Origin of the sequence: Enterobacillus tribolii (assembly GCF_003363015.1) — a bacterium.
In the GTDB taxonomy this organism is placed as follows: domain Bacteria; phylum Pseudomonadota; class Gammaproteobacteria; order Enterobacterales; family Enterobacteriaceae; genus Enterobacillus; species Enterobacillus tribolii.
On record NZ_QRAP01000005.1, the window covers coordinates 287756 to 344282 of the forward strand.

At 56.3% G+C, this 56527-nt stretch carries 60 protein-coding genes and 1 other RNA gene (2 of these 61 cut by a window edge); 33 read left to right on the forward strand and 28 right to left on the reverse strand.

All coding sequences use genetic code 11. From position 1 onward, the window contains the following. From C8D90_RS12575 to C8D90_RS12615, 9 genes are all read left to right on the forward strand, one after another. Positions 1–27: the final stretch of a fimbrial protein gene (locus C8D90_RS12575; RefSeq protein ID WP_115458794.1), read on the forward strand. 570 nt of this gene lie to the left of the window's left edge; 27 of the gene's 597 nt are visible here — the last part of the coding sequence; its start codon lies off the left edge, out of view; it ends in the stop codon at positions 25–27. Then, on the forward strand, positions 27–557 hold the full coding sequence (locus C8D90_RS12580) for a fimbrial protein (protein ID WP_115458795.1): 531 nt from the start codon (positions 27–29) through the stop codon (positions 555–557). Before C8D90_RS12575 ends, C8D90_RS12580 begins: the two co-directional genes overlap by 1 nt. 12 nt (positions 558–569) lie before the next feature. After that, positions 570–1319 carry a fimbrial biogenesis chaperone gene (locus C8D90_RS12585; RefSeq protein ID WP_115458796.1) on the forward strand — a complete coding sequence of 250 codons (750 nt, stop codon included), beginning with the start codon at positions 570–572 and terminating at the stop codon, positions 1317–1319. 17 nt (positions 1320–1336) lie between these two features. Then, positions 1337–1840 (forward strand): fimbrial protein, encoded by a 504-nt coding sequence (locus tag C8D90_RS12590; protein WP_115458797.1) that lies wholly within the window; start codon positions 1337–1339, stop codon positions 1838–1840. 11 nt (positions 1841–1851) lie between these two features. Then, positions 1852–2364 (forward strand): fimbrial protein, encoded by a 513-nt coding sequence (locus C8D90_RS12595; protein WP_115458798.1) that lies wholly within the window; start codon positions 1852–1854, stop codon positions 2362–2364. Between the two features lie 146 nt (positions 2365–2510). Then, positions 2511–3365: a hypothetical protein gene (locus C8D90_RS21975; protein WP_147291359.1), complete on the forward strand. Its 855-nt coding sequence runs from the start codon at positions 2511–2513 to the stop codon at positions 3363–3365. A 504-nt stretch (positions 3366–3869) separates the two neighbouring features. Then, entirely contained in the window at positions 3870–4541 is a 672-nt protein-coding gene (locus tag C8D90_RS12600; protein WP_115458799.1) for a hypothetical protein, read from the forward strand. Beyond that, on the forward strand, positions 4538–5650 hold the full coding sequence (locus C8D90_RS12605; protein WP_115458800.1) for a helix-turn-helix domain-containing protein: 1113 nt from the start codon (positions 4538–4540) through the stop codon (positions 5648–5650). Before C8D90_RS12600 ends, C8D90_RS12605 begins: the two co-directional genes overlap by 4 nt. Before the next feature lie 502 nt (positions 5651–6152). Beyond that, complete coding sequence (locus C8D90_RS12615; protein WP_230473012.1) at positions 6153–6410, forward strand: hypothetical protein; 258 nt, start codon at positions 6153–6155, stop codon at positions 6408–6410. A gap of 184 nt (positions 6411–6594) precedes the next feature. Here the strand turns inward: C8D90_RS12615 and rnpB are convergent. Together rnpB and rsmI are read right to left on the reverse strand one after the other, a co-directional pair. Then, positions 6595–6973: RNase P RNA component class A (rnpB, locus tag C8D90_RS12620), an RNA gene on the reverse strand. Positions 6974–7005: 32 nt separating this feature from the next. After that, positions 7006–7869, reverse strand: a complete 864-nt coding sequence (gene rsmI, locus C8D90_RS12625) for a 16S rRNA (cytidine(1402)-2'-O)-methyltransferase (RefSeq protein ID WP_115458801.1) — start codon at positions 7867–7869, stop codon at positions 7006–7008. Positions 7870–7937: 68 nt separating this feature from the next. On the opposite strand from rsmI, the gene C8D90_RS12630 reads away from it, so the two are divergent. From C8D90_RS12630 to dolP, 4 genes are all read left to right on the forward strand, one after another. Next, positions 7938–10034 (forward strand): penicillin-binding protein activator, encoded by a 2097-nt coding sequence (locus C8D90_RS12630; protein ID WP_115458802.1) that lies wholly within the window; start codon positions 7938–7940, stop codon positions 10032–10034. Then, positions 9992–10387 carry a YraN family protein gene (locus C8D90_RS12635; protein WP_115458803.1) on the forward strand — a complete coding sequence of 132 codons (396 nt, stop codon included), beginning with the start codon at positions 9992–9994 and terminating at the stop codon, positions 10385–10387. The genes C8D90_RS12630 and C8D90_RS12635 overlap by 43 nt, the downstream gene beginning before the upstream one ends. A gap of 81 nt (positions 10388–10468) precedes the next feature. Beyond that, positions 10469–11059: a DnaA initiator-associating protein DiaA gene (diaA, locus tag C8D90_RS12640; RefSeq protein WP_115458918.1), complete on the forward strand. Its 591-nt coding sequence runs from the start codon at positions 10469–10471 to the stop codon at positions 11057–11059. Positions 11060–11069: 10 nt separating this feature from the next. After that, complete coding sequence (gene dolP, locus C8D90_RS12645) at positions 11070–11663, forward strand: division/outer membrane stress-associated lipid-binding lipoprotein (protein WP_115458804.1); 594 nt, start codon at positions 11070–11072, stop codon at positions 11661–11663. 59 nt (positions 11664–11722) lie between these two features. Here dolP and mtgA read toward each other — a convergent pair whose 3' ends face one another. The 4 genes from mtgA to C8D90_RS12665 all read right to left on the reverse strand — a co-directional run bounded on the left by mtgA (position 11723) and on the right by C8D90_RS12665 (position 16859). Continuing rightward, positions 11723–12448, reverse strand: a complete 726-nt coding sequence (mtgA, locus tag C8D90_RS12650) for a monofunctional biosynthetic peptidoglycan transglycosylase (RefSeq protein ID WP_115458805.1) — start codon at positions 12446–12448, stop codon at positions 11723–11725. Next, on the reverse strand, positions 12445–13098 hold the full coding sequence (elbB, locus tag C8D90_RS12655; RefSeq protein ID WP_115458806.1) for an isoprenoid biosynthesis glyoxalase ElbB: 654 nt from the start codon (positions 13096–13098) through the stop codon (positions 12445–12447). The genes mtgA and elbB overlap by 4 nt, the downstream gene beginning before the upstream one ends. A 397-nt stretch (positions 13099–13495) precedes the next feature. Next, positions 13496–15835: an aerobic respiration two-component sensor histidine kinase ArcB gene (arcB, locus tag C8D90_RS12660; RefSeq protein ID WP_115458807.1), complete on the reverse strand. Its 2340-nt coding sequence runs from the start codon at positions 15833–15835 to the stop codon at positions 13496–13498. A 121-nt stretch (positions 15836–15956) separates the two neighbouring features. Then, positions 15957–16859 carry a TIGR01212 family radical SAM protein gene (locus C8D90_RS12665; protein ID WP_115458808.1) on the reverse strand — a complete coding sequence of 301 codons (903 nt, stop codon included), beginning with the start codon at positions 16857–16859 and terminating at the stop codon, positions 15957–15959. Positions 16860–17529: 670 nt separating this feature from the next. On the opposite strand from C8D90_RS12665, the gene gltB reads away from it, so the two are divergent. The 3 genes from gltB (at position 17530) to C8D90_RS12680 (ending at position 24275) form a co-directional block, all read left to right on the forward strand. Then, positions 17530–21987 carry a glutamate synthase large subunit gene (gltB, locus tag C8D90_RS12670; RefSeq protein ID WP_115458809.1) on the forward strand — a complete coding sequence of 1486 codons (4458 nt, stop codon included), beginning with the start codon at positions 17530–17532 and terminating at the stop codon, positions 21985–21987. Between the two features lie 21 nt (positions 21988–22008). Further along, on the forward strand, positions 22009–23427 hold the full coding sequence (locus C8D90_RS12675; protein WP_115458810.1) for a glutamate synthase small subunit: 1419 nt from the start codon (positions 22009–22011) through the stop codon (positions 23425–23427). 164 nt (positions 23428–23591) lie between these two features. Further along, entirely contained in the window at positions 23592–24275 is a 684-nt protein-coding gene (locus C8D90_RS12680) for an N-acetylmannosamine-6-phosphate 2-epimerase (protein ID WP_115458811.1), read from the forward strand. Positions 24276–24315: 40 nt separating this feature from the next. On the opposite strand, the gene sspB is transcribed toward C8D90_RS12680, so the two are convergent. From sspB to zapE, 5 genes are all read right to left on the reverse strand, one after another. Then, positions 24316–24810: a ClpXP protease specificity-enhancing factor gene (gene sspB, locus C8D90_RS12685; RefSeq protein WP_115458812.1), complete on the reverse strand. Its 495-nt coding sequence runs from the start codon at positions 24808–24810 to the stop codon at positions 24316–24318. Between the two features lie 6 nt (positions 24811–24816). Beyond that, positions 24817–25458: a stringent starvation protein SspA gene (gene sspA / locus C8D90_RS12690; protein WP_115458919.1), complete on the reverse strand. Its 642-nt coding sequence runs from the start codon at positions 25456–25458 to the stop codon at positions 24817–24819. A 466-nt stretch (positions 25459–25924) separates the two neighbouring features. Continuing rightward, complete coding sequence (gene rpsI / locus C8D90_RS12695; protein WP_115458813.1) at positions 25925–26317, reverse strand: 30S ribosomal protein S9; 393 nt, start codon at positions 26315–26317, stop codon at positions 25925–25927. Positions 26318–26332: 15 nt separating this feature from the next. After that, complete coding sequence (rplM, locus tag C8D90_RS12700) at positions 26333–26761, reverse strand: 50S ribosomal protein L13 (RefSeq protein WP_115458814.1); 429 nt, start codon at positions 26759–26761, stop codon at positions 26333–26335. A 317-nt stretch (positions 26762–27078) separates the two neighbouring features. Beyond that, a complete protein-coding gene (gene zapE / locus C8D90_RS12710) occupies positions 27079–28227 on the reverse strand; it encodes a cell division protein ZapE (RefSeq protein WP_115458815.1) in 1149 nt (382 codons plus the stop codon). Positions 28228–28535: 308 nt separating this feature from the next. Between zapE and zapG the strand changes: the two genes are divergently transcribed. The 3 genes from zapG (at position 28536) to degS (ending at position 31659) form a co-directional block, all read left to right on the forward strand. Beyond that, positions 28536–28928 (forward strand): Z-ring associated protein ZapG, encoded by a 393-nt coding sequence (gene zapG, locus C8D90_RS12715; protein WP_115458816.1) that lies wholly within the window; start codon positions 28536–28538, stop codon positions 28926–28928. A 182-nt stretch (positions 28929–29110) separates the two neighbouring features. Further along, positions 29111–30427 (forward strand): Do family serine endopeptidase, encoded by a 1317-nt coding sequence (locus tag C8D90_RS12720; protein WP_115458817.1) that lies wholly within the window; start codon positions 29111–29113, stop codon positions 30425–30427. A 170-nt stretch (positions 30428–30597) separates the two neighbouring features. Next, a complete protein-coding gene (gene degS / locus C8D90_RS12725; protein ID WP_115458818.1) occupies positions 30598–31659 on the forward strand; it encodes an outer membrane-stress sensor serine endopeptidase DegS in 1062 nt (353 codons plus the stop codon). A 97-nt stretch (positions 31660–31756) separates the two neighbouring features. On the opposite strand, the gene murA is transcribed toward degS, so the two are convergent. The 7 genes from murA to mlaF all read right to left on the reverse strand — a co-directional run bounded on the left by murA (position 31757) and on the right by mlaF (position 36586). Next, the gene (murA, locus tag C8D90_RS12730) at positions 31757–33013 is read right to left on the reverse strand and encodes a UDP-N-acetylglucosamine 1-carboxyvinyltransferase (RefSeq protein ID WP_115458819.1); all 1257 of its coding nucleotides are present in this window, start codon (positions 33011–33013) and stop codon (positions 31757–31759) included. A 71-nt stretch (positions 33014–33084) separates the two neighbouring features. After that, a complete protein-coding gene (gene ibaG / locus C8D90_RS12735; protein WP_115458820.1) occupies positions 33085–33339 on the reverse strand; it encodes a BolA family iron metabolism protein IbaG in 255 nt (84 codons plus the stop codon). Between the two features lie 137 nt (positions 33340–33476). Further along, positions 33477–33779 (reverse strand): lipid asymmetry maintenance protein MlaB, encoded by a 303-nt coding sequence (gene mlaB, locus C8D90_RS12740; RefSeq protein WP_115458821.1) that lies wholly within the window; start codon positions 33777–33779, stop codon positions 33477–33479. Continuing rightward, a complete protein-coding gene (gene mlaC, locus C8D90_RS12745) occupies positions 33776–34417 on the reverse strand; it encodes a phospholipid-binding protein MlaC (protein WP_115458822.1) in 642 nt (213 codons plus the stop codon). The genes mlaB and mlaC overlap by 4 nt, the downstream gene beginning before the upstream one ends. A 25-nt stretch (positions 34418–34442) precedes the next feature. Next, positions 34443–34979, reverse strand: coding sequence for an outer membrane lipid asymmetry maintenance protein MlaD (gene mlaD / locus C8D90_RS12750; RefSeq protein ID WP_115458920.1), 537 nt, complete (start codon positions 34977–34979; stop codon positions 34443–34445). 4 nt (positions 34980–34983) lie between these two features. After that, positions 34984–35766 carry a lipid asymmetry maintenance ABC transporter permease subunit MlaE gene (gene mlaE / locus C8D90_RS12755; protein ID WP_115458823.1) on the reverse strand — a complete coding sequence of 261 codons (783 nt, stop codon included), beginning with the start codon at positions 35764–35766 and terminating at the stop codon, positions 34984–34986. A 4-nt stretch (positions 35767–35770) separates the two neighbouring features. Beyond that, entirely contained in the window at positions 35771–36586 is an 816-nt protein-coding gene (gene mlaF / locus C8D90_RS12760; protein WP_115458824.1) for a phospholipid ABC transporter ATP-binding protein MlaF, read from the reverse strand. Positions 36587–36936: 350 nt separating this feature from the next. Between mlaF and C8D90_RS12765 the strand changes: the two genes are divergently transcribed. The 11 genes from C8D90_RS12765 (at position 36937) to npr (ending at position 45196) form a co-directional block, all read left to right on the forward strand. Continuing rightward, complete coding sequence (locus C8D90_RS12765; protein WP_115458825.1) at positions 36937–37923, forward strand: calcium/sodium antiporter; 987 nt, start codon at positions 36937–36939, stop codon at positions 37921–37923. Between the two features lie 64 nt (positions 37924–37987). Continuing rightward, on the forward strand, positions 37988–38974 hold the full coding sequence (gene kdsD, locus C8D90_RS12770) for an arabinose-5-phosphate isomerase KdsD (RefSeq protein WP_115458826.1): 987 nt from the start codon (positions 37988–37990) through the stop codon (positions 38972–38974). Between the two features lie 26 nt (positions 38975–39000). Further along, the gene (gene kdsC / locus C8D90_RS12775; RefSeq protein WP_115458827.1) at positions 39001–39579 is read left to right on the forward strand and encodes a 3-deoxy-manno-octulosonate-8-phosphatase KdsC; all 579 of its coding nucleotides are present in this window, start codon (positions 39001–39003) and stop codon (positions 39577–39579) included. Further along, positions 39576–40154, forward strand: a complete 579-nt coding sequence (gene lptC / locus C8D90_RS12780) for an LPS export ABC transporter periplasmic protein LptC (protein ID WP_115458828.1) — start codon at positions 39576–39578, stop codon at positions 40152–40154. Before kdsC ends, lptC begins: the two co-directional genes overlap by 4 nt. Further along, positions 40123–40695, forward strand: coding sequence for a lipopolysaccharide ABC transporter substrate-binding protein LptA (lptA, locus tag C8D90_RS12785; protein WP_115458829.1), 573 nt, complete (start codon positions 40123–40125; stop codon positions 40693–40695). The genes lptC and lptA overlap by 32 nt, the downstream gene beginning before the upstream one ends. A 6-nt stretch (positions 40696–40701) precedes the next feature. Next, positions 40702–41427, forward strand: a complete 726-nt coding sequence (gene lptB / locus C8D90_RS12790) for an LPS export ABC transporter ATP-binding protein (protein ID WP_115458830.1) — start codon at positions 40702–40704, stop codon at positions 41425–41427. A 65-nt stretch (positions 41428–41492) separates the two neighbouring features. Next, positions 41493–42926, forward strand: coding sequence for an RNA polymerase factor sigma-54 (rpoN, locus tag C8D90_RS12795; RefSeq protein ID WP_115458921.1), 1434 nt, complete (start codon positions 41493–41495; stop codon positions 42924–42926). Between the two features lie 24 nt (positions 42927–42950). Continuing rightward, positions 42951–43238 (forward strand): ribosome hibernation promoting factor, encoded by a 288-nt coding sequence (gene hpf / locus C8D90_RS12800; protein ID WP_115458831.1) that lies wholly within the window; start codon positions 42951–42953, stop codon positions 43236–43238. A gap of 119 nt (positions 43239–43357) precedes the next feature. Beyond that, positions 43358–43822 (forward strand): PTS IIA-like nitrogen regulatory protein PtsN, encoded by a 465-nt coding sequence (ptsN, locus tag C8D90_RS12805; RefSeq protein WP_115458832.1) that lies wholly within the window; start codon positions 43358–43360, stop codon positions 43820–43822. Positions 43823–44051: 229 nt separating this feature from the next. Then, entirely contained in the window at positions 44052–44903 is an 852-nt protein-coding gene (rapZ, locus tag C8D90_RS12810; RefSeq protein WP_115458833.1) for an RNase adapter RapZ, read from the forward strand. A 20-nt stretch (positions 44904–44923) separates the two neighbouring features. Continuing rightward, entirely contained in the window at positions 44924–45196 is a 273-nt protein-coding gene (gene npr, locus C8D90_RS12815; RefSeq protein ID WP_115458834.1) for a PTS phosphocarrier protein NPr, read from the forward strand. Positions 45197–45247: 51 nt separating this feature from the next. Here npr and C8D90_RS12820 read toward each other — a convergent pair whose 3' ends face one another. The 10 genes from C8D90_RS12820 to C8D90_RS12865 form a co-directional block, all read right to left on the reverse strand. Then, positions 45248–47170, reverse strand: coding sequence for a BglG family transcription antiterminator (locus C8D90_RS12820; RefSeq protein WP_115458835.1), 1923 nt, complete (start codon positions 47168–47170; stop codon positions 45248–45250). A 436-nt stretch (positions 47171–47606) separates the two neighbouring features. Further along, the gene (locus tag C8D90_RS12825; RefSeq protein ID WP_115458836.1) at positions 47607–48833 is read right to left on the reverse strand and encodes a lactonase family protein; all 1227 of its coding nucleotides are present in this window, start codon (positions 48831–48833) and stop codon (positions 47607–47609) included. A gap of 172 nt (positions 48834–49005) precedes the next feature. Beyond that, positions 49006–49746: a 2-dehydro-3-deoxy-phosphogluconate aldolase gene (dagF, locus tag C8D90_RS12830; RefSeq protein ID WP_115458837.1), complete on the reverse strand. Its 741-nt coding sequence runs from the start codon at positions 49744–49746 to the stop codon at positions 49006–49008. Between the two features lie 38 nt (positions 49747–49784). Then, a complete protein-coding gene (locus tag C8D90_RS12835; protein WP_115458838.1) occupies positions 49785–50900 on the reverse strand; it encodes a DgaE family pyridoxal phosphate-dependent ammonia lyase in 1116 nt (371 codons plus the stop codon). After that, positions 50890–52023 (reverse strand): amidohydrolase/deacetylase family metallohydrolase, encoded by a 1134-nt coding sequence (locus tag C8D90_RS12840; protein ID WP_115458839.1) that lies wholly within the window; start codon positions 52021–52023, stop codon positions 50890–50892. The genes C8D90_RS12835 and C8D90_RS12840 overlap by 11 nt, the downstream gene beginning before the upstream one ends. Positions 52024–52074: 51 nt before the next feature. Continuing rightward, on the reverse strand, positions 52075–52725 hold the full coding sequence (locus C8D90_RS12845; protein ID WP_115458840.1) for a DUF4310 family protein: 651 nt from the start codon (positions 52723–52725) through the stop codon (positions 52075–52077). Between the two features lie 18 nt (positions 52726–52743). Next, a complete protein-coding gene (locus tag C8D90_RS12850; RefSeq protein ID WP_115458841.1) occupies positions 52744–53520 on the reverse strand; it encodes a DUF4311 domain-containing protein in 777 nt (258 codons plus the stop codon). A 64-nt stretch (positions 53521–53584) separates the two neighbouring features. Continuing rightward, positions 53585–53881: a DUF4312 family protein gene (locus C8D90_RS12855; RefSeq protein ID WP_115458842.1), complete on the reverse strand. Its 297-nt coding sequence runs from the start codon at positions 53879–53881 to the stop codon at positions 53585–53587. A gap of 2 nt (positions 53882–53883) precedes the next feature. After that, on the reverse strand, positions 53884–54246 hold the full coding sequence (locus C8D90_RS12860; RefSeq protein WP_115458843.1) for a glycine-rich SFCGS family protein: 363 nt from the start codon (positions 54244–54246) through the stop codon (positions 53884–53886). 3 nt (positions 54247–54249) lie between these two features. Continuing rightward, complete coding sequence (locus C8D90_RS12865; protein WP_115458844.1) at positions 54250–54597, reverse strand: transcriptional regulator; 348 nt, start codon at positions 54595–54597, stop codon at positions 54250–54252. A 427-nt stretch (positions 54598–55024) separates the two neighbouring features. On the opposite strand from C8D90_RS12865, the gene rnk reads away from it, so the two are divergent. From rnk to C8D90_RS12880, 3 genes are all read left to right on the forward strand, one after another. After that, positions 55025–55435 carry a nucleoside diphosphate kinase regulator gene (rnk, locus tag C8D90_RS12870; protein ID WP_115458845.1) on the forward strand — a complete coding sequence of 137 codons (411 nt, stop codon included), beginning with the start codon at positions 55025–55027 and terminating at the stop codon, positions 55433–55435. Positions 55436–55608: 173 nt separating this feature from the next. After that, complete coding sequence (locus C8D90_RS12875; protein ID WP_115458846.1) at positions 55609–56241, forward strand: response regulator transcription factor; 633 nt, start codon at positions 55609–55611, stop codon at positions 56239–56241. Between the two features lie 28 nt (positions 56242–56269). Beyond that, on the forward strand, positions 56270–56527 hold the start of the coding sequence (locus tag C8D90_RS12880; protein WP_115458847.1) for a response regulator. The gene runs 3240 nt beyond the window's last position; the window shows 258 of its 3498 coding nt (coding positions 1–258); the start codon lies at positions 56270–56272; its stop codon lies off the right edge, out of view.

A 56527-nucleotide genomic window follows, 5' to 3' on the forward strand; every position in this document is an offset into this window, starting at 1 on the left:
GTGAATATCGGGTTGGAGTACGAATAATGACTAAACAGATAACGCGCACACTCAGCCTGTTGAGCATTCCTCTGTTGTTGTTTGTGCTGGCCGGAATGTCCTCCACCAGCGCCGATACAGATGTCAATTTCAGTGGAACACTGGTTGCCGACCCCTGCGAACTGCACGTGGACTCGGAAGATCAGACTGTCGACTTCCGAAACGTGCCATCAAAGACGTTTATTAAGTATCACCGCAGTGAGCGGGAACGTTTTTCGATCTGGCTGACCGAGTGTGATTTATCGTTGGGGGATACGGTAACGGTAACCTTCATGGGTACGGAAGATATCGAACAACCGGGACTGTTCGCAGTAACCGGCGCGGCTAAGGGGATAGCCATCGCCGTTGAGTCTGCGGATGGTATCCCGGTGGTACCGAATATCCCTATGCGCCCGTCAGCGCTGACCGCAGGCAACACTTTTCTGGATTTCCAGGCTTTTATTTCCGCCCCCGTTCATAGCAGGGTACGGGAAGGAGACTTTGAATGCGTGACGGTTTTTCTGCTGGAGTATGACTAAAGGTTGGGTGTTATGAAGAAGATGATTGTTTATGCCATGGCTTCAGCATTGTTATTGAGCTGTCTGTTACCCGCCCAGGCTGCATTAACGGTTAATCGTTCGCGGGTCATTATGAATGAAGGAGATAAAACCGTCAGTATGACCGTCACCAACCGCAACAATAAGGAACCTTACCTCGCACAGGTATGGATTGAGGATGCGGCGGAAAATAAACTCTCGGGTCCGCTGATGGTGTTACCACCGGTACAACGTATTGAAGCCGGCGCGAAAAGCGCGGTGCGGATTCAGGCATTAGCCGGTCTGGACAAGCTGCCAAAGGATCGGGAGAGTGTGTTTTGGTTTAACCTGCGTGAGATCCCACCCCGCAGTGAAAAGTCGAATGTGCTCACGCTGGCACTGCAAACGCGGCTGAAGATTTTCTGGCGCCCTGCATCCATTAAAATCGACGCGAAAACCGATACCGTTCCGGGGCTGGCAAATATCACCCTGGAAAAAGGCAACGACGGTTATTCACTGAAAAATCCCACCCCCTATCACCTGACGTTTGTTGAAGTCCGCAGTTCGCTAAAGGGCAAGGGAAAAGAAGGATTTGAGCCGGTAATGATAGCGCCGAAGAGCCAGAGTGCGTTGACGCAGGGAAGAGAGACGTTAGGCGACTCGCCAACCCTGGTATTTGTTAACGACTACGGCAGCTTGCGTTTATTGCCATTCAAGTGCGCAGGTGCTGTCTGTAAGGCGCAGCCTGTGGTAACACCGGAATAACGGTCCGGAGGGATAACATGAATATATGGAAATTGATACCCCTTGCGCTGTTCTGTCTTGCCGGTACCTCTGCCGGCAGCCGGGCTGCGGATGGCGGAACTACCCAGTTGACCATCTCTGGCAATATCGTTGAGCCAGACTGCGTGATCAATGATAACCAGCAAATTGTCGTGAATTTCGGTGAGGTACTCACTACCCGAATTGATGGTTCGAATTATGAAACGCCAATTAACTATACCCTGAGCTGCCCGCAACTGATCCGTAATACGTTAAAAATTAACCTGAAAGGGACAGCGGCGTCATTTAACAGCGGGTTGTTCGTGACCGATGTCTCCGGTCTTGGGATCCGGGTATTAGATGCCTCGAAAGCGGTGATTACCCCTAATACCGGAGCCGTTAACTTTACCTATGCCGCCAACAACCCGCCGGCTTTGTATGCGATACCGGTGGCGCAGGCCAACGTAACGTTGCCGAATGGGGCGTTTAACGGTTCAGCGACCATGGTTTTCAGCTATCAATAAGGAATGACCTGATGCGTCAGTTTATAGCAGCCGTTCTGTTGGGAGCCCTGTCCGTCGGCGTGGGATCGGCAATCGCCGCCAACGAAGCAGAGATCATTTTTAAAGGGATACTGGTGAATCCCCCCCCCTGCGCCATTGATAACGATCAGGCGATCCATGTTCCATTTGGCGACCGTTTGTCCATCAAGAAGGTCAGTGACGGTATTTATCGTAAGGATGTGCCTTATAACCTTGTATGTGACAGCACGTCCGGTCGCGACTGGAAGTTAATGTTGAGCGTGCACGGAAGTCTTGCGGCATTTGATACCACAGACCGGGCGACGGTAGGCACTTCGTTGGGCAACATCGGTAACCTCGGCGTGAAAATACTGCGTAACGGGCAGCCATTTACCTTCGATTCGCCGGTGGAAATCAGCCTGTCGGCAATGCCGAAACTCGAAGCGTTACTGGTACAGCGTCCGAATATTGAGCTGGTGGAAGGGCCATTTGAAGCAACGGTCACCCTGAAAGCGGAATATTTATGATGGGACACAGACTGCGGAGCATTGTGTATGGTGGTAACGTATTTATGAAAAAGAGAATATTACAGAGATTCGTCCTGATAACAGGCCTGATACTATCGGGGGCGTTGTTGTATTCTGTACCCGCATCGGCCGCGAATTGTAATGCGATGAGTAATCAGGGAGGTTGCCCGACAGTACAATCTGTGCAGGCCAACGGCGGTTCTGCTTCAATAAACTGGGCGGCAGATATGTTTGCGCAAACCTTTGCCTCCATTTCAGGGACAAGAGCGGCGACCTGGGGATTGTATATGGTGAATAACTGGAGCACGTCGATGAATGGGCACTGGTTTAGCGGCGGGACATATACACCCATTCTGACAGTGAATAATACAGACCCTGCGCGTAAAGCTGATGGTTCTTCCGGAACGGATTATTGCACCAACGATCCCTTTTATTGCACGCATGAAATGATGGCGGCCCGTTTTTACCAAAAATATGGGTTTTCCGGCGTTGCAAATGTAACGTTACCGTCCAGTTGGCCGGCTCATCGCCCCCCCTGTATGATTTTTGGTGCATATTCATCGGTAAACAGTACTTTCCACACCGTCTTTGCGCCGTCAATTGCGGAGCCCTGCCAGCCCGGTTTTCCAGGCACCGTTGAGCCTGAACCAGACCCCGAATGGTGCGGTATGAGTACCAGTGAACTGCTCTATGAATTTAATGATCTATCGCCTGGCGATGTAAATGGAAAATCTCTCGAGAAGTCCGCGACGATGACATGCAGCGGTGCAGGGGTTTCTTATAACCTGTATTTACAAAATGTCAGCACGACCGGCAGAGATAAAGTGAGTCTTGGCCGGGGTGTTACCGCCACAGTAACGGCCAACAATCAGGCTTTGCAGTCTAATCGCACCTCTGTAGGCGCCAGTCAGACATTATTAATCAAAGTTTCATTAAGCGGCGTACCGACAAGCACCGGGCCTATCGGCGGCGTGGGTATTCTGGCTGTAAACTATAATTGAATTATTTCAGAAAATTGAAATCTCAATTACGTTTTTTTGGTCACAACCGTTGGTGTATCCCATTTTCGCTTTTGGGCTACTGAGATACACCAACGCATTGTTTTACAAAGAAGTGGGAGTTGACCGATAAGCCGGGTTCGTTCAACCATACGTCAGGTATCTACAGCGCCGAAGTTGTCTTGTGCCGCAGACTGTATCTCACTTTGTGTGGCAGATAAAGCAAGTTAACAAGCAAAAAAATGGCAGGGACAAAACCCAGCCACTTTGCTGAAAATTGAAACAAATATTGAGTTTAAAAGGACGTCATTTGAGGTGATAGATAAAAACCAGCTATGCGCGAGAAGCGGAGTTTCACTGCAGCAAACATCACAGCATGCCAATGAGCTGGGAGCAGCCCAGTAAGAAAATAAGTATGAAGCTGTAATGACTTTTCGATGATCACTTCTTGATTTTGTCATAATATTTATGTTGAAATCATGAAGTGGAACTACCGGAGAGACTTTCATGACCATACCTTACTGTATCCTGCATACCGAAGCTGATTCAGATGTTGTACTTAATGGACTGGGCTTTTCAGAAAACGATATTCATGCCGCTCTGACATCTGCTTTATACGAGCGCCGCAAATCCAGCAAGCTTCACCCCGCAGTCGATGCAGGGTTCCGTTTCTGGAGTGAAATGGTTGCCGCGACACGTCGTGTACTAATTGGTAAGGGTAACGGCTGGTCCCCTGAAGTGGTCAAGCGAATGGAAATGGTCGCTAACTCGGCCAGAGGAGTTAATCTGATTATCACCTCGGGTGACAGACACACCGGGCGTCCTGATGGATTGCCGAAAACCAAAAATGCCAAGGGGGAGGCAACTCGCTCGATTGTTCACAACAATCCTGGCACAGTTGATATGTTCCAGACGGATGCGTTGTATCCAGGCAAATCTGAAATCACTCCGATAGATAGCACTCGTACTTATATCGTCCTGTATTATTATGATGCGGCTAACAAAGAGGTTCGCTGCGAAGTGTCTTATCCGGTAGGAATGGTGAATCAGGACGGATTTGCCCGCGTAAGCGCATGGAGTGAGCGTATTATTTTGAATCCTCTGCCATTTGAAGGTGCGGATATTTTCCCTGATGAGGATTTCGATGATGACATATCAATTACTGTTGAAAGCAAATGAGTAACCCTGTTGATGACGGTAAACGTCTTTTTAATCCGTCCCGGCTCAAGCTGGCACGGATCAGACGCAAGCTGACCCTGAAAGAACTGGCAGAACAGATGGGGCTCTCCAGCCGTATTGTAATTGAGTACGAAAAAGCCTATTGCCTGTACGAACCCACGCCTGAGACGGTCCAAGCGTACGCTAGGGCTCTGAGATATCCAGAGTCCTTTTTTTTCGGGGATGACGTTGAAGCAATCGATCCACTGACTGTTTCATTTCGTTCTTTACGCACGACAAAAGCCGCCGACCAGCATGCGGCAATTGGAGCTGGCGCTTTAGGGGTTATGCTGAGCGAGTATTTCAGCACCCGCTTCACACTGCCGCAGCCTGAACTGCCGAATCTCCGTGGAAGTGAGTCTGAGATCGCCGCTCAGGCGGTGCGCGAAGCTTGGGGAATTGGTAAGAAGAGTATCACTAACGTTGTTCATCTTCTGGAGAAACACGGAGTTAAGGTGTTCTGGCTCTCAGAGGAAACTGCGAGTATCGATGCTTTTTCCTTCTGGAAAGATGATGTCCCTTACATTTTCCTCAACACACGTAAGTCAGGTGAACGTAGCCGCTTCGATGCGGCACATGAACTCGCTCACCTGGTGCTTCACCGTCATGGTGACGTCAAGGGGCAAGATGCTGAGCGTGAAGCGGATGCATTTGCGTCAGCATTTCTGATGCCCCCGGAAAACGTAATGGCCGTTAAAATGACGTTCCCGACGTTCGACAAAATTGTGCAGTTGAAATCGCTCTGGAAAGTCTCAGCGATGGCTCTGATTGTAAGAATGCGAAATCTGAACATGCTGACAGAATGGCAGTATAACAGCCTAATGCGCGATGCGACGGCAAAGGGATATCGCACCGGTGAGCCGGGAGGAATTGAACGTGAAAGGTCGCTCATTATTGAAAAAATGATGACCGCTTTGGCGGGGAATGGCATTCATCTGACTCAATTGAGTGAAGAGCTTAACGTACCTCTGGATGAACTGAGCAGTCTGCTTTACGGTGTGGCAGCAATCAGCGGTGGTAATAGCGGAACCTCAACCTCACTATCCAGGGCCTCGCTCCGTCTGGTGTGAAAAGGAAAGCTACTCATGCCTTGAGCCGCTAGAGGTAGTCTTTAGCGGCTTATTATTGATCGTCAGTGGACTCACGCTGTCATGCTTCTGAGCAGTAACCTTCATATTCAATGTTCGCCGCATTCTTATCCATAATTTACTCGCCTTCAGCCGTGTCGAAACTTTTGCTGTTCGGCAGTGTTTCGATTTCGTGATGTAGGTAAACATGTAGATGTTATTGGAGTACACACAAAGTCCGACCGCTTGCCATGGTTGTCTGTTCTGGGTTGCTCATCGTTATACGCCCTGCATTGGTGTTAAACGCAGTGAGGGTAATCCACATCAACAAAACATTTTTCATCATTTGTGAAGCCTCGTTTGAAGTGGATTTCAGTCGTCTTTCAATAAACGGCGTATTTAGGATGCACCTCAATTATCTATCCGCAAAAACAATCGATACTGTATTCTTTATCGATAAAATCTATTAAAAATCACAATAGAAACTACATACGGAAAAGTGAAAATGCGAAAAATCATAGCGTTGTCTCTGGTATTTACTTCATTTGCATCAACCGCTGGTGGTATATCTTCAGGCGAAATCCAGCCATATCCTGATTACTTGGCGGCTTATATCAAAGCAGTGGTTACAGCCAGTTGCGACCAAGTGCTGGAAGATTGTGGTAAAAACTCTATTGATAGAGCCATCAAGTCCATTAGCGCTATCGCCACGAAAGGAATGGCCACCAACACAGAAAGCTACTACGTGACCTCCCCCCTTTAAACAGGACAAGTGGATACGCGAAAAAAACCACCTGAAGGTAGTCTGAAATGAAGGCTGTAGCGATTGCCACGCTTTAGGATGTTGGGGATAGAACAGCCGTTGGTGTGCCTCGTTTGTATCACAGTCTGTGTCACATTTTCACCTATGAAGGCCTGAGACACACCAACGCATTGTTTTACAAAGAAGTGGGAGTTGACCGATAAGCCGGGTTCTGTCGTGGACAGTCATTCATCTAGGCCAGCAATCGCTCACTGGCTCAAGCAGCCTACCCGGGTTCAGTACGGGCCGTACCATGTGAACCCCTATTTGGCCTTGCTCCGGGTGGAGTTTACCGTGCCACGGACTGTTGCCAGCCGCGCGGTGCGCTCTTACCGCACCCTTTCACCCTTACCTGATCCCGCTTGCGCGGGCCATCGGCGGTTTGCTCTCTGTTGCACTGGTCGTAGGCTTGCGCCCCCCAGGCGTTACCTGGCACCCTGCCCTATGGAGCCCGGACTTTCCTCCCCTGCGCCCGTCTCCCCCGAAAGGGACGACGACGAAGCGGCGACTGTCTGGTCAACTCCGGCGCGGATAATAGGCCATAATGGCCGGTTTGTCACGCCTCCGCCTGTTCAAGCGCGTATTTATACAACGCATTCTTTTTCACGCCGTGGATTTCCGCCGCCAGCGCCGCCGCCTTCTTCAGCGGCAACTCCTGTTGTAACAGCGCCAGCGTACGCAGCGCTTCAGCCGGCAGCGCGCCCTCGTCCGGCTGATGACCTTCGACGATCAGCACCATCTCCCCGCGGCGGCGCACCTCATCTTCCTGCACCCACGCCAGCAGTTCACCTACCGGCGCGCCGTGAATACTTTCCCAGGTTTTGGTCAGCTCCCGCGCCAGCACCACGTAACGCGACGCGCCCCAGACCGCAACCATGTCTTCCAGGCTATCGAGCAGACGATGGGTGGATTCATAAAAAATCAGGGTACGCGGCTCTTCGGTCAGCGCCCGCAGCGTATCGCAGCGCGCTTTGGTTTTCGCCGGCAGGAAGCCCTCGTAACAGAAACGATCGGACGCCATCCCCGAAGCGCAAAGCGCGGTAATCGCCGCGCAGGCGCCCGGCAGCGGGATCACCCGCACGCCGGCCTCGCGGCAGCGCCGCACCAGATGATAGCCGGGATCGTTAATCAGCGGCGTTCCGGCATCCGACACCAGGGCGATACTCTGCCCCTCCTGCAATTTCGCCAGCAGTTGATCGGCCTTTTGCTGTTCGTTGTGATCGTGCAGCGCAAACAGCCGGGCGTTTATCGCAAAGTGTTGCAGCAGCAATCCGGTATGGCGGGTATCCTCCGCTGCGATCAGGTCCACCGCCTTCAGCGTTTCCAGGGCGCGGTGAGTAATATCGCCAAGATTGCCGATCGGCGTAGGCACGATATACAGCGCGGCGGAGGGTGTTAATTCCTGTTCGTCATGTTTCATGGTTTCATCCGGTGTGCCGATGATTTAATATTGAGCATCTTAAGAAAATAGCATCGGATGATACAACAATGCTCCCCACAACCCTAATGCGCGGTAAAGCGGGTAAATGGATCCCACTCGTTCTCGCGGCCATGATCATGAGCGCCTGTACCGTACCTAAACAGGCCTCTTCACCGGCAAACGTTCAGGCTGAGGCAACCGCTTCGTCCGACTACTATCTGCAACAGATGCAGCAAAGCAGTGATGATCAAAAGACCAACTGGCAGTTACTGGCGATTCGCGCTTCCCTGCGTGAAGGCAAACTGCCCCAGGCCACCCAGTTACTGGGCTCGCTGCCCCAGAACATGACCAACGTACAGCTTCAGGAGCAGCAGTTGCTGAACGCCGAGCTGAACGTGGCGCAGAAAAACTTCTCCGCCGTGTTTACCCTGTTGGGGAAACTCAGCCCGCGCAACCTCAGCGATGCTCAGCAGCAGCGTTACTACCAGGCGATGATCGATGCCAGCCAGGGACGCCCCTCGCTGACGCTGATCCGCGCCTATATCGCACAGGAGCCGCTGTTGCCGGAAGCGAAGGCCCACCAGAAAAACATCGACGCCACCTGGACGACGCTGACGCGGCTGAACCAGAAAGATTTCAGCAGCCTGATGATTAACGCCGATGAAAATGTCCTTCAGGGATGGCTGGATCTGTTGCGTGTTTATCAGGATAACCGTCAGGACCCGGCAATGCTCAAAGCCGGCATCAAAGACTGGCAAACCCGTTACCCGCAAAACCCGGCGGCAACCACGCTGCCCACCCAGCTGGATAACATTCTGAATTTCCGCGCCGCATCGACGGAAAGCATTGCCCTGATACTGCCGATGAACGGCCAGGCGCAGGTTTACGCCAACGCGATTCAGGCTGGCTTTAATGATGCCAAAAACGGCCTGATGAGTCAGATTCCGGCGCCGCAGCCGCAGGCCGTACCGGACGCAGCGCCAACGCAAGATCCCGCCGCACCGGCGCAAGAGCCGGCACCTGTCTCTGCGGACAATAGCAGCGATCCCAACGCTAACGGCGCAGTCAGCCCCAGCGCCCAGCCTGAAGCCGCACCGGCAGAAACCGCGCCATCTGCAACCGAACAACAGCAAGACACGCAGCCCGCACCGGCGCCACAGCCCGTGCTGACGCCGGCGCCAGCCAACGCCGCCACGCAGGTCAGAGTGTATGACTCCACCTCTCAGCCGCTTTCCGCGCTGCTGGATCAGGCGCAGAAAGACGGCGCCACGCTGGTGATCGGTCCGCTGCTGAAAAACGACGTCGATGCCCTGCACAATCTCAGCACGCCGCTGAACGTTTTGGCGCTGAACCAAACCGAAAACGTGCAGAATAATCCGAATATTTGCTATTTCGCCCTTTCCCCGGAAAACGAGGCGCGCGATGCGGCCAAGCACATCTGGGATCAGGGGAAACGTGCGCCGCTGGTGCTGGTGCCGCGTGGCGCGTTCGGCGATCGCGTTGCCAAAGCCTTTGCTGCCGAATGGCAGGCGCTGGGCGGGCAAACCGTATTGCAGCAAAGCTTCGGCTCCAAGAACGAGCTGCAGGGCTCGATTAACGGCGGCGGCGGTATCCGTCTGACCGGCCAGCCGATTTTCGTGGCGCCCGATGCCTCGAAATCCGTCACCGTTGCCGGGCTGACCATTCCCGCACCAATTGACCCTGTGGTACCCGCCACATCAAACGGACGCGTTGACGCCGCCTATATCGCCGCAACCCAGGGCGAGCTGACCATCATCAAGCCGATGATCGACCTCGCTAACGGTTCGCACAGCGGCGTGGCGCTGTACGCCAGCTCGCGCAGCTATCAGGCCGGCGCCGGCCCGGATTTCCGTCTGGAGATGGACGGCATCCAGTTCAGCGATATTCCGCTGCTGTCAGGTACTAACCCGGCGTTGATGCGTTATGCCGCCGGCAAGATGCGCAACGACTATTCGCTGGTGCGGCTGTACGCCATGGGCGCCGACGCCTGGAGCCTGGCCAATCATTTCTCCCAGATGCGCCAGATCCCCGGCTTCCAGATCAACGGTGAAACCGGCGTGCTGAGCGCCGACAGCAACTGCGTTATCAACCGGAAACTGCCTTGGCTACAGTATCGTCAGGGTTCCATCGTACCGGTTCAGTAACCGGCTCCCGGCAAACCGGCGCACGTTATGAAGAAACGGCGCGCCGGTTTCTGGAAAAACAAGGGCTGCGCTTTTATGCGGCCAACGTCACCCTGCGTGGCGGCGAGCTGGATCTCATCATGCGCGACGGCGATACCTGGGTATTTGTCGAAGTGCGTTACCGGAAATCCTCACGCTACGGCGATGCCGCCGCCTCCGTCGATTATCGCAAGCAGCAACGGTTATTACGCAGCGCGGCCCTGTGGCTTGCCGGGCAAGGCGGAAGCTTCGCCACCACCGACTGTCGTTTTGATGTTTTCGCCATTACCGGTAGCCAGCTACAATGGCTGCCTAACGCATTTGCAGCGGAATGATATTTGTCATTGAAGGGCACTCGTCACTGCCGCTGAAGAACCACATCGTCCCTGTGTGACGACCCAATGGACCCTTTTACCGTGCTGGAAAGAATTAAAGCCTGTTTTACCGAAAGCATTCAGACCCAGATCGCAGCGGCGGAAGCCTTGCCTGACGCCATCTCCCGCGCAGCGATGACGCTGGTGCAGTCATTGCTTAACGGCAATAAAATCCTGTGCTGCGGTAACGGCACCTCCGCGGCCAATGCCCAGCATTTCGCCGCCAGCCTGATTAACCGCTACGAAACGGAGCGACCCAGCTTACCCGCGATCGCACTTAGCGCGGATAATGTTGTCTTAACGGCGATAGGCAATGATCGTCTGCATGATGAGATTTATGCCAAGCAGGTTCGGGCGCTGGGCCATAACGGCGACGTCCTGCTGGCGATTTCAACCCGCGGCAACAGCCGGGACATCGTGAAGGCGGTAGAAGCTGCCGTGACGCGCGACATGACCATCGTGGCGCTGACGGGCTACGACGGCGGGGAGCTGGCCGGATTGCTCGGGCAGCAGGATGTGGAAATCCGCATCCCTTCGCACCGCAGCGCGCGCATTCAGGAAATGCACATGCTGACCGTCAATTGCCTGTGCGATCTTATTGATAATACGTTATTCCCCCATCAGGATGAGTAAAGGAGTTCAGATGACAATTCGTTTCCCGCTAACCCTACGTTCCCCGCTGATTGTTGTACTCAGCGCGCTACTGTTGCAGGGCTGCGTTGCGGCAGCCGTGGTGGGAACCGCGGCAGTGGCGACCAAATCGGCCACCGATCCCCGCACGGTAGGGACGCAGGTGGATGACGGTACGCTGGAGGCCCGCGTCTCTAACGCCATCAGTAAGGATGAACAATTGAAGAAAGAAGCCCGCATCGTCACCACCGCCTATCAGGGCCGGGTGCTGCTGACCGGGCAGGCGCCTTCGACGGAGCTGTCTAATCGCGCCAAACAGATTGCGCTGGGCGTGGACGGCACCAGTGAGGTTTACAACGAGATTCGTCAGGGTCAGCCGGTCGGGTTGGGAACCGCATCCAGCGACACCTGGATTACCACCAAGGTGCGCTCGCAGTTGCTGACCAGCGATCAGGTGAAATCGTCAAACGTGAAGGTCACCACGGAGAACGGCGAAGTCTTCCTGCTGGGGCTGGTAACGCAGGCGGAAGGCCAGGCGGCGGCGAAAACGGCCAGCCAGGTCAGCGGCGTGAAACACGTGACGACGGCGTTTACCATCGTTAAGTGATGTGACACGTCAGAAAAAGGCGGCTGCGGCCGCCTTTTTCATATTCAGGTTCCGGCGGCTTACAGCTTATTCGCCTGCAGATATTGTTCCCCACCCAGCTGATCCATTTGTCTCAGGATCCATTGCTGCCGCCGCAGTACGTACCCCGACGGATTTTTTGCCTGATAACGGATCGGGTTTGGCAACACCGCCGCCAGCAACGCGGCCTGAGAGCGCGTAAGGCGCTTGGCGGGGCGGTTGAAGTAACGCTGCGCCGCTTCCTCTACCCCAAAAATACCCGGCCCGAACTCTGCAATATTCAGGTAAACGGTAAGAATGCGGCGTTTGGTCCAGGCTACCTCCATGCCTGCCGTCAGCACAGCCTCCAACCCCTTGCGGACCCAGCTGCGCCCGTCCCACAAGAACAGATTCTTCGCCGTTTGCTGGGAAATGGTGGACGCGCCGCGCACTGAACCGCCGCGTTCGTTGTGATCCAGGGCGGATTCAATCGCCGCCACGTCAAAACCCCAGTGCTGCGGGAATTTTTGATCCTCTGCGGCGATCACCGCCAGCGCCATCGCCGGCGCGATGTCATCCATGGACACCCAATCCTGGTGCGCGATATAGCTGAAGTTACCCTTCAGCCAGGCGCCGATCTGGCGTTCCACCATCACGGCGGAAAAAGGAACCGGCAGAAAGGCGAATACCACCAGTCCTGCCAGCCACGCGCCCACGACGGTCAGGAGCAGACGGCCACCCCAACGGCGGATAGCGCCCGTCATGCCCTTGCCACGGCTTTTCCTCATTCAGTCAGTTCCAGCACCCGGGCGACCAGCTTTTCGATCCCCTGTGCGGCTTCGCCGATGGACTGCGCCAGCATGTAGGCGGGCGTCGTCACCACTTTATTGTCCAGATCGACCACGATGTCATCCACCGGGCACACCACGTGTTCACCGCCCATCGCCTCAATCGCTTCCGCGGTGTCGGGATCGTTGCCGATCGTCAGACGAACATGCTGATCGAGCAGCCGGGGCAGCAGGGCCGGCGCGATGCAGATGAAGCCCAGCGGCTTACCCGCCATATACAGCTGCTGCACCAGCCCCTTCAGCTCAGGATCAACGGAACACTCCGCGCCCTGCGTGGCGAAGGTGCTGAGGTTCTTCGCCGCGCCGAATCCGCCCGGCACGATCAACGCATCCAGTTCCGCCGCGTCAGCCTGTGACAACGGTTTAATATCGCCACGAGCGATCCTCGCCGCTTCCGTCAGGATATTGCGGCTTTCCGGACTCACCTCGCCGGATAAATGATTAATAACGTGCATCTGTGGCTTGTCCGGCGCAAAGATTTTCACCTTCGCACCGGCGCGATCGAGCGCCAGCAGCGTAATGACCGATTCATGGATCTCCGCACCGTCGAAAACGCCGCAACCACTCAGAACTACGCCTACTTGTTTCATAAAATATCTCCCACCGCCGAACAATTCGTTACGTTTTACGTATCTTCTTCCGGCTAATTTGGTTAAATATCAACCGCCAGTTGTTCTTCATCAATGATTAAAAACATTGTTTTATCAATGATACTTGCACTAAGAAAGCTAACGGTGTGTAATAAGTAAAATTAGTTATGTCAATTACTAAAAGCACCCTGTTGGCAAACACTAATCCAGGTCACACATTTTGATGAATCTTGTAACAAAATCGCTTACATTTGGTATGTTGGATCAGGTTTCATAAGCACTCATTAGCGATGTTTACGCAAAACGTCACGAAGATTCTTAAAAGAACCTATCATGCGTAGACAACACAGTTTCCCTGGTGTTGGCGCAGTAGTTGCGCACCCCGGCTAGTCCGGGGTCATTTTTTTTCAGCGTTTGCCACCCATGCGCGCAGAACCGCAACGTCGTTCTTCCATTCCGCCTTCAGCTCGTCCACCCACTCCTGCACATTGTCCCACCATGCCGGTAATGTCGGCGTCTGAATCTGCTGGGCTACCTGCTGCAAATGACGCAGCCCGACCGATCCGGCGGCGCCTTTGATTTTGTGCCCTTCTTCCGTAATGCCTTTTTGATCGCGGGCGGTCATATTGGAATCCAGCACCGCCAGGTATCCCGGCATCATTTGTTCGAATACGGCCAGGCTCTGATGGATCAACTGCGGTCCCACCAGGTCGATATACTGCTGCAACATATCGGTATCGAGAATTTTATCCACATCCTGAGTCATGTTCTGTTCCTCCGTCGGTGGGGACGCCTTTTCCGGCGCTTCATCCCAGAAATGTTTGATCATCGCCGTCAGCGCAGGCACCGACAGCGGTTTGCTGAGTACATCATCCATCCCTACATCAAGATACTCTTTCTTGTCTTTCAGTACGTTGGCCGTCAGCGCCACCAGCCGCGGCAGTTCGTCGCTCTGGTAACGCTCACGCAGGATACGGGCAATGTCCAGCCCCGTCATATCCGGCAGTTGAATATCCAGCAGCACCAAATCGTATTCACCGGGCCGGAACATCGACAGCGCTTCGTTCCCCGTCATCGCCACCTCAACGCTGTTGCCCAGCTTCTCCAGCACCGAGCGGGCCACCACCACGTTAAGTTCGATATCTTCCACCAGCAGCACGTGCAGCGCCGGCAACGGCAGCTCTTCATCCTCCGGCTGCGGTGAGGTGTCTTCTTCAATCACCGGCGCCTGAATGCTCAGGATGAAGCAGGAACCCTGCCCCGGCTTGCTGCGCACCACGATATCCCCGCCCATGTTCTGCGCCAGCCGTTTGGAAACCGCCAGGCCGATGCCGGTGCCGGTGGCCGGCTTCCCGCCGTTTTTATCCTTCACCTGATAATACATGGCGAAAATCTTGTCCTGTTCTTCCTCAGGAATGCCGATGCCGGTATCCCTGACCTCGAAGACCAGCTTTTCCTGCTCGCGCCAGACGGTGACGGTCACGCCGCCCTGCTGGGTAAATTTCACCGCGTTGCCGATCAGGTTCCACAGAATCTGACGCAGACGGGTGCCGTCAGCCAGAATTTTGTGCGGCAGCATACCGCGCGACTCCAGGGTAAAGGCCAGTCCCTTCGGCTGCACCAGCAGGCCGGACAGATTCTCCAGATCGGCCAGGAAACTGGTGAAATCTATCGGTTGATTGTCCAGTTGCACCTTGCGGCGTTCCAGTTTGTCCATCTCGATGATGTCGTTGAAGATATTCCCCAACGTGATGGCGCTGACGTGGATGGTTTTCAGGTAGTTGAGCTGTTCCGGATTCAGCTCGGTATCCAGCAGGATACGGCTGAGCCCGACGATACCGTTCAGCGGCGTACGTAACTCATGGCTGATGGTGGAAATGAAGGTCGTTTTGTCACGGCTGGCGTTCTCCAGGGCATCCTGATAGCGCTTACGCTCGGTGATGTCGCGGCCGAACCCCATCAGGCCGTGCCGCTTGCCCACGCGGTCATAAAACGGCACCTTGCGCAGCTCAAAGCAGGCTTTGCGCCCGTCGGGGTATACCAGCCACTGTTCGTAAGTCAGGGAAACATTGTGGCGGAATACCTTCTCGTCGGTTTCCACCACCTTTTTGGCGACCTCATCATCATAAACATCGTACGGCGTCAGGCCGATCAGCTGTTTCTCGCTGCGCCCGGTCAGCAGTTCCATCGCCCGGTTGCAGCCGGAAAACTCTTCATTTTCATTACGGTAGTAAACCAGATCGGGGGAGGCGTCCAGGAAAGAGCGCAACAACGCGGACTGCTGTTCCAGCTCAATCTGCGCCTGCTCGCGCTGATCAATCTCATGTTGCAGGGTATCCAGCACCTGCAAGCGCGCTTCTTCCGCCTTAACGCGATCGGCAATTTCCTGATTGAGCTGGGTAATGTTGTTCTTAAGCTGCTGGTTCAGCTCCAGGTCGCGATAGCGCATCTCCTCCAGCTTATCGACCAGCTTCGACAAACGCTGGCGCGATTCTTCAAGCTGCTCCACCACCACGGAAAGAAAATAGACCGCCCAGGGCGTAATCAATAAACCAAAGAAGACCGAACGCACCACGTCGATGCTTTCGACCTGGCCGTGCAGCAACATGGTGACCGCCATCTGAACCACGATGGCCAGCAACACCAGTGCGGATGCCAGCAGAATGGAGAAACGGATCAGTCCCAGTTTGACCATCAGGTCGACGTAATACTGGGCTAACAGCCGGATTTGCTTCATGAGAGGCTCCCTTGGTTTTACGGACAGGCCGCGTCCGTACCGACACGAACGACAGCCTGATGAAATCATACAGTAAAACCCTGAAACAGGGAGCGTTGATGCGGTATTTACCTTGCGGCGCTCACAGAGCCGACGCCTGACCGCCGTGTTCCAGCATATAGCGGTTCAGCGCTACCATGCCGGTCCAGCGGTTTTCGCACCACAGCGGGGCCAGCAGCGTCGGGCGGCGCGCGCTGGCGGAAATACGGTGATAGATGACATCTGCCGGCGTATGGCGGATCATTTCGCCGGCGGTTGCGACATACGCCTCCAGCGGCAGTTCGGCCAGACGCCCCGCCTGCCAGGCTTTCGCCATCGTGCTGCCGGTCACGATATGCAACGGATGCAGCTTGATGCCGTCAACGCCGGTTTCCACCACCCGCTCAAGCGTATTCAGGCAGGCTGCGGCATCCTCGCCGGGCAAGCCGACGATAAGGTGGCTGCACACCTTCAGGCCGCGCGCGCGGGCCGCCTGCGTGGTGCGCTGATAGCAAGCGAAATCATGGCCGCGGTTGATGCGCTTCAGGGTTTTATCCTGCGCGCTCTGCAGTCCCAGCTCCAGCCAGACCTCAAACCCGCGTTCACGGTAATCTGCCAGCAGATCCAGCACGCTGTCCGGCGCGCAGTCGGGACGGGTGCCGACGCACAGCCCGACCATATCCGTCTGCTTCAGCGCCTCTTCATACATATTCTTCAGCACGCACACTTCCGCGTAAGTGCTGGTGTAAGCCTGAAAATAGGCCAGATAGCGCCGCGCGCGGTTTACCTTGCGCGCCTGCGCGGCCAGTTGCTGGGCGATATCCTGCTTTTGCATCTCTTCGTCAGCGAAGGAGGCCACGTTGCAAAACGTACATCCGCCGCGCCCCAGCGTGCCGTCGCGGTTCGGGCAACTGAAGCCGCCATGCAGCGTAAGCTTATGGATTTTTTCCCCATAGCGCCGCTGAAGATCGGCGCCAAACATATTGACTAATTGCTGCAACTGCATAATCTGAAATTACTGGCCCGTTAAGAAGGCCCACATCCTAATCCGGGCCGTTTTTGAGCGCGCTGACGGAGATCAAGCCTCACCTACTCGCCCAAAAGAATAAAAATTCATTATTAGTGAAAATTAATTCACTTCATGCGCAATGATGATTTCTTATCATTTTTATCGTGTAACAACATCGATAACAATTCGCTTAAAAACAGTAGCATTTATTAATAAACATCGGCAATGCCATATATTGCGCTGGGAATTCACTCTACATCAGCACGGTGCGCAAATAACACGCGCATGAGACAGTGAGACAGCTCACACTTCATCCGCTGCTATTTGACATTCCATTGCGGTTAAAAAATCAGTTATTTCATTTTAAATCAATAAATTACTTTGATTTTCCATGCTATCGGCAACGGTGCAGGCCATATTTGACCTGCATCCCCTTTCTGGAATAAGTTGGGAGTCCGCTGGAAGATTTCCGGGCGGGCAAACGTCCCGCCATATTTATGCAGTATTTTACGACTCCTCCGAAACAAGTTAATACCACTTGTGGATGCCCTTACACGGGGCCGTTACCCGGGACGAACAGCCGTGCCAGTTGATCTGGCGGCGACGTCTGCGCGACGGACCTGACGTAGTGGTGGGAGTCACGCAGAGCCTGGGGAGGTTCACTGATATGTTGTACGATTCATCCCTTGAGAAGGATAACTGTGGCTTCGGCCTGATCGCCCACATAGAAGGCGAGCCGAGCCACAAGGTCGTCCGTACCGCCATCCATGCGCTGGCGCGCATGCAGCATCGCGGGGCGATCCTGGCCGATGGAAAAACCGGTGACGGTTGCGGCCTGTTGTTACAAAAACCCGAACGCTTTTTCCGCATGGTCGCGGAAGAACGCGGCTGGCGCTTAGCAAAGAACTACGCCGTCGGCATGATATTTCTCAGTCAGGATGAGCAAGAGGCCCGTGCCAGCCGCCGCATCGTGGAAGAAGAGTTGCAGAATGAAACGCTGTCGATCGTCGGCTGGCGCGACGTTCCCACCAATCCGGACGTACTGGGCGAAATCGCCCTCTCCTCCCTGCCGCGTATTGAGCAGGTCTTCGTCAACGCCCCGGCAGGCTGGCGCCCGCGCGATATGGAGCGCCGTCTGTTCATCGCCCGCCGCCGTATCGAAAAGCGTATTGAAGATAAAGACTTTTACGTTTGCAGCTTTTCAAACTTAGTCACCATCTATAAAGGGCTGTGCATGCCCGCGGATCTGCCGCGCTTTTATCTTGATCTGGCCGATCTGCGCATGGAATCCGCCATCTGCCTGTTCCACCAGCGCTTTTCCACCAACACGGTGCCGCGCTGGCCGCTGGCGCAGCCTTTCCGTTATCTGGCGCACAACGGCGAAATCAATACCATTACCGGTAACCGCCAGTGGGCGCGCGCCCGCGCCTACAAATTTAAAACACCGCTGATCCCCGATTTGCAGGACGCCGCGCCGTTCGTTAACGAAACCGGCTCCGACTCCAGCTCCCTCGACAACATGCTGGAGCTGTTCCTGAGCGGCGGTATGGACCTGCTGCGCGCCATGCGGCTGTTGGTGCCGCCGGCCTGGCAGAACAACCCGAACATGGACCCGGAGCTGCGCGCGTTCTTCGACTTCAACTCCATGCACATGGAACCGTGGGACGGCCCGGCCGGCATCGTCATGTCAGACGGTCGCTTCGCCGCCTGTAACCTCGACCGTAACGGCCTGCGCCCGGCGCGCTACGTCATCACCAAAGACAAGCTGATCACCTGCGCCTCCGAAGTCGGCATCTGGGACTACCAGCCCGACGAAGTGCTGGAGAAAGGGCGCGTCGGCCCCGGCGAACTGATGGTTATCGACACCCGCAACGGACGCATCCTGCACTCTGCGGAAACCGATAACGATCTGAAGAGCCGCCATCCTTATAAAGAGTGGATGGAGAAAAACGTTAAGCACCTGGTTCCGTTCGAGGAACTGCCGGACGATCAGGTCGGCAGCCGCGAGCTGGACGAGGCGATGCTGCAAACGTACCAAAAACAGTTTGGTTACAGCAGCGAAGAGCTGGAGCAAATTTTGCGCGTGCTGGGCGAAAACGGCCAGGAAGCGACCGGCTCGATGGGCGACGACACGCCTTTCGCCGTGCTTTCCAGCCGCCCGCGCGTGATTTACGACTACTTCCGCCAGCAGTTCGCCCAGGTCACTAACCCGCCGATCGATCCGCTGCGCGAAGCGCACGTCATGTCGCTGGCGACCAATATCGGCCGCGAAATGAACGTGTTCTCGGAAGCGGAAGGTCAGGCGCACCGCCTGAGCTTTAAGTCGCCGATTCTGCTCTATTCCGACTTCCGTCAGCTCGTGACGCTGGAAGGCGAATACTACCGCGCCGAAACACTGGATCTGACGTTCAGCCCGGCGCAGAAAGATCTGCAACAGGCGATCGCCGATCTGTGCGATGAAGCAGAACGGCGGGTGCGCGACGGCGCCGTCCTGCTGGTGCTGTCGGATCGCGCTATCGCCGCCGATCGCTTGCCGATCCCGGCGCCAATGGCCGTCGGCTCGGTGCAGGCGCGGCTGGTGGATAAGAGCCTGCGCTGCGACGCCAACATCATCGTTGAAACCGCCAGCGCGCGCGATCCGCATCATTTCGCCGTGCTGCTCGGCCTGGGCGCCACCGCCATCTATCCTTATCTGGCGTACGAATCCCTGGCGCAGTTGATCGACACGCACGCCATCGACAAGCCTTACCGCGACGTGATGCTGAATTACCGCAACGGCATCAACAAAGGGCTGTACAAAATCATGTCGAAGATGGGGATCTCGACCATCGCGTCTTACCGCTGTTCGTTGCTGTTCGAAGCCGTCGGGCTGCACCGCGACGTCAGCACGCTGTGCTTCCCCGGCGTGATCAGCCGCATCAGCGGCGCCAACTTCGCGGATTTCCAGCAGGATCTGCAAAACCTGTCGCGTCGTGCCTGGCTGCAGCGTAAACCGCTGGAACAGGGCGGCTTGCTCAAGTTCGTCCACGGCGGCGAATACCATGCCTATAACCCGGACGTGGTGCAGAACCTGCAAAAGGCGGTGCAAAGCGGCGACTACGCCGACTACCGCAGCTATGCCAAACAGGTTAACGAGCGGCCCGCCGCCACCCTGCGCGATTTGCTGACCATCAAGCCCGGCACCGAATCCATCGAACTGGACAGCGTGGAGCCCGCCAGCGAGTTGTTCAAGCGCTTCGACACCGCGGCGATGTCCATCGGCGCGTTAAGCCCGGAGGCCCATGAGTCTCTGGCCGAAGCGATGAACAGCCTGGGCGGCTTCTCCAACTCCGGCGAAGGCGGGGAAGATCCGGCGCGTTACAAAACCAACAAGGTTTCCCGTATCAAACAGGTGGCTTCCGGCCGCTTCGGCGTCACGCCGGCCTATCTGGTTAACGCCGACGTGATTCAGATCAAGGTGGCGCAGGGAGCTAAACCGGGCGAAGGCGGACAGTTGCCGGGCGATAAGGTTACGCCTTATATCGCCAGGCTGCGTTACTCCGTGCCCGGCGTAACGCTGATTTCACCTCCGCCGCATCACGATATCTACTCCATCGAAGACCTGGCTCAGCTGATTTTCGACCTGAAGCAGGTTAACGATAAGGCGCTGATTTCCGTGAAGCTGGTTTCCGAACCGGGCGTCGGCACCATTGCTACCGGGGTGGCAAAAGCCTACGCCGATCTGATCACCATTGCCGGCTACGATGGCGGCACCGGCGCCAGCCCGCTTTCCTCGGTGAAATATGCCGGCAGCCCGTGGGAACTGGGGCTGGTAGAAACCCAGCAGGCGCTGGTCGCCAACGGCCTGCGCCATAAAATTCGCTTACAGGTGGACGGCGGCCTGAAAACCGGCGTCGACATCGTAAAAGCCGCCATCCTCGGCGCGGAAAGCTTCGGCTTCGGCACCGGCCCGATGGTCGCGCTGGGCTGTAAATACCTGCGTATCTGCCACCTGAACAACTGCGCCACCGGCGTCGCCACCCAGGACGAAAAACTGCGCCGCGATCACTATCACGGCCTGCCGGAACGCGTGGTGAACTACTTCACCTTTATCGCGCGCGAAACCCGTGAAATTATGGCGGAGCTGGGCATTTCCCGTCTGGTAGACCTGATCGGCCGTACCGATCTGCTGCGCGAACTGGACGGTTTCTCCGCCCGGCAACAGAAGCTGGACCTCTCCGTATTGCTGAAAACCGCGCAACCGCAGCCGGGCAAAGCGGTGTATTGCACCGAAAGCAACCCGCCCTTCGACAAGGGCGCGCTGAACAAGCAGTTGCTGGAGCAGTCTCTGCCCGCCATAGACGCGAAGCAGAGCAAAGTCGCTTTCTTCGACATCCGTAACACCGACCGTTCGGTGGGCGCGTCGCTGTCCGGCGCCATCGCCAGGCTGCACGGCGATCAGGGGCTTGCCAGCGATCCGATCAAGGCGCACTTTACCGGCACCGCGGGCCAGAGCTTCGGCGTATGGAACGCAGGCGGCGTTGAGCTGACCCTGACCGGCGACGCCAACGACTACGTCGGCAAAGGCATGGCAGGCGGGCGCATCGTCGTACGTCCGCCGGTCGGCTCTGCATTCCGCAGCAATGAGGCCAGCATCATCGGCAACACCTGCCTGTACGGTGCCACCGGCGGCAAGCTGTTCGCCGCAGGTCGCGCCGGTGAACGCTTCGCGGTGCGTAACTCCGGCGCAATTACCGTTGTGGAAGGCATCGGCGATAACGGCTGTGAATACATGACCGGCGGCATCGTCTGCGTGTTGGGCCGCACCGGCATCAACTTCGGCGCGGGCATGACCGGCGGCTTCGCCTATGTGCTGGATGAAGACGGCGATTTCCGCAAGCGCGTGAACCCCGAGCTGGTGGAAGTGCTTGATGTGGATGCGTATGCCATTCACGAAGAACACCTGCGCGGACTGATTACCGAACACGTGCAGCTCACCGGCTCCAGCCACGGCGAAGAAATTCTGGCCGACTGGCCGGAATGGGCGCCGAAGTTTGCCCTGGTCAAACCCAAGTCCAGCGACGTCAAGGCATTGTTGGGTCACCGCAGCCGTTCAGCCGCCGAGCTGCGGGTTCAGGCGCAGTAAGGTCAGGAAGGAAAGAGAGCAATGAGTCAGAATGTTTATCAGTTTATCGACCTGCAGCGCGTAGATCCGCCCAAGAAGCCGCTTAAGATCCGTAAGATCGAGTTCGTGGAGATCTACGAGCCGTTTTCTGAAACGCAGGCCAAAGCCCAGGCGGATCGCTGCCTTGCCTGCGGCAACCCGTATTGCGAGTGGAAATGCCCGGTTCACAACTACATTCCCAACTGGCTGAAGCTGGCTAACGAAGGGCGCATCATGGAAGCGGCGGACCTGGCACACCAGACCAACAGCCTGCCGGAAGTCTGCGGGCGCGTTTGTCCGCAGGATCGCCTGTGTGAAGGCTCCTGCACCCTGAACGACGAGTTCGGCGCGGTCACCATCGGCAACATCGAGCGCTATATCAATGATAAGGCGCTGGAGATGGGCTGGAAGCCGGATATGTCCCACGTGCGCCCGACCGGCAAACGCGTGGCGGTGATCGGCGCCGGTCCGGCCGGCCTCGCCTGCGCCGACGTGCTGGCGCGTAACGGCGTACAGGCGGTGGTGTTCGATCGCCATCCGGAAATCGGCGGCCTGCTGACCTTCGGCATTCCTGCCTTCAAGCTGGAAAAAGAGGTGATGGTGAAGCGGCGCGAGATATTCACCGGTATGGGCATTGAGTTCCGTCTCAACACCGAAGTGGGCAAAGACGTCGCCTTGAACGATCTGCTGGCGGAGTTCGACGCCGTCTTCCTCGGCGTGGGTACTTATCAGTCAATGCGCGGCGGGTTGGAAAATGAAGACGCCAGCGGCGTATTCGACGCCCTGCCGTTCCTGATCGCCAATACCAAGCAGCTGATGGGCTATCCCGCCTCCGCGCAAGAGCCGTACATCAGCATGGAAGGCAAGCGCGTGGTGGTGCTGGGCGGCGGTGATACCGCGATGGACTGCGTGCGCACCTCGGTGCGTCAGGGAGCCACGCAAATCACCTGTGCCTATCGCCGCGACGAAACCAACATGCCCGGCTCCCGACGCGAAGTGAAAAATGCGCGCGAAGAAGGCGTAGAGTTTATGTTCAACCTTCAGCCGCTGAGCATTGAACTGAACGGCTCAGGCCGGGTGTGCGGCATTAAGATGGTGCGCACCGAACTGGGTGAAGCGGATGCCCAGGGGCGCCGCAGCGCCCGCCCGGTGCCCGGCTCAGAACACATTCTCGACGCCGACGCCGTCATCATGGCCTTCGGTTTCCGTCCGCACGCAATGGCGTGGCTGGCTGAGCATGGCGTGGAGTTGGATCATCAGGGGCGCATCGTCGCGCCGGAAGGCCATGACAATGCCTTCCAGACCAGCAACCCCAAGATCTTCGCCGGCGGCGACGCCGTGCGCGGCTCGGATCTGGTGGTCACCGCCATTGCCGAGGGGCGCAAAGCGGCGGAAGGCATCATGAACTATCTGGAAGTGTAAATCAGTACCATGCGGGGCCGCCCTGGCCCCGCTTCATCCTACCCCAACAAACCCGCAATATAATCATCACCTTTTCATTACCCGCCGTCGGGGATATGCTCATAGCAACCGGCGCGTTTGCCGGCGTGAAATATAAATAACTCTACCCAGGAAGGCTCTTATCTATGTCACTTATCGAAAAACTGGAACAGCGCATTCAGCAATCGGGGGGATTTATCGTCTCTTGCCAGCCCATCCCCGGCAGCCCCATGGATCACCCTGAGATCGTCGCGGCGATGGCGCTTGCCGCCGCACAGTCGGGCGCCGCGGCGCTGCGTATTGAAGGGCTCGCCAATCTGCGCGCGGTACGTGAAAAAGTGAAGATCCCCATTATCGGTATTATCAAGCATGATCTGGAGGACTCACCCGTGCGCATCACGCCGTTTCTGGAAGATATTGACGCGCTGAAAGAGGCTGGCGCGGATCTGATCGCTTTCGACGGCACGCAGCGTGAGCGCCCGGTAAGTACGGAAATGCTGATTAACCGCATTCACCACCACGGCATGCCCGCCATTGCAGACTGCTCCAATGCAGAAGACGGCATGCTGTGCCATCAGCTCGGCGCAGATTTCATCGCCACCACCCTTTCCGGCTACACTTCCATCCATACGCCGGTTGAGCCGGATCTGGCGCTGGTTACCACGCTGAGCCAGCAAGGGTGCAAGGTTATTGCGGAAGGGCGCTACAACACCCCGGCGCAGGCTGCGCAAGCTATGCGTCTGGGCGCGTGGGCCGTGACCGTCGGCTCAGCCATTACCCGCATAGAAAATATCTGTCAGTGGTATCGCGAGGCGATGAAGCCTGCATAAGCGGCATAAAAAAGCCGGTTCGACTGAACCGGCTTTTTAATCACTTAACCACCCGCAGTGACGGACGCCCGCGCGGCGGCGGATCGTTGTCGTCATCACCGCCCTCTTCCGGGTCAGCGTCGGACAGGCTGCCGTCAATAACCGTCATACCCGGCTCCTGCGCCGGAACTTCTTCATTGACGGGCATCAGCGGCATTTCATCTTCGTAGGCGGATTCCGGTTCAAACATCGTACCCGCCCCGTTTTCCCGCGCATAAATCGCCATCACGGACGACATCGGCACGTAGACCTGACGCGGAACGCCGCCGAAACGGGCGTTAAAGCGCACGGCGTCATCGCCCAGCTCCAGGTTTCCCACCGCCCGCGGGGCGATATTCAGCACGATCTGTCCGTCACGTGCAAACTCCATGGGCACCATCACGCCGGGGCGATTGACATCCACCACCAGATGCGGCGTGAGCTGGTTGTCCAGCAGCCATTCATAGAAAGCGCGCAGCAGGAAGGGACGGCGCGGTGACATTTGCGACAGTTCCATCCCTCATTAACCCCGGGTGTGCAGGCGCATTTCACGCTCGGCTTCAGTCAGCGAAGCCAGGAATGCATCGCGTTCAAAGACGCGCGTCATGTAGCCTTTCAGCTCTTTGGAGCCAGAGCCGGCAAGCTCGATGCCCAGTACCGGCAAACGCCATAACAGCGGCGCCAGATAGCAATCCACCAGGCTGAACTCATCGCTCATGAAGTACGGCTTTTGCGAGAACACCGGCGCTACCGCCAGCAGTTCTTCACGCAGCTGTTTACGCGCGTTATCGGCTTCCTGAACGTTGCCTTTTTCGATCTTGAACAGCAGGGTGTACCAGTCGTTCTCGATGCGGTGCATCATCAGGCGGCTTTCACCGCGCGCAACCGGGTAAACCGGCATCAGCGGCGGATGCGGGAAACGCTCATCCAGATATTCCATGATGATGCGGGATTCATACAGCGTCAGCTCGCGATCTACCAGAGTCGGCACCGTGCGATACGGGTTGAGGTCAATCAGATCCTGAGGCAGGTTATCCGTCTCAACCTGCTCAATCTCAACGCTGACACCTTTTTCAGCCAGCACAATACGTACCTGGTGGCTAAAAATGTCAGTCGGACCGGAAAACAGCGTCATCACCGAACGTTTGTTGGCAGCGACAGCCATGAAAACCTCCAAGTTTATCCAGAAAACGGTATAAATAGCCGGCCAGTGCCGCTATTCAGGGAAGAGCCTTCGCCCCGTTATGCCGTTTGAGCAAAAATAGTTATACACCGTAAGTTGCCTCTTCGCTGACCACGACCAAAATGCCGAGCGCATAACGACCATGCTCTCAGGAATTTACCCGCAGCCACCTCGACGCATCTTGAATGATCTCGTGTATATAAGGTCGATGAAGAAACGGTGAGTTTTCATTTACCGATGTGTTGCTCAAGATGTGTACGGTCATACAGGACACAAAAGTGGGGGGTAGTTTACCAGATTTTAAGCGGCTTGTGGGAGCACAGCGGTAGGATCGACAGCTAATTATCTGAAAATGCTTTTATTTTTCATGTCCATTATATTTTTTTATATAAAAAACCCGGCCGGAGCCGGGCTTTTCGCGTTGATTGTCTGCCGAAGCAGAAGCCAATTAACGCTTGGAGAACTGCGGACGACGACGTGCTTTGCGCAGACCCACTTTCTTACGTTCAACCTGACGGGCGTCACGAGTGACGAAGCCGGCTTTACGCAGATCGGAGCGCAGAGTCTCATCATATTCCATCAGTGCACGGGTGATACCGTGACGAATCGCACCAGCCTGACCGGAGATGCCGCCACCTTTAACGGTGATGTACAGATCCAGTTTCTCAACCATGTCGACCAGTTCCAGCGGCTGACGAACCACCATGCGGGCGGTTTCGCGACCGAAGTACTGCTCCAGGCTGCGCTGGTTAATTACGATTTTACCGCTGCCCGGTTTGATAAAGACGCGTGCTGCGGAGCTTTTGCGGCGACCAGTGCCGTAGTATTGATTTTCAGCCATTGCCTATAATCCCGATTAAATGTCCAGAACTTGCGGTTGCTGTGCCGCGTGATTGTGCTCGTTACCCGCGTAAACTTTCAGTTTACGGTACATAGCACGACCCAGCGGGCCCTTCGGCAGCATGCCTTTAACCGCGATTTCAATCACACGCTCAGGGTGGCGGGCAATCATCTCTTCAAAGGTCGCTTCTTTGATACCACCGATGTAGCCAGTGTAGTGATAGTACTTCTTGTCAGCACGCTTGTTACCGGTTACGGCAACTTTTTCTGCGTTCAGAACGATGATGTAATCACCGGTATCAACGTGCGGAGTGTATTCCGCTTTGTGCTTGCCGCGCAGACGACGAGCCAGTTCAGTTGCCAGACGGCCTAAAGTTTTGCCGGTAGCATCAACAACATACCAGTCACGTTTTACGGTCTCTGGTTTAGCTGTAAAAGTTTTCATTATAAAGCTTACCCAATTTTAGTTACACGTTGGTGAACACCCAAGCGCTTGTTTTTGAATAAAGTGTTGAGGTTCACACGACCATCGTCCAGCAAACCTACCCCTTCGAATAGCAAATGCCGGCACATAAAGTTTCGGGAAAAAAACTTTGTTGTAACGTGGGGTCGCAGGATTATAGAGAAGTTGGCAGGAAAGATCGACCGGTTTTTACCAGGAAAAAGGAAAGAAACGCCCGCAGAGGCAGCCGCGTTTCGCCCGCGGGAAACGCGGCGATTTCATGGCGCTTCCCACGGGCAACCCTGGTCTGCCCGCCTTAATTAAGGCAAATGCGGAAGCCTGAGATACTCCTCGCTCTGCATTTCCTGCAAACGCGACAGGCAGCGTTGATATTCAAACTTCAGATGTTCGGCCTGATAGATCTCGAACATCGGGGCTTCGGCGCTGATAATCAGCTTGATGTGGCGTTCATAGAATTCGTCAACCAGCGCCAGGAAGCGGCGGGCGGCGTTTTCCTGCGCCGAATCCTTCATCACCTTAACGTTATGCAGGAACACCGTGTGATACATGCGCGACAACGCGATGTAATCCAGCTGACTGCGCGCCTCTTCGCACAATACCGAATATTCCACGGCCAGCGTTCCTTCCGCGCTGCGCAGCGCCTGCAACGGACGGTGGTTAATTTCCAGCAGCGGATTGATCTCACCCGTCTTGCCCGTCAGGCGCGTGAACATTTGCGTCATCTCCTGCTCTGTTTGCGGCGACAGCGGAGAAAGGTAGAGATGCGCCTGCGTCAGGGTACGCAGGCGATAGTCCACGCCCGCGTCTACGTTCATCACGTCGCAATATTTCTTGATCTGCTCAATGGCCGGCAGGAAGCGCGCCCGTTGCAGGCCGTTGCGGTACAGGTTGTCAGGCGGAATATTGGACGTCGCGACCAGGGTTATCCCGCGCGCAAACAGCGCTTCAAGCAACGTGCCCAGCAACATGGCGTCGGTGATATCGGAAACGAAGAATTCGTCGAAGCACAGCACGTCGGTCTGCGCTTTGAAACCGTCAGCCACAATCTCCAGCGGATTTTCCTGCCCCTGCAGCTGGGTCAGTTCCTCATGAACCCGCAGCATAAAGCGGTGGAAATGCAGCCTTAGCTTACGTTCGCCCGGCAAACTGTGGAAAAACATATCCATCAGCCAGGTTTTCCCCCGCCCGACGCCGCCCCACATATACAGGCCGGTGACCGGCGGTTGCGGCTGCGTTTTCTTCCCCATCAGACGTTGCAGCCTGCCGCGCAGGCCCGCATCCTGCGCTGCCGGCACCGCCTGAGCGCGGGCGATGAGGCCCTGCTGAACCAGCGTCAGCGCGTCAACGGTACGGCGCTGAACGTCATCAGGTTGGTATTCCCCTCCCTCCAGCGCCAACTGATAAAGCTGCGCCGGCGTCTGAAGCGATGATGCGGTGTTCGTTTGCATGTGGTACAGGTGCCCTTTTAAAATTATTTTTCGTTGTTATGACGAATGCGCTTGTGCGCAATTCGCCGCTAATTGTCGCGCGTTAGCAGCGATTTGTCTCGCATCGTTGAATCTTTCCGGCCTTTCATTGTGGGTAAATGTCCCTCAGGACTCCACTCCGGTGCGCTTAGCGGTTATAGTGTCGGTACTAAAGACAAATCGTATTCCTGGAACCCTGCCAGGCCGTCTAAACATTTCAGACCGTGTGTACCCAAAGGATTTCACGCCGAAAGACGAAGGGTATAAAAACAATAGAGATAGGAGTCATCATGACCTGGGAGTATGCGCTGATTGGTCTCGTTGTCGGCATCGTGATCGGTGCGCTTGCGATGCGTTTCGGTAATCGCAAGCTGCGCGAGCAGCAGACGTTGCAAAACGAGCTGGAGAAAAGCAAGACAGAGCTGGAAGAGTACCGTCAGGAACTGGTAAGTCACTTTGCCCGTAGCGCCGAGCTGCTGGACAACATGGCGAACGACTATCGTCAGCTGTATCAGCACATGGCGAAAAGCTCCAACAGCCTGCTGCCGGATATGCCTCCCAATGACAATCCGTTCCGCTATCGCCTTACCGAAGCCGATAACGATCAGGCTCCCGTCGAGTTCCCGCCGCGTGACTACTCCGAAGGCGCCTCCGGCCTGCTGCGCGCTGAACGCCGCGATTAATCCTGCTTCCGGCGTCCGCAATGCTCATTGCGGACGCTTTTCTTTGTTATCTCATTGGCTTCCGGGAACTTTTACGGCCCGTGCGGTCATAGAATAATGGAAAAATGTTTCAGCCTGTAAAATTACGGGCAGAAAGAGAATGCATAGGAAATCCCGTTGGTACGTAACGAGAGAACATTGAAATGATGAAGAGAACTTTATTGCTGAGCCTGCTCTCTTTGAGCATCGGACTTACGTTAACCTCCGCACCCGTCGCCCATGCCGCGCTTCCTCCGATGGTGGCCGGGCAGAGTTTACCAAGTCTGGCACCCATGCTGGATAAAGTCCTTCCCGCCGTCGTCAGTGTTCGCATTGAAGGAACCCAGACGATCCGCCAGCGTAAAACAACCCGTCAGTTTGAGGGCCTGGGGTCGGGCGTGATCATCGATGCCCAGAAAGGTTACGTACTGACCAACAACCACGTGATCAACAACGCCGACAAGATCACCGTGCAGCTCAATAACGGCCAGGAATATGAAGCCAAGCTGATTGGCCGCGATGAGCAGTCGGACATCGCCCTGTTGCAGCTCAATAACGCGTCCAACCTGACCGCGATTAAAATCGCCGACTCCGACCACCTGCGAGTCGGCGACTTCGCCGTTGCGGTAGGCAACCCGTTCGGGCTGGGGCAGACCGCCACGTCGGGGATCATCTCCGCGCTTGGCCGCAGCGGGCTGAACATGGAAGGGCTGGAAAACTTTATTCAGACCGATGCCTCCATCAACCGCGGCAACTCCGGCGGCGCGCTCGTTAACCTGAACGGCGAGCTGATCGGCATTAACACCGCCATCCTGGCGCCCAGCGGCGGCAACATCGGCATCGGGTTCGCCATTCCCAGCAACATGGCGCAAAGCCTGAGCCAGCAGTTAATTCAGTTCGGCGAAGTCAGACGCAGCATCCTCGGCATCCGCGGGCGCGAAATGACCGCCGATATCGCCAAAGCTTTCAAGCTGAACGTGCAACGCGGCGCCTTCGTTAACGAAGTCATGTCCGGTTCCGCCGCGGCGAAAGCCGGCATCAAGGCCGGCGACGTCATCATTTCCCTGGATGGCAAAACCATCAACAGCTTCGCCGAACTGCGCGCGAAGATCGGTTCCGTCGCGCCGGACACGACGGTAAACGTCGGCCTGATCCGCGAGCAGAAAAACATGACGCTGCCGGTCAAGCTGGAAGGCGGCGCGGGGAAACTCACCAATGCCCAAAGCCTGAACCCGGCGCTGCAGGGCGCAACCCTGAGCGAAGGCAACTTCAAAGGCGCCAAGGGCATCGCGGTCGACAGCGTGGTCAAAGATTCCGAGGCCGCCAGGGCGGGTATTCACAAGGGCGACCTGATTATCGGCGTCAACCGCCAGCGGGTGCGCGACCTCAAAGAACTGCGCCAGGCACTGGACGCCAAACCGCCGGTCATCGCGCTTAACATTATCCGCGCCGGTGAGAACATTTACCTGCTGCTGCGCTGACCTCAGTTCGGTATTTTCCGTTTATATCCGGAAAAATAGCTGCTCTATCTCCCTGAAACAGAAAAGGGAGTAAAATGCGGACACAATGATAGGATGTGTCCGCATTTCTCTGATATTCTCCCTAATATTTCCCCCTGTTGCCGTTTAAAACGTTTATGGCTTAAAACATCATGCTCGTTAAGTTATTACGCTCGATCATTATCGGTCTGATTGTTGCCGCCATTTTGCTGGTTGCCGTTCCCTCATTGCGCCCCGCCGGTTTTTCATTCTGGCGTACGGCTTCCTTTGAAGAAGTGCCGCTGAGCTACAACCAGGCGGTCAAACGGGCCGCGCCGGCCGTCGTTAATATTTATACCCGCAGCGCCAGCGAGCAGGACAACAACAGCCTGGGATTCAAAACCCTCGGTTCCGGCGTCATCATGGACAAACGAGGCTACATCCTGACCAACCTGCACGTGATCCGCGGCGCCAGCCAGATTGTGGTCGCCCTGCAAGACGGGCGTGTATTTGAACCTATGCTGGTCGGTTCCGACCCGATGACCGATCTCGCGGTGCTGAAAATTACGGCCAACAACCTGCCGGTAATCCTGATCAATCCTGAACGCGTCGCCCACATCGGCGACGTAGTGCTGGCGATCGGCAACCCCTACAACATCGGGCAAAGCACCACGCAGGGCATTATCAGCGCAACCGGCCGCATCGGCCTGAGCGGCAACGGGCGGCAAAACTTTTTACAGACCGACGCCTCCATCAACCACGGCAACTCCGGCGGCGCACTGGTCAACAGCCTGGGCGAACTGATGGGCATCAACACCCTGACGCTGGATAAGAGCAACACCGGCGAGGTGCCGGAGGGATTAAGCTTTGCGATTCCCACCGCGCTGGCGACGAAGATCATGGGGAAACTCATTCGTGACGGACGGGTTATCCGCGGCTTTATCGGCATCAGCGGCAGCGAAATCACCCCGGTTTACAACGCGGGAAACAGCATCGAGCGTATTCAGGGGATCATCATCAGCGACCTGACGCCCGGCGGCCCGGCGGCCAACGCCGGCCTGCGCCGCGGCGATATCATCCTGAGCGTGGATAACAAGCCTGCGGTCAACGTGATGGAAACCATGGACCAGGTGGCGGAAATCCGGCCCGGTACGGAAATTCCGGTCATGATCATGCGTAATGGGCAACGTTACAAAATCAGCGTAACGATTATGGAGTTCCCTGACTCGCCATAGCGGCGGCATAGCCAGTCACCGGCTCACAAGCAAGAAAAAAACAGGCGCGGTCCTCAAGGCACCGCGCCTGTTTTTATCTGCCCGTCAGAGCGAATGATTACTCCGTGACGCGCTCAATCTTCGCGCCCAGCGCGCTCAGCTTATCTTCAATACGGTCATAACCGCGATCGATATGATAAATACGATCGACGATAGTCACGCCTTCCGCGATACAGCCGGCCAATACCAGGCTGGCGGATGCACGCAGGTCGGTTGCCATCACCTGTGCGCCGGAAAGCGTCTCTACGCCGTGGCAAATCACCGTATTGCCTTCAATTTCCGCGTGCGCGCCCATACGGATTAATTCCGGGATGTGCATAAAGCGGTTCTCGAAGATCGTCTCGGTCAGCACGCCGGTGCCTTCGGCGACCAGGTTCAGCAGGCTGAACTGCGCCTGCATGTCGGTCGGGAATCCCGGATGCGGCGCAGTACGCACGGTCACCGCCTTCGGCCGCTTACCGTGCATATCCAGGGAGATCCAGTCCTCGCCCACTTCAATTTCCGCACCGGCTTCGCGCAGCTTCGCCAGCACGGCATCCAGGGTGTCCGGGCAGGCATTGCGGCAGATGACTTTACCGCGGGATACCGCCGCCGCCACCAGGAAAGTGCCGGTTTCAATGCGGTCAGGCAGCACGCGGTACACGCCGCCGCCCAGGCGCTGCACGCCTTCAATCGTAATGCGGTCGGTGCCGGCGCCGCTGATTTTCGCACCCAGCGTATTGAGGAAATTAGCCGTATCGACGATTTCCGGCTCACGCGCGGCGTTTTCAATCACCGTGGTGCCTTCAGCCAGGGTCGCGGCGCACATAATCGTCACCGTCGCCCCAACGCTGACTTTATCCATCACGATATGCGCGCCCTTCAGGCGGCCGTCGACGGAAGCCTTCACGTACCCTTCTTCCAGCTTGATCTCTGCGCCCAGTTGCTCCAGACCGCTGATATGCAGGTCTACCGGACGCGCGCCGATGGCGCAGCCGCCCGGCAGGGAAACCTGGCCGCGCCCGAAGCGCGCGACCAGCGGCCCCAGCGCCCAGATAGAAGCGCGCATGGTTTTAACCAGGTCATACGGCGCGCAAAACTCATTCACACCGCTGGCATCCACGTGTACCGAACCGTTGCGCTCAACGCGCGCGCCCAGCTGGCTGAGCAGCTTCATGGTAGTGTCGATATCTTTCAGCTTCGGCACATTCTGAATCTCTACCGGCTCTTCGGCCAGCAAAGCGGCGAACAGAATGGGCAACGCGGCATTTTTTGCCCCTGAAATAGTGACTTCCCCGTTCAGGCGGGTCGGCCCCTGCACACGAAATTTATCCATTGTTAGCGATCTCTGTTAAACATATTCAATGACGCTCCGCCAACAACGCAGCGTCAGTATCCGGTAAGGGCTTAAAAGCCGTTCAGCTTGCGCTCACGCTGCCATTCTTCCGGGGTGAACGCCTTAATGCTCAGGGCGTGAATGCGGTTATCCGCGATATATTCCATCAGCGGCGCGTATACCGCCTGCTGCTTCTTCACCCGGCTCATTCCCGCAAACAGCTCACCGACGGCGATAACCTGGAAGTGGCTGCCGTCTCCGGTCACGTGGGCTTCTTGCAAAGACAGTGCGCCCATTAAAACATCTTTGATTTCGTTGTTGTCCATCGCGCTCAATTCGGTAAGGGTTAGGAAATAATTTAATCGTCCATATTAGTGGAAAGTGGCGTGCGCTTAAACAACGAAAGCCTCTGAAAACGCATGTTCGCAGAGGCTTTCTGAATTATTCCAGTCATTGCGGGAAGTTAGCCCACCGGTGCGGATTCATCCGTGACGATGATGTCACTGAGATTATACAGCGCAATCAGCGTACGCAGACGATCGGTGATGCCGCTTAAAGCCAGCGGGCGCCCCTCGTTTTGCAGGTGTACCAGCATCGCCAGCCCGGCGGAGTCAACGCGCTGAAGCGCGCTGACGTCCAGCAATGACACGCCCTGCAACGCAGACTGACGCGTATCCCACAGCGCCAGCAGCGAATCGCGATCCAGCGCGCCGGACAGTTTCAGCGTCTGCCCTTCTTTCTGCCAGCTCAGGGCGCCGTTACTCATTTTTTCTGTTCCAGCGTAATCGGCTGCTTGGCCGCGGAAATCAGCAGTTGGGTCAGGCCATCAACGCCTTTCTGACGCAGCACGGACGACCACTCGTTTTGCTTGGTGGTGATCATGCTGACGCCTTCGGCAATCATGTCATAGGCCTGCCAGTTGCCGGTTTGGGTATTTTTACGCCACTGGAAGTCCAGGCGCACCGGAGGACGGCCCTGATTGTCGATAATGGTAACGCGGATGGTCGTAATGGTGGCATCGCCCAGCGGACGCTCCGGCGCGACTTCATAGCTCTGCCCGTGGTACATGGCCAGAGCCTGCCCGTAGGCCTGTTCCAGATAGCTCTGGAATGCCTTGAAATAGGCATCGCGCTGAGCCGGCGTCGCGTCCCGGTAGTACTGCCCCAGCACCAGTGCGCCGGCATACTTAATCTGCACGTACGGCATCAGCTCTTCCTGCACCACGTTGCGCAGGTAATCAGGATTCTGCTTGATCTTGGGCTGCTCATTTTTCAGGCGATCAAAGGTCTTTTTGGCCGCGTCGTTCATCAAGCTGTACGGATTGGTCTGATCGGCGGCGGAGGCCGTCGTCGCCACCAACGGCAGAACCGCCAACAGGGCCGCCATCACAAAACGTTTAAACATGCGAAATCCTCTCTCATTGCTCATATTAGTGTGCCGCGGAAGCGGCCGGGTCCTGCGGAGCCTCTCCGTCAGCCGGTTTATTATCGCCGGTATCGCCGCCGCTCTTATACAGGAACTGTCCGATCAGATCCTCCAGCACCATCGCCGACTTCGTATCCTGGATCGTGCCGCCATCTTTAAGGATAGCCGTTCCCATGTCAGGATCTTCAAATCCGATGTTCAGCGCCAGGAATTGCTCCCCGAGCAGGCCGGAAGTACGGATAGCCAGCGAGCTGGTGTCCGGAATATGGTCGTAACGCTGGTTGATGTCCATCGCCACCCGCGGCAGGTAGGTTTTCGGGTCAAGGGTAATATCCGCCACGCGCCCCACCACTACGCCGCCGATTTTGATCGGGGAACGTGCTTTCAGGCCACCGATGTTATCGAACGTCGCATACAGGCGATAAGTTGGCTCATTGCCCAGGGACTTCACGTTCGCCACCTGCAGGCACAGGAAAACGGCGGCACACAGGGCGATAATCAGAAACAGGCCAACCAGAACTTCACTCTTTTTCGTTTGCATCACATTAATTCCCAAACATCAGTGCCGTCAGCACAAAATCCAGACCCAATACCGCCAGCGACGAATGCACCACGGTGCGGGTCGTGGCCCGGCTGATTCCCTCAGAGGTCGGAACCGAATCGTAACCGTTAAACAACGCAATCCATGTCACCGTGATGGCGAAAACCACGCTCTTGATAACACAATACAGCAAGTCGGTGCGCCAGCTGACCGCATCCTGCATGGCGGACCAGAAGAAACCGTCGTCGATTCCCTTCCAGTCGACGCCGACCACGGCGCCGCCCCAGATCCCGACCGCGACGAAAATGATCGTCAGCAACGGCATGCTGATCAGGCCGGCCCAGAAGCGCGGCGCCACTACGCGGCGCAGCGGGTCCACCGCCATCATCTCCATACTGGAGATCTGCTCGGTGGCCTTCATCAGCCCGATTTCCGCCGTCAGGGCGGAACCGGCGCGACCGGCGAACAGTAACGCGGTCACCACCGGCCCCAGCTCACGCAGCAGCGACAGCGCCACCATCAGGCCAAGGCTGCCCTCCGCGCTGTAGGTGGTCAGAACCAGATACCCCTGCAACCCCAGCACCATGCCGATAAACACCCCGGATACCAGGATGATCAACATCGACTGCACGCCGACGCTATAAAGTTGTTTACGCAGCAACGGCCACTGTTTGGCAAACTCGGGTTTACCCACCAGGGCGTTGAACATCATCAGCCCTGCGCGCCCGAACGAAGCGCAGACCCTGATTCCCCGGCGTCCTAACGACGCCAACGCATCTGTTAACATGAAATTATTTACTCCCTGCGCCTAGCAGCGCCGCGCGATAATCACCGGCCGGAAACCGGAACGGCACCGGGCCGTCGGCAATGCCGTCAAGGAACTGACGCACGCGCGGATCGTCGTTAGTCTGCAACTCTTCAGAGGTTCCCTGCGCGATAATGTGCTGTTCCGCCACGATGTAGGCGTAATCGGCGATGCTCAGCACTTCAGGTACGTCATGGGACACCACCACGCAGGTAATACCCAGCGCGTGGTTCAGTTCGTCAATAAGCTTGACCAGCACGCCCATGGTGATGGGGTCCTGGCCGACGAACGGCTCGTCGAACAAAATCATCTCCGGGTCCAGCGCAATCGCGCGCGCCAGCGCCGCACGGCGCGCCATGCCGCCGGACAGCTCGGACGGCATCAGGTTGCCGGCTCCGCGCAGCCCCACCGCTTCCAGCTTCATCAGCACCGTCGTGCGGATCAGCGATTCCGGCATTGCGGTATGCTCGCGCAGCGGAAACGCCACGTTCTCAAACACGGTCAAATCCGTGAACAACGCCCCGGACTGAAACAGCATGCTCATTTTTTTGCGCGCTTCAAACAGATGATGCCGCGAAAGCGCCGGAATATTGTCGCCGTCAAACCAGATCTCGCCGGTATCCGGCCGCAGTTGTCCGCCGATAAGACGCAACAGCGTGGTTTTACCGATACCGGAAGGGCCCATGATCGCCGTGACCTTTCCCTTGGGCACCGTCATCGTGATATCACTGAAAATCTGACGATTGCCACGCCTGAAGCTCATGTTGTGGATTTCAACCAGATTTACTTCCTGTTGATTCATGAACGATTATCTCTCCGGTAGTCTGGTATAAAGGCATTCCGCCGTCCGGACGTGCGCAGCGGAACACCGGGGGACAATTCTAACGCGTTATGCCCCGTAATGGTTCGGATTGCCCCATTCTTACAGAAAATAGCGCAATCCTCCCGTCGAAAGATGCCATTAGTTTTACTTTTCGCTCTCCGGCAGTCAAAATCAACGCGCTGTCAGCGGCAGTGTCTGCTGGCATACTATTGTCATTAAACGTACCGTTATTAAAAGCACTGCTATCAAAGTACCGTGATCAAAAGTACCGTCGTAAGATACCATCGTAATAAAACAGTTCCGGATTATATCCGTTAAAAGGACCCCGCATGCTGCTGGCCACCATGTTGTTGATAATTGGTTTGGTATTATTGGTCTATGGCGCAGACCGTTTGGTGTACGGCGCAGCGGCAATCGCACGATCTTCCGGAGTTTCCCCGATGACCATCGGGATGACCATCGTCGGCGTCGGCACCAGCCTGCCCGAGCTTACCGTGGCGACCACCGCCGCGATGAATTACCAGCCGGACACCGCCATCGGCACGGTGCTGGGCTCCAACATCGCCAACATTCTGCTGATTCTGGGCTGTACCGCCCTTATCCGGCCGCTTTCGGTACGTTCTGATATTCTGAAACGTGAGCTGCCGCTAATGTTAGCCGCAACCGTCCTGTGCGGCCTGGTGCTGTATGACAGCCAGCTGACGTTCCTTAACGGCGTGCTGCTGCTGGCGGCGTTTGCCGGGTTTATCTGGCTGATGCTGAAAATCGCCCGGCAGGCGACCCACGAAACAGGGCGCGATCCGCTCACTGACGAACAGATGGCCGAGCTGCCGGCAGACACCAGCACCACGGTCGCGGTGCTGTGGATGGCGCTGGGGCTGATTATGCTGCCGCTGGCGGCCCGCATCGTCACCGACAACGGCATCGTGGTGGCACGTTATTTCGGCGTCAGCGAACTGGCTATCGGCCTGACCATCATCGCCGTCGGCACCAGCCTGCCCGAACTGGCGACCTCCATCGCCGGCGCGATAAAAGGCGAGCATGACATGGTTTTGGGCAATATTATTGGCTCAAATATCTGTAACATACTGTTGGTGCTGGGGATCCCGGCACTGTTTTTCCCCGGCGGCGCCATCGACCCCAGCGCCTTCGCCAGGGACTACTGGGTGATGCTGGGCGTCAGCATCGTCCTCTGCGTGCTGTGTATGCGGCGCCGGCACAGCATCGGCCATACGGCCGGCGCCCTGCTGGTATGCGGATTTATCGCCTACGTGGCGCTGCTGTTCAGCCAGCACGCCGCGGAATTTATTCAATGAGCGTCGGTCTTAGATCATTAAGTCCCTGAGACGGCAACCACCAGGAACCAAGCGGAAAAAGCACATGTCACATTCAGATTTGCAGCCGGGATTCAGCTTCCAGCAAGCCGGTAAACAGGTTCTCCGCACTGAGCGGGACGGTATCGTTCATCTGGAACAGTACATTAACCACGATTTCGACCGCGCCTGCGAAATGATGATCCATTGCAGCGGCAAAGTCGTGGTAATGGGCATGGGCAAATCCGGCCACATCGGCCGGAAAATCGCCGCTACCCTGGCCAGCACCGGCACCCCGGCGTTTTTCGTCCATCCCGGCGAAGCCAGCCACGGTGATTTGGGCATGATTACCGCGCAGGACGTGGTGATCGCCATTTCCAACTCCGGCGAGTCCGGTGAAATCCTGGCGCTGATCCCGGTCTTAAAACGCCTGCAGGTCCGGCTGATCTGCATGACCAGCAATCCCGACAGCGCAATGGGCAAAGCCGCTGACATTCATCTGTGCATCAAAGTGCCTCAGGAAGCCTGCCCGCTGGGCCTGGCGCCGACCAGCAGCACCACCGCGACGCTGGTAATGGGCGACGCGCTGGCCGTCGCCATGCTCCAGGCGCGCGGCTTCACCGCCGAAGATTTCGCCCTGTCCCATCCGGGCGGCGCGCTGGGGCGCAAGCTGCTGCTGCGCGTCAGCGACATCATGCATTCCGGCGACGAGATCCCGCACGTCAGCCCCGACGCCTCGCTGCGCGACGCGCTGCTGGAAATCACGCGCAAAAACCTGGGCCTGACCGTTATCTGCGACGATCTGATGAAGATCAAAGGTATCTTTACCGATGGCGACCTGCGCCGGATCTTCGACATGGGCATCGATCTCAATAACGCCAAAATCGCCGACGTCATGACCGGCGGCGGCATCCGCGTACGCCCGGAAACCCTGGCCGTTGACGCGCTGAACCTGATGCAATCGCGTCACATCACTTCGCTGCTGGTGGCCGACGGCGATCTCTTGATCGGCGTAGTCCACATGCATGATATGCTGCGCGCTGGCGTAGTTTAAAACTCCTTGCGGTTAAGGAACGTTTGATGAATGAAAATCCGGTGAGCGTCGCCACCTGTTATGGTCCGACGGATGCGTCGGTGATGGTCCGGGCGGAAAAGATCCGCCTGCTGATTTGCGACGTTGACGGCGTGTTATCCGATGGCCTGATCTACATGGGCAATCAGGGCGAAGAACTGAAAGCGTTCAACGTACGCGACGGTTACGGCATCCGCTGCCTGATCACCCAGGGCGTTGAGGTCGCCATCATTACCGGTCGCACCTCCCAATTAGTAGCGGATCGTGCCACGACGCTCGGCATTAGCCACCTCTATCAGGGACAATCTGATAAACTGCTCGCCTTTAACCAACTCCTCGGACAACTGAACCTGAAACCGGAACAGGTTGCCTATATCGGCGACGATTTAATCGACTGGCCGGTGATGGACAAAGTGGGTCTTCCCGTTGCCGTCGCCGACGCTCACCCGCTGTTGCTGCAACGCGTTGCGCAACGGAGCGGCTACGTCACCCGCATCGCGGGCGGGCGCGGCGCGGTGCGTGAGCTTTGCGATCTGATCCTTCAGGCTCAGGGCAAACTGGACGAGGCCAAAGGGTTATCTATATGAGCAAAACCAAACGTTGGCTGATCCTGCTACTGACGCTGGCCGTGCTGGCCCTGATCGGCTGGAACCTGGCAGACATAGGCGAGGACAACACACCGCAGGCGAACGATCCCAGCGAACCGACTTACCAAAGTGAACATACGATTACCGTGGTTTACGATCCAACTGGTAAACTAAACTATAAGCTCCTGGCGGACGACGTGCGTCATTTCGCGCCCCAGGAAACCAATTGGTTTACTAAGCCGGTGCTGACCACATTTGACAAAAACGCATTGCCGACCTGGTCGATCCGTTCCGATCAGGCCATGTTGACCAATAACAAAATGTTATATCTTTACGGCAACGTTGAAGTAAACAGCTTGACGGCGACCTCGCAACTGGAAAGGATCACTACTGATAAAGCACAAGTAAATTTGATCACACAGGATGTGAGTTCTGATGACGAAGTAACGCTTTACGGAACAAACTTCACCTCTCACGGATTAAAAATGCGCGGCAACATGCGGGACAAAACCGCCAGGCTGATTGATAAGGTAACTTCAAACTATGAAATTCAGAAAAAACCAGAAAATAAATAACCTTTTCATTGCCGGCCTGATGTTGGCCGCCAGTTTACCGGCCTTAGCCGTTACCGGTGACACCGACAAGCCGATCAACATCAACTCCATACAGCAGTCGCTGGACATGCAAAGCAATACGGTGACGTTTACCGGCAGCGTGGTGGTTACCCAAGGCACGATCAAGATCAACGCCGACAAAGTGGTTGTGATCCGTCCCAGCGGCCAGCAGGGCAAAGAGGTGGTTGAGGCCTACGGCAATCCGGTCACTTTCTACCAGATGCAGGACAGCGGCAAGCCGGTGAGCGGCCACAGCCAAAAACTGCGCTACGAACTGGAAAAGGATTTCGTCATCCTGACCGGCAACGCTTACCTGGAACAGCTGGACAGCAACGTCAAGGGCGACAAGATCACCTACCTGGTTAAAGAGCAGAAAATGGAAGCGTTCAGCGACAAAGGCAGCCGCGTCAACACCGTGCTGATCCCGTCGCAGCTCCAGGATAAGGGCAACAGCGCCGGCAAGTCCCAGACCAAACCTGCACCGCAGAAAAAGAGTAACTGATTCTTTATGGCAACGTTAATTGCTGAAAACCTGGCTAAATCCTACAAAGGACGCCGGGTGGTGGAAAACGTCAGTCTGACGGTAAACTCCGGCGAGATCGTCGGCCTGCTCGGCCCGAACGGGGCCGGTAAAACCACCACATTTTATATGGTAGTGGGCATCGTCCCGCGCGACGCCGGCCGGATCGAAATCGACAACGAAGACATCAGCCTGCTGCCCCTGCATGCCCGTGCCCGCCGCGGCATCGGCTATCTGCCGCAGGAAGCCTCCATTTTCCGGCGTCTCAGCGTTTACGATAACCTGATGGCGGTGCTGGAAATCCGCGAGGATTTGACGCGCGAGCAGCGCGCCGATCGCGCCAACGAGTTGCTGGAAGAGTTCCACATCGCCCATCTGCGCGATAACCTCGGCCAATCGCTTTCCGGCGGTGAACGGCGCCGGGTGGAGATCGCCCGCGCGCTGGCGGCGAACCCGAAGTTTATCTTGTTGGACGAACCCTTCGCCGGCGTTGACCCTATCTCCGTTATCGACATCAAGAAAATCATCGAACACTTGCGCGATCGCGGGCTGGGGGTGCTCATCACCGACCATAACGTACGCGAGACGCTGGACGTGTGCGAACGCGCCTACATCGTCAGTCAGGGCAACCTGATCGCGCACGGCACGCCGGATCAGGTCATGACGGACGAGCAGGTAAAACGCGTCTATCTGGGAGAAGAGTTCCGCCTGTAACCGAATACACAGAATTCCGCGCAAGCCGTGCCTCGTCCGGCTTTCGCGTCAACGGAAAAAGAATGATGAAGCAAGGTTTGCAACTCAGGCTAAGCCAGCAACTGGCGATGACTCCTCAGCTCCAGCAGGCGATTCGCCTGTTACAGCTGTCTACGCTTGAACTCCAGCAGGAGATCCAGCAGGCGCTGGAGAGTAATCCCTTACTGGAGCAAACCGATATTCATGACGAAATCGAGGCGCCGGCGAACGATGACGACGAGGTGCTGGACACCCGCGAAGCCCTCGAACAGCCAGACATGCCGGAAGAACTGCCGCTCGACGCCACCTGGGATGAAATTTACACCGCCGGCACGCCGTCCGGCACCGGCACCGACTACAGCGATGAAGAGCTGCCCGTCTACCAGGGCGAAACCACGCAGACCCTCCAGGACTACCTGATGTGGCAGGTGGAGCTGACCCCGTTCACCGATACGGATCGCGCGATCGCCACCGCCATCGTAGACGCCGTCGACGATACCGGTTATCTCACCTCCTCGCTGGAGGACATTCTGGAAAGCCTGGGTGACGAAAATGTCACGCAGGAAGAAGTTGAAGCCGTACTCAAGCGCGTGCAGCGTTTCGACCCGGTCGGCGTCGCCGCCCGCGACCTGCGCGACTGCCTGCTGGTGCAACTATCGCAGTTCACGCCGGAAACGCCCTACCTGAACGATGCGCGCCTGATCGTCGATCAGCATCTCGATCTGCTGGCCAATCACGATTTTCGAAATCTGATGCGTTCGACTAAGCTGAAAGAAGACGTGCTCAAAGAAGCCATGCAGCTGATTCAGTCACTCGATCCACGCCCCGGTCTTTCGGTAAATACCGGCGAATCCGATTATGTGATTCCTGACGTGTTGGTGCATAAGCATCACGGAAAGTGGACGGTCGAACTGAATCAGGACAGCGTGCCGCGCCTGCGCATCAATCAGCAATATGCCGCGCTGGGCAGCCAGACGCGCAACGACAGCGACAGCCAGTTCATCCGCAGCAACCTGCAGGAAGCCAAGTGGCTGATCAAAAGCCTGGAAAGCCGCAACGACACGTTGCTGAAGGTTTCCCGCTGCATCGTGGAACAGCAGCAGGCGTTTTTTGAGAACGGCGCAGAATACATGAAGCCCATGGTGCTGGCCGATATCGCTCAACAGGTTGAGATGCATGAATCCACGATCTCCCGCGTCACGACCCAAAAGTTTCTGCACAGCCCACGCGGCATTTTTGAACTAAAATATTTTTTCTCCAGCCATGTCAGCACCGAAGACGGTGGGGAGGCCTCCTCCACGGCGATTCGCGCGCTGGTGAAAAAACTGATCGCGGCGGAAAACCCCGCCAAACCGCTCAGCGACAGCAAGCTTGCGACCATGCTGGCAGATCAGGGCATCATGGTTGCAAGACGTACCGTCGCCAAGTATCGTGAGTCTTTGTCCATCCCGCCGTCAAACCAGCGTAAGCAGTTAGTTTGACCATCACAGAGAAGGAAGACATCTATGCAGCTCAATATTACCGGACACCATCTTGAAATTACCGATGCTTTGCGTGATTTCATTAATACTAAGTTCGCCAAGCTGGAGCAGTTTTTCGATCGTATCAATCAGGTTAACGTCGTCCTGAGCGTGGAGAAAGTGCAGCAGATTGCCGAGGCCACGGTATATATCAATGGCGGAGAGCTGCACGCGGAGTCAGAGCATGAAGATATGTACGCCGCCCTGGATGCGCTGGTAGACAAACTGGCGCGTCAGTTAAACAAACATAAAGACAAACTGAGACAGCACTAAGCGTGCCTGCTCGCTAATTCATTAACCGCTTTGCTATCGGCCCGTTTCCCGTGAAACGGGCCGATAGATCATCAGGGGAACATAAAAGCCCGCGCCGCGGGACTTGAGTGAAACACACGATGAGTAACGATTTGACAATGCCTTTAACCTCCGTGCTCAGCCCGGAGTGCACGCGCAACGCAGTACATTGCACCAGCAAAAAACGCGCCCTGGAAATCATCAGCGAACTGGCGGCGAAACAGCTGAACCTGCCGTCGCAGGTGGTGTTTGACGCCATCCTGACCAGAGAACGCATGGGAAGTACCGGGATCGGCGGCGGCATCGCCATTCCGCACGGTAAGCTGGAAGAGGACACCCTGCGCGCCATTGCCGTATTTATTCATCTGGAACAGCCCATCGACTTCGATGCCATCGACAATCAACCCGTCGACCTGCTGTTCGCCCTGCTGGTGCCGGCGGATCAGTGCAAAACGCATTTGCAGACGCTGGCGATGATGGCGCAGAAACTGGCCGATAAAAGCATATGCCGCCAGTTGCGCTCGGCGCAAAGCGATGAAGAGCTCTATAAACTCATTGCAGAATAATACGTTAACTGATTATGAAAAAAGTAGCGGATGGCGTTGCCACACGTTACAGTGATCGACGATCGGTTTAAGAAATAATGGCTTTAAGAGACAGTAGGTTTAAGAACCGCCATACACGTAGCTGGTAAAATCAGCGGGCCGTCACGATGACGTAAGGCCCGGCAAAACCGGCGGCGGAAACAAATTTAACGGTGGCATGGTGCCGCCCGTATACGAGGGGAAATGACTCATGGTGCTGATGATTGTCAGCGGCCGTTCAGGTTCGGGAAAATCCGTTGCCCTGCGAGCGCTGGAAGACATGGGCTTCTATTGTGTCGACAACCTGCCGGTGGAACTGCTGCCCGATTTAGCGCATACGCTATCCTCGCGTAATATTTCCGCCGCCGTCAGCATTGACGTTCGCAACATGCCGGAATCGCCGGAAGTGCTGGAAAAAGCGATGGACAGCCTGCCGCAGAGCTTTTCGCCGCAGTTGCTGTTTCTCGACGCCGATCGCAACACCCTGATCCGCCGCTACAGCGACACCCGCCGTCTGCATCCGCTGTCGAACAAAAACCTGTCGCTGGAAAGCGCCATCGATGAAGAGAGCGACCTGCTGGAGCCGCTGCGTTCCCGCGCCGATCTGATCATCGACACCTCCGAAATGTCGGTGCATGAGCTGGCGGAAATGCTGCGCACCCGCCTGCTGGGCAAGCGCGAGCGCGAGCTGACGATGGTGTTCGAATCGTTCGGCTTCAAGCACGGCATTCCCATCGACGCCGACTATGTGTTCGACGTACGCTTTCTGCCTAACCCGCACTGGGACCCGAAACTGCGCCCGATGACCGGCCTGGATAAACCCGTCGCCGCGTTCCTCGATCGCCATACTGAAGTGCATAACTTCATCTACCAGACCCGCAGCTATCTGGAACAGTGGCTGCCGATGCTGGAAACCAACAACCGCAGTTACCTGACCGTCGCCATCGGCTGTACCGGTGGTAAACACCGTTCGGTTTACGTTGCCGAGCAACTGGCCGACTACTTCCGCTCACGTGGGAAAAACGTGCAGTCACGTCACCGTACGCTGGAGAAGCGTAAGTAAACAGGTCCGAAACACACATCATGACCGTAAAACACACTGTGGAAATCAAAAACCGGCTGGGCATGCATGCCCGGCCGGCCATGAAACTGTTTGAACTGGTTCAGGGATTTGACTGTGAAGTTATGCTGCGCAACGAAAGCGGCGTAGAAGCGGAAGCAAGCAGCGTCATCGCCTTGCTGATGCTGGACTCCGCGCAGGGCGGCCATATTGAAGTTCAGGCCGACGGCCCGGACGAAGAAAAAGCGCTGGAAGCGGTCATCGGGTTATTCAATGCAGGGTTTGACGAAGACTGACGATGTTCCCTGTGCAACAAACGGCGGCACCCGCACAGGGTGCAGGCCGTTTTAACTGCGGCTCAGGCAATCTTTGGCAACGCTGCGAAACTGCTCGAAATCTTTGCTGGCTAACAGGCGGCTGACCGCCCTTTCGCGCATAAACGTCACGAACAGATCGTAAATCGTCATCGCCTCTTCGTAGTCCTGCATACTGATCGCCAGCAAGAAAATGACGTAGGCGGTTTCCCCCGGCCCCCAGGCGATACCCTGCGGCGCCAGCACGGTGTACACCACGGTTTTCTTCGCCAGCAGCCCCAGCGAGTGCGGCAGCGCGATGCCTTCGCCCAGCATGGTGGAAACGATGCCTTCGCGCTCGACCAAAGACGGATGGAAATCCCCGCCGATGTATCCTTCCTGCTCCAGTTGCCGGCACAAGCGGTTGAACAGCTCGGCCTGGGTGATCGGCTTGTCGATGATGCAGAAGTGCGTCTCATCGAAAAATTTGTCCATCATATAAGGCCGGGTGCGGTCGATCAGCACCTGTTTCGCCAGTTGCTCCAGTTGGAAGCTGGTGGGGAACGGTGCAACCAGCACCACCGGCTTATTCTTTTCCGCCACCTTCACCGTGCTGATCACAAAGTCTTCTTCAATTTGCTCCAGCTTTTCATACTCGCGCAAAGAATCAACCTGCCGCACCATCAGTTGCGGAAACTCACGTTTAATCTTCGCTTCCAGCAAACGCACGGTAGAGATACCGGAATCACACACCAACAGCGCCTGCGGGTGGCGCTCGTAGCCAATATCGTAATGGCGTTCCAGCCCGACGCCGATATGCAGCACCAGGTAGCCGATTTCATTGTCGGTGATGGTGTAAGGAACGTCTTTTTCCCAGCTGGAAACCGCCGCCAGCGTGACGTCGTAGGCCAGCGGATAATGCTGCTTGATATGCTCCAGCAGCGGGTTCGGCATATTAATCTGGTACTTGGCGCGCGTCATCATGGTCGCGATATGGGAAAGCAGATCGCTGCGCAGTTGCTCATCCTCACGCAGATCGTAATTGTAGCGATCGTTGATAAAGCCAAGAATATAATCCACCAGCGCACGGTTTTCGTCCTGTCCGCCCGGTTGCAGGTTGGCGCCGTCGGTCATACGCCGCGCGGCGATCTGCACGCTGAGGTAATCCAGCTCGGCCTGCGGGATCTCGCAGCCGGTTTGCCGTTGCAGAATTTCGATCATCTGCGCGGCCGCCAGCTTCAGCGCCGGCTCCACGTCGCTGGCGCTGAACTCGCCCAGCAGATGGCCGGCGCGGATACGCTGCACAATGATGCCGCAGTAGATCATCAGATGCTGCTCGCCCTCATCGGTCATGCGAATCTGATGTTGCTGGATCACCGCATGAAGCTGTTCGCGCAGTTGGAGAAGGTCAACGCCGGGCAGCGCCAGCGCGTGCAGCTCCGGCAGGAAGTCATCCCCGCTCTGAAACTGGAACAACATGTTAGCCAGGCAGGCGCGCACCGCGTTCTCGCTGCCGAACAGACGCATACCGTGATGCGGCTTGCTCTCAATCGTCAGCCCGTACTTAGCGGCGATCTCACGCACTTCCGCCATATCGCTCTGCAACGAAGCCCGGCTGACAAACCAGCCATCGGCGATGTCATCCAGCTTGCACGCCTCGTCCTGCGCCAAAAAACGCAGCAACAAATGCACTACCCTGTCGCGTGCCGTACGCGGCAGCGTATTGCTCCGCATGTCCTGCTGCTGTTCCAGCGCGGCAAAACGCGATTCGTCGGTAATATCCAGGCGATATCCGCTGCCCCGCTGATGGACGAACTGCGCGCCGTAGTGGAGCAGAATCTCATTCAGAGCGTTAATGTCTGTGCGCACGGTACGGGTGGATACGTCAAAACGCCTGGCAAGCTCTTCCTGGGGCAAGGTTTCACCGCGGAGCGCGTCAAACAATTGGTTCAGACGTGGATATGGAAATTGAATCATTCTCGTACCGCTGCTAACGAACTGATTAGCGCCGCAAAGCGCTGCGAATTGGCCGGAGAGGAGTCAGCAGGAAAACGTAAACGCTTCGGTCAATTGGTGAACGAAGTCAGGCTGATTGGATACCTACCACCCTAAATAATCCGAACTGCACGGCGCAAAGAACGCGTTGAGCACCGCTGCTTTTCGAAATATAACGGGCATATACTGTACCTTACCGCGCACAATATAAACACCGGTATATCAACCGGATGCACCCAAAAACGATTATACCGGCGACTAACAGATTCAGACAGGGAATGAATGTGATCTGTGTACCAGTTTGCGGAATCTTTCATGGAAATAAAAATCGCTTCCTGCACCCGTTCTTGTCGCGTCCCTGCTACTGCGCGCCATCTCCGCCATTGCGGACATGGCGCGCCAAACTTTCCGGAGTTTCTTAATGCCCGAATACCATTTGTGACGGTGCGCCCACACCCACCACGTCATCACTCATCGTCAGGCGCCCGCTCTGCGGGTCGCGGCTGAAGCGCATGATGTTGTCGCTGCGTTGGTTCAGGGCATACAAATAACGCCCGGTCGGGTCCAGCGTCAGCGTGCGCGGGTAATCACCGCCGGTCCAGACTTCCGCAACCTTGCTCAGCTTCCCTTCGTCCCCGACGGCAAACTGCATGATGCTGTTACGCAGGCGGTTGGCGACGTACAGGAAATGCCCGTCATGGCTCAGCACCAGCCCGGCGGCAAAGCTGGTTCCCTGATAGGTTTCCGGCAGCGAAGACTGGGTCGCCACCTCTTTCAGCGTACCGCTCTGCTTGTCAAAACTGTACTGCGTCAGGGTAGAGGCTTCTTCATTAATCAGATAAACCGTTTTGCCGTCCGGATGGAAGACGAAGTGACGCGGGCCGGCACCGGCGGACGACGCCATGATGTAGGGAGGATTATTGGCCATCAGCGTGCCTTTCTCCGCATCAAAGCGCCACTGGTAAATACGGTCTAACCCCAGATCGGTGGAAAAGACGAACTTGCCGCTGGGATCGCTGGCAATCATATGCGCATGCGGTCCGTTATGATCGCTGATGGCAAAACTGCCCGGCACTGCGGCTTCGGGTTTCGCCGCGCCCGCCGGCCCTTCGCTCTGCTTCACCGCGCTCGGCGCGCCGATTTTCCCGTCGCTTTCCACGGGGAATACCGCGATGCTGCCGCTGATATAGTTAGCGACCAGCAGGTGCTTGCCGTCCGGCGTCAGCGAAAGATACACCGGCCCTGCGCCCTGTGAGTCCGCCTGATTGAGCAGCGTAAGATCGCCGTTATCGCGGTTAACTTTGTATGCCGCCAGCGAACCGTGCTTACCGCCCTGATAGTCCGCCACTTCACTGGCTACATACAGCACGTTGCCATCCGCCGACATCACCATCTGCGCCGCATTCGGCAAGGTACTGACCGTTTTCACTTTGCTCAGCGCGCCGCTGGCCGGGTCCACCTTCATCAGGTAAACCCCTTCCCCGTTGGGATTATAGGTTCCCACGTAAGCGAAGCGGGCCGGGGCCGGGTTTTCTGCCGTCTGCGCCAGCAATGGTTGTGCCGCCACGCCGCCGATTAACAGCGTCATCCCCATACAAACTGCCCGTAACGGATGTAACGAAAATGCTGAATTAATAGATGTCATTGCCTTCTCCGTTTGATACAACCTGGACAGAGCGCCAATGCGTGACAGACTAACGACGCATAAAACGCCCGCTGAAAACGGCAGCCGCGGACGCAGCCACCGGGACAAAACACGAAAAACCGCACCGAACAGCCGGTGCGGCAGTAGCGGGGCTAACTAACGCCCCAATCCATCAACCCAACAACTTTTTCACGCTCGCCAGCAACGTTTTAACGTCTTCCGGACGCGTGTTTCCGCTCGCTTTATCAATGATGGAGCTATAGATATGCGGAATGATCTTCTTCACGCCGGCATCCAGCGCGATCTGCATAATCGCTTCGAAGTTTTCCAGATCGATGCCGCCGGTCGGCTCCAGCCAGAAATCCTGCTCAGCGCAGGCCTGCGCCACGCGGGTGAACTCATCGCGGGTTTTCAGGCCGCCCATCGGGAAATATTTCACCGAGCTGCCGCCCATGTCCTTGAGCATCGCGATGGCGCTTTCCACCGGCACAATGGCGTCGGCTTTCTGCGAACTCAGCGGGCCGGTGGAGATTTTCACCATGCCCACCTGACCGGTCGGGGAGATCAGGCCGTTCACCACGCTCGCGTTCTGGCCCAGCATGCCGCGGCTGACGCCCACGCCGGTGAAGACCTGGTTCACGTGCTGCGGCTGCAATACGCCGGAAATCTGCGACACCATCAGCGACTGATTCGGATCGCCGGCGCCGAGGCCGACGGAAAGCGCGTTGTCGATCAGCCGTGCGTACTCTTTCATGTCCGCGATAGCGCTGCTGTTGTCGGGATAGTTCTTCGACAAGACGCCGACCAACACATAACCTTCCGCCGCTTCATACACATCGCGCGCGTTTTCTTTGGAACCGGCCAGCACGTTCAGGCAAACACGGTCTTTATAAAAATTTGGTGACAATTGCATGACTTTCTCCCTCTCAAAACTTTTCATTACAAGGCCAATCAGAACAGGGCCTTGATGCATTCATAAACGGTATGCAGTTGTGCGGCGTCAACGCTGCGCACATCCACCTCAATCTTGCCTTCATTGGCCTTATAGCCGCGGAAATAGATCGCCGGGTCGCCGTTTTTCAGCCGCTCGACGATATGCTCCGTCGTGATGCCCAGCTTCTGGTGATCAAAGGTAATCTCGGTACGGGCGATGTCGCGGCCCGCGCTGTCCCACACCACCTTCGCCGATACGCCGTCGAGGGTGTTCAGGTTGTCGATGAACGCGGTCATCTTATCGACCATCTGCTGGCCGCTTTCCTTCTCCAGCGTCATATAGCTGGCGATAGCCTGAGTCAGGCCGAGAATGCCTTCTTTGCCGACCTTCATCGCCCGGCCGATGCCGTTGGCCTGCAACTTCACCCACTCAACGTATTTCTTGCGGCCAATGACCAGGCCGCTGGTGGGGCCTTCGATCGCCTTGGCGCCGCTGTAAATAACCAGATCCGCGCCCATGTTGTAATAACACTGCAGGTCCTCTTCCGCCGCGGCGTCCACGATCAGCGGCAGGTTATGGGCATGCGCCACTTCCGCCGCCTGCGCCACGTTCAGCATGCTTTTCTGCACGCAGTGGTGGGACTTCACATACAAAATCGCCGCGGTTTTCGGGGTAATCGCCGCCGCCAGCTGCGCCGGAGAACATTCGTTAGCGTAGCCCGCCTCACGCACGCAGCCGCCGCCCAGTTGCACCATGGTGCCGACCGGCGCGCCGAAGTTAACGTTATGGCCTTTCGGCACCACGATTTCGCTCGGTACGTCATGCGCATGGGCATGCAGGTTATCCAGACGGTATGCGTTGTCCTGCACGATCATCGCCGCCACCGACTGCGCGATGCCCGCGGACGCGCAAGAAACCACCACGGCGTCTTCCACGCCCAGCAGATCGGCAATATAGCGACCGGTTTTATTCACCAGATCCTTTACTTCGAAGTAATGGTTCAGGCCGAAATTCACCGCCTCCACCACGTCTTCACGCGGCGTGGAAACCCCCAGGATGGTCATGCGGCCGGACGTGTTGATTACCGTCTTCAGGTTGTATTTTTGATATACGCTCTGGTTGTTAGAAGACATGCTTTGACTCTCCATCTTGGGTAAGTACCGGCTGACCGGCGACAATCGCCGCTAACGGCAGAATCATCGTCTGCCCGTTGCGGGTTTGTTGTTCTGAATCGGCAAACACCTGCGGCTGCGCTTCCACGGCGAAAAGGGTGAAGTCGGCGTCGCAGCCCACCTCCAGCCTGCCTTTGTTTTCGAGACGCAGCGCCTGCGCGGCGTTGACCGTGACGCAATCAATGATTTGCGCCAGACTCAGTCCGGCGATAAAGAACTTGGACATCACGTACGCCAGGCTGTACACCGGCCCTTTGATGCGGTTCTTGCAGTAAATGTCGGAGCTGATGGTATTGGGGTAAATGCCCTGACGAATGGCGATTTCCGCCACGTCGAAGCTGAAACTGGCGCTGCCGTGACCGACATCCAGCAACACGCCGCGATCCAGCGCGCGCTTCACCGCGGCGCGCAGTTCGCCTTCCGGCGTCAGGATGCGGTTCGGTTTGCCGTTGTAGCAGTGGGTGATGATGTCGCCGCGGGTCAGCAGGTCGGCAATATCGTCCAGATTCGGCGGATTGTTGCCTACATGCACCATCAGCGGCAACCCGCCGTTCTGCGCCTGGATTTCTTTGGCGCGCACCAGCGGTCTGATGCCGTTGTCCTGCACCACGCTGCCGCTCATGCGCGCCTTGATGCCGATGACAAAGCCTTTGTGATCGCCGATCGCCTTGTGCGCCAGCGCATCATCAATGTCGTTCATATCGCCCAGCTCGTTCTGACGCAGCAGGCCGATACGGGAAATGTTCAGAAATGCATAAACGTTGGTCTTCGCCGCGCGGGTCAGACGATAAAACTCGTCAATGTCGTCCGCGCCGGTGCTGCCGGCGTCAACCACCGTCGTCACGCCGCTGCTGACGCCGACCAAATCAGGTTCGTCGTTGTAAATCGGCGAGGACGGGTAGCAGTGGGTATGGGAGTCGATCCAGCCGGCGCTCAGGTAATAACGGCCGTTCAGGTCAAGGATTCGGGTTGCGGTGAGGTCGCTGTCAAGCTGGCCAATCAGGGCAATCTTTCCGTCTTTAACCGCAATATCAATCAGGCTGCCGTCAACGCGCTTACCCTGCTTGATAATTAAATCGTACATAGTTTGCCTTCATCAGTTGGTTCCCCCGCACAAGGCGGGGGAAGGGGGGAATTACGAGATAGCTACCGGGAAGATGGAACCGAAAATCATCGCACCCAGGATGGCGCCGCCGGTGATCGGCTTGTTCCAGATGTAGAACAGCAGCGCGCCGATCAGAGAACCGATACCGATAGGAATCGACGCCGTCATTGCCGACAGGATAATCAACGGCCCCAGGAAACGGCCGGAAGCATTACCTGCGCCCATCATGACGTCCGCGCCATAGGTCGAGTTGCTCTGGTTGATGGTGAACTTACGCGCCAGAATGATCAGGTAGCCGATCAACATCCCGATCACCATGCCGGTAATCAGCGAGGCGATAAAGTTCTCCACCGGGTAGATGATGCCCGCGCCCAGCAGCAGCGCCGGAACACCCAGGCCAACGCCGGTCTGTACCGCGCCGCCGATGTCCAGAATCCCCACCAGGGAGCCTTCGATGATACGGGCGAACAGGAAGCTGGCGCCGAATGCGGCAACCGCGCCGTAAACGCCGGTATCAATCCCCGCACGCAGCATGGACACGAAGGCCACTTCGTTGAACGCGCCGATACCGTACAGGTAGTACATGTGCGTCCCGGCAAATACCCCGGAGGACAGCAGTCCGACGAAAATCGGGAAAGACCAGTCGGCATACCAAAAACTATTCTTTAATTTCTCATCCATTGTCTCGTCTCCGCCCGATTATTTGCCGCTCAGGGTGTTATGGATATATTCCAGCCAACCCGGAACACCCAGTTGGAAGGATTCCAGCACCTTCATATCGAACCCGCGGAAGAAGCCGCTGAGGACAAACAGCAGAACAATTACCGCCATCATGATCTTGGTGACTTTGTTCCAGCCGCTTTCTTCTACGCCCTTACCGATCAGGATGCCCAGAACCAGACCCGGTACGGCGTTGCCCATAATCAGCTGCGCCAGGCCGCCGAAGATGGTGGCCCAGAAGCCGGAGCGACGGCCCGCGTCAATCGCGGCCAGCCAGAAGATAACCGGCATCACGGTATTCACCAGCAGGTTAGCGGCAGGCACCAGCACCTTAACGGCGGTGATCTGCAGCGCTTCCGGCACCGCGGAGGCGGTAGAGTTCAGGAAGGTCACCACGAGAATGCCGATGATGCCGCACGCGATCGCCATCTTTTTGGGATCGTGCAGGGTTTCCGCGACGTTGCGGTTTTTGATCATCAGCGCCGCGGCGCCCCAGTTAGGAATGATGCGGTGGTCAACGTCCTGAGTGAACGCACCGGCCGCAACGGAGGAAGCCCAGGCGTTAAAGAAGAAGCCCAGACCGAAAGAGAAGTGAGACGCAGGATCGCCCTCGCACGAATTCAGCTCGCCCAGTGTACGAAACGCACCCATTCCCTGTACCGTCGGCGCGTGGAACATTCGGGCCGCACCGGCGCCGACGCCCACTCCGACCAAGCCGCCGATGATAATCGACTTAATCAGAATAATTAAAAACATCAGTATATTCCTTAATAGTATGACGCCTGCCAGGTAATTCCGTCAGGCGGTTGCTGTGGTAGCCTTATACCGATTTGAAATCTATTTTATCCGTATCAATAGAGGTTACACTCACCGTTATTTCCAGCGTCACGGAATATTCCTTTTTTTTACGCGGCAAGAAAAAAAACAAAAACTTTTCTGTCGTTATTTTCTCCTCAGCACGAATAACACGGACATCTTCCGGCTCGATCCGCAATAAAACCTTGTCGGTTTCCCTGAGAATCTGACCTTGTACGCTACTTAACGCCGCGGCAAACGCTTTTTGTTTAGTATTGCTTTTGCCGCTGACGGTTACGGTGGTTGTAATACTCTCTTTCATTATCAGTTACCGTGTTTTTTGATATAGGCTTCCACCAGCTTCTGACCTAATTCCTCTTTATCCATAAAGCCGAATCCTAATACGTTGCAGCCTTCGTTAATGGCGGTAACGCCTTCTTCGATGGAGCGCATACCGTAGCGCGCTTTATAACCGTACTTGGTTTGCGCGGTAATAGCACCGGCGCCGCCGCTGCCGCAGAAAGAGATGCCCAGGTCAGCGTTTTCCTGCTTCATCACGTCGCCCAGCTTCATGTCCGCCGCCACGCCGGGGATAACAACAGCCGTGCCGCCAGCCGCTTCCACGCCCTGGCCCACTTTCTGGCCTTTCCCCAGACGATCGCCGATCACTACTTTAATTGCCGTCATAATTTATTCTCCCGTTACGCTGCTTAATTCATTTTCTTTCGCCACTTCGAAGTGGACGGATAATAAATGTGCTTCTTCATACGCCAGGCCGTCAAACCAACTAACAACCTGCTCTGCTAATTTCAGTGACATCGGTGAGATTTCATCAAACAAGGAAATATCGACCTCAGGTAAAGGTTCTCCGGTATGCGAACGTAATACCATGGCTTTTACATGTGAAAAAAGCATCTGCTTCTGCACTTCATTCGGATAAATTCCTTTACCGCTTAATAATGTGCTAACTTTTTCCAATACGCCGTTCGTTTCTTTTTCCAGAGTCACTTCATCCACTGAGCGTTGTTGTTCTGCCACGCCGTCTCTCCCCTCTATTCTGTTCAACGGTATTCTTCTCTCTGTTGATGTTGTTACCCTACAGCGGATAAATAAATAAGAGGAGCGGATCTTTTTCCATTTCAAACTGGAAATCCCTCCCCGGAAATGGGCCTGCTTCAAATTTTGCTTTTCACAAAATTTTATTCATAGATTTATTGTATGATTTTCTTGGAAAAATCATTTTTGTGATGGGCTTTGCCGGTCACATTTGATACTATCGAACGACAAAATGCGGGCTGCCGAAATCGTGATGCAGCTCACTTTTAAAATGCGGCGTGGCTCTTTATTATCGCTACAGACGCAAAAGCGAATGCTGAACCCTCACACCTCTGGCTGTGGGGGTTTTCTTTGTTATGACCGAATTCAACGAGAGGGGAGCTCTCAACCAAGACTCATGGAGAACAGTATGCCCAGACCTGCAATTATATTGAACGAACTCGACGCCGAACGCCTGGACGCGTTACTGGAGCAGGCCGCCTACGCTAACTCACCGGTAGCTGAAGCGTTGAACACCGAACTGGATCGCGCGGAAATGCGCAGCCCGGAAGATATTCCTGCCGACGTCGTCACGATGAACAGCCGGGTGAAATTCCGCGATCTGGAATCGGGTGAAGAGCACGTCCGCACGCTGGTCTACCCCGTTAATCTGAAAGACAGCAACGATCAGATTTCCGTGATGGCGCCGATTGGCGCTGCCCTGCTGGGGCTGCGGGTCGGTAACAATATCATCTGGGATCTGCCCAACGGCAACCAGACCCACATCGAAGTGCTGGAGCTGCAATACCAGCCTGAAGCGGCCGGCGAGTACCACCGCTAATCAGAAAGGGCCGCCCACGCCAGGGTAGCCCGCGCTTATTAACGGGAAAATATCCTAATTTTCCCGTTATCGGTTAGGAAGATTCTCAAACTCAGATAGGCACCTCGCCATTCATTGGCGTTATGATAGCCTCTTCGCCCATATAGGGACGTAAGAGTACGAGATGCAGACTTATGGAAAAAACCACGCCGATCGAATGCCTTATCGTTGACGATCACCCCGCCATCTGCTTCGCCCTGAAAGCTATTCTGGAAAAGACGCCCGGTTTTACTGCCTCTTCGGCGGCGGACGGCGTTCGTGCGATGGCGTTGATTAAAGAAAATCCCCCGTCGCTGGTCATTCTCGACATCATGCTGGCCCGTCTGGACGGCCTGGAAGTGCTGACCCGCATCAAACAGTTCGACCCGGCGATTAAGGTGCTGATTCTCACCGGGCTGTCTGCGGAGCAATACGCCATGCGCACCCTGCGCGGCGGCGCGGAAGGCTTTATCAACAAGAATATTGATCTGCATGATATTCCGCTGATTTGCCGGCAGATTTTGGACGGCTACTGTTATTACCCGGATTTCTGCCTGAAGCAGCGGATTGCCGAACTCACGACGCCGGAGGCGGAGAACCCCCTCAGCACGCTGTCGGACAGAGAAATCTCCGTGCTGCGCCATTTACTGGACGGTAAATCGATCAAAGAAATCGCCGATCTGCTGCTATTGAGTAATAAAACCATCAGCACCTATAAAGCCAGGCTGTTTGAAAAAACCGGCACGCACGATCTGGAGCGCCTGAAGCAGCTGATGGAACAGCAATAACCAATAAAAAAGAATTAATGGAAAAACCATGAGCCGCCGCTTTTCGTTTCCGCTGTTTTCGCTTCTCCTGCTGACGTTCCTGTTTTGCGGTACGCCCCACACCCGCGCCGAAAACACCCCCGCGTCTTATCAGGAACTCATCCTGGTCGGTCACAGCGCCATGATGCTGGCCGACATAGATCTCAGCGACGACGAGTGGCGCTGGCTGCGCAAGAAGCGCGTCTTGCGGCTGGGCACCTGGGCGCCGAACTCTCCGCCCTACGACATTACCTCCGGCAGCCATGAC

What these genes read in the sequence shown, in the direction of transcription:
- C8D90_RS12580 (WP_115458795.1), top strand. Translation starts at nt 27, where the DNA reads ATGACTAAACAGATAACGCGCACACTCAGCCTGTTGAGCATTCCTCTG.
- C8D90_RS12585 (WP_115458796.1), top strand. Translation starts at nt 570, where the DNA reads ATGAAGAAGATGATTGTTTATGCCATGGCTTCAGCATTGTTATTGAGC.
- C8D90_RS12590 (WP_115458797.1), top strand. Translation starts at nt 1,337, where the DNA reads ATGAATATATGGAAATTGATACCCCTTGCGCTGTTCTGTCTTGCCGGT.
- C8D90_RS12595 (WP_115458798.1), top strand. Translation starts at nt 1,852, where the DNA reads ATGCGTCAGTTTATAGCAGCCGTTCTGTTGGGAGCCCTGTCCGTCGGC.
- C8D90_RS21975 (WP_147291359.1), top strand. Translation starts at nt 2,511, where the DNA reads ATGAGTAATCAGGGAGGTTGCCCGACAGTACAATCTGTGCAGGCCAAC.
- C8D90_RS12600 (WP_115458799.1), top strand. Translation starts at nt 3,870, where the DNA reads ATGACCATACCTTACTGTATCCTGCATACCGAAGCTGATTCAGATGTT.
- C8D90_RS12605 (WP_115458800.1), top strand. Translation starts at nt 4,538, where the DNA reads ATGAGTAACCCTGTTGATGACGGTAAACGTCTTTTTAATCCGTCCCGG.
- C8D90_RS12615 (WP_230473012.1), top strand. Translation starts at nt 6,153, where the DNA reads ATGCGAAAAATCATAGCGTTGTCTCTGGTATTTACTTCATTTGCATCA.
- rsmI (WP_115458801.1), bottom strand. Translation starts at nt 7,869, where the DNA reads ATGAAACATGACGAACAGGAATTAACACCCTCCGCCGCGCTGTATATC.
- C8D90_RS12630 (WP_115458802.1), top strand. Translation starts at nt 7,938, where the DNA reads ATGCTCCCCACAACCCTAATGCGCGGTAAAGCGGGTAAATGGATCCCA.
- dolP (WP_115458804.1), top strand. Translation starts at nt 11,070, where the DNA reads ATGACAATTCGTTTCCCGCTAACCCTACGTTCCCCGCTGATTGTTGTA.
- mtgA (WP_115458805.1), bottom strand. Translation starts at nt 12,448, where the DNA reads ATGAGGAAAAGCCGTGGCAAGGGCATGACGGGCGCTATCCGCCGTTGG.
- elbB (WP_115458806.1), bottom strand. Translation starts at nt 13,098, where the DNA reads ATGAAACAAGTAGGCGTAGTTCTGAGTGGTTGCGGCGTTTTCGACGGT.
- arcB (WP_115458807.1), bottom strand. Translation starts at nt 15,835, where the DNA reads ATGAAGCAAATCCGGCTGTTAGCCCAGTATTACGTCGACCTGATGGTC.
- C8D90_RS12665 (WP_115458808.1), bottom strand. Translation starts at nt 16,859, where the DNA reads ATGCAGTTGCAGCAATTAGTCAATATGTTTGGCGCCGATCTTCAGCGG.
- gltB (WP_115458809.1), top strand. Translation starts at nt 17,530, where the DNA reads ATGTTGTACGATTCATCCCTTGAGAAGGATAACTGTGGCTTCGGCCTG.
- C8D90_RS12675 (WP_115458810.1), top strand. Translation starts at nt 22,009, where the DNA reads ATGAGTCAGAATGTTTATCAGTTTATCGACCTGCAGCGCGTAGATCCG.
- C8D90_RS12680 (WP_115458811.1), top strand. Translation starts at nt 23,592, where the DNA reads ATGTCACTTATCGAAAAACTGGAACAGCGCATTCAGCAATCGGGGGGA.
- sspB (WP_115458812.1), bottom strand. Translation starts at nt 24,810, where the DNA reads ATGGAACTGTCGCAAATGTCACCGCGCCGTCCCTTCCTGCTGCGCGCT.
- sspA (WP_115458919.1), bottom strand. Translation starts at nt 25,458, where the DNA reads ATGGCTGTCGCTGCCAACAAACGTTCGGTGATGACGCTGTTTTCCGGT.
- rpsI (WP_115458813.1), bottom strand. Translation starts at nt 26,317, where the DNA reads ATGGCTGAAAATCAATACTACGGCACTGGTCGCCGCAAAAGCTCCGCA.
- rplM (WP_115458814.1), bottom strand. Translation starts at nt 26,761, where the DNA reads ATGAAAACTTTTACAGCTAAACCAGAGACCGTAAAACGTGACTGGTAT.
- zapE (WP_115458815.1), bottom strand. Translation starts at nt 28,227, where the DNA reads ATGCAAACGAACACCGCATCATCGCTTCAGACGCCGGCGCAGCTTTAT.
- zapG (WP_115458816.1), top strand. Translation starts at nt 28,536, where the DNA reads ATGACCTGGGAGTATGCGCTGATTGGTCTCGTTGTCGGCATCGTGATC.
- C8D90_RS12720 (WP_115458817.1), top strand. Translation starts at nt 29,111, where the DNA reads ATGATGAAGAGAACTTTATTGCTGAGCCTGCTCTCTTTGAGCATCGGA.
- degS (WP_115458818.1), top strand. Translation starts at nt 30,598, where the DNA reads ATGCTCGTTAAGTTATTACGCTCGATCATTATCGGTCTGATTGTTGCC.
- murA (WP_115458819.1), bottom strand. Translation starts at nt 33,013, where the DNA reads ATGGATAAATTTCGTGTGCAGGGGCCGACCCGCCTGAACGGGGAAGTC.
- ibaG (WP_115458820.1), bottom strand. Translation starts at nt 33,339, where the DNA reads ATGGACAACAACGAAATCAAAGATGTTTTAATGGGCGCACTGTCTTTG.
- mlaB (WP_115458821.1), bottom strand. Translation starts at nt 33,779, where the DNA reads ATGAGTAACGGCGCCCTGAGCTGGCAGAAAGAAGGGCAGACGCTGAAA.
- mlaC (WP_115458822.1), bottom strand. Translation starts at nt 34,417, where the DNA reads ATGTTTAAACGTTTTGTGATGGCGGCCCTGTTGGCGGTTCTGCCGTTG.
- mlaD (WP_115458920.1), bottom strand. Translation starts at nt 34,979, where the DNA reads ATGCAAACGAAAAAGAGTGAAGTTCTGGTTGGCCTGTTTCTGATTATC.
- mlaE (WP_115458823.1), bottom strand. Translation starts at nt 35,766, where the DNA reads ATGTTAACAGATGCGTTGGCGTCGTTAGGACGCCGGGGAATCAGGGTC.
- mlaF (WP_115458824.1), bottom strand. Translation starts at nt 36,586, where the DNA reads ATGAATCAACAGGAAGTAAATCTGGTTGAAATCCACAACATGAGCTTC.
- C8D90_RS12765 (WP_115458825.1), top strand. Translation starts at nt 36,937, where the DNA reads ATGCTGCTGGCCACCATGTTGTTGATAATTGGTTTGGTATTATTGGTC.
- kdsD (WP_115458826.1), top strand. Translation starts at nt 37,988, where the DNA reads ATGTCACATTCAGATTTGCAGCCGGGATTCAGCTTCCAGCAAGCCGGT.
- kdsC (WP_115458827.1), top strand. Translation starts at nt 39,001, where the DNA reads ATGAATGAAAATCCGGTGAGCGTCGCCACCTGTTATGGTCCGACGGAT.
- lptC (WP_115458828.1), top strand. Translation starts at nt 39,576, where the DNA reads ATGAGCAAAACCAAACGTTGGCTGATCCTGCTACTGACGCTGGCCGTG.
- lptA (WP_115458829.1), top strand. Translation starts at nt 40,123, where the DNA reads ATGAAATTCAGAAAAAACCAGAAAATAAATAACCTTTTCATTGCCGGC.
- lptB (WP_115458830.1), top strand. Translation starts at nt 40,702, where the DNA reads ATGGCAACGTTAATTGCTGAAAACCTGGCTAAATCCTACAAAGGACGC.
- rpoN (WP_115458921.1), top strand. Translation starts at nt 41,493, where the DNA reads ATGAAGCAAGGTTTGCAACTCAGGCTAAGCCAGCAACTGGCGATGACT.
- hpf (WP_115458831.1), top strand. Translation starts at nt 42,951, where the DNA reads ATGCAGCTCAATATTACCGGACACCATCTTGAAATTACCGATGCTTTG.
- ptsN (WP_115458832.1), top strand. Translation starts at nt 43,358, where the DNA reads ATGAGTAACGATTTGACAATGCCTTTAACCTCCGTGCTCAGCCCGGAG.
- rapZ (WP_115458833.1), top strand. Translation starts at nt 44,052, where the DNA reads ATGGTGCTGATGATTGTCAGCGGCCGTTCAGGTTCGGGAAAATCCGTT.
- npr (WP_115458834.1), top strand. Translation starts at nt 44,924, where the DNA reads ATGACCGTAAAACACACTGTGGAAATCAAAAACCGGCTGGGCATGCAT.
- C8D90_RS12820 (WP_115458835.1), bottom strand. Translation starts at nt 47,170, where the DNA reads ATGATTCAATTTCCATATCCACGTCTGAACCAATTGTTTGACGCGCTC.
- C8D90_RS12825 (WP_115458836.1), bottom strand. Translation starts at nt 48,833, where the DNA reads ATGACATCTATTAATTCAGCATTTTCGTTACATCCGTTACGGGCAGTT.
- dagF (WP_115458837.1), bottom strand. Translation starts at nt 49,746, where the DNA reads ATGCAATTGTCACCAAATTTTTATAAAGACCGTGTTTGCCTGAACGTG.
- C8D90_RS12835 (WP_115458838.1), bottom strand. Translation starts at nt 50,900, where the DNA reads ATGTCTTCTAACAACCAGAGCGTATATCAAAAATACAACCTGAAGACG.
- C8D90_RS12840 (WP_115458839.1), bottom strand. Translation starts at nt 52,023, where the DNA reads ATGTACGATTTAATTATCAAGCAGGGTAAGCGCGTTGACGGCAGCCTG.
- C8D90_RS12845 (WP_115458840.1), bottom strand. Translation starts at nt 52,725, where the DNA reads ATGGATGAGAAATTAAAGAATAGTTTTTGGTATGCCGACTGGTCTTTC.
- C8D90_RS12850 (WP_115458841.1), bottom strand. Translation starts at nt 53,520, where the DNA reads ATGTTTTTAATTATTCTGATTAAGTCGATTATCATCGGCGGCTTGGTC.
- C8D90_RS12855 (WP_115458842.1), bottom strand. Translation starts at nt 53,881, where the DNA reads ATGAAAGAGAGTATTACAACCACCGTAACCGTCAGCGGCAAAAGCAAT.
- C8D90_RS12860 (WP_115458843.1), bottom strand. Translation starts at nt 54,246, where the DNA reads ATGACGGCAATTAAAGTAGTGATCGGCGATCGTCTGGGGAAAGGCCAG.
- rnk (WP_115458845.1), top strand. Translation starts at nt 55,025, where the DNA reads ATGCCCAGACCTGCAATTATATTGAACGAACTCGACGCCGAACGCCTG.
- C8D90_RS12875 (WP_115458846.1), top strand. Translation starts at nt 55,609, where the DNA reads ATGGAAAAAACCACGCCGATCGAATGCCTTATCGTTGACGATCACCCC.